At 49.4% G+C, this 57,671-nt stretch carries 48 protein-coding genes and 1 pseudogene (2 of these 49 running past the window's edge); 17 read left to right on the top strand and 32 right to left on the bottom strand.

Annotated elements, in window-relative coordinates; translation table 11 throughout:
* Positions 1–113, top strand: the 3' portion of a protein-coding gene (gene imuA, locus IE055_RS04805) for a translesion DNA synthesis-associated protein ImuA (protein WP_189398837.1). Its footprint begins 715 nt before the window's first position; only the last 113 of its 828 coding nucleotides appear in the window; its start codon lies beyond the left edge, outside the window; the stop codon is at positions 111–113.
* Between the two features lie 6 nt (positions 114–119).
* Positions 120–1,604 (top strand): Y-family DNA polymerase, encoded by a 1,485-nt coding sequence (locus IE055_RS04800; protein ID WP_189398836.1) that lies wholly within the window; start codon positions 120–122, stop codon positions 1,602–1,604.
* Between the two features lies 1 nt (position 1,605).
* Here IE055_RS04800 and IE055_RS04795 read toward each other — a convergent pair whose 3' ends face one another.
* The 11 genes from IE055_RS04795 to IE055_RS04745 form a co-directional block, all read right to left on the bottom strand.
* Positions 1,606–2,391: an enoyl-CoA hydratase/isomerase family protein gene (locus IE055_RS04795; protein ID WP_189398835.1), complete on the bottom strand. Its 786-nt coding sequence runs from the start codon at positions 2,389–2,391 to the stop codon at positions 1,606–1,608.
* A 145-nt stretch (positions 2,392–2,536) separates the two neighbouring features.
* The gene (locus tag IE055_RS04790; RefSeq protein ID WP_189398834.1) at positions 2,537–5,779 is read right to left on the bottom strand and encodes a type I restriction endonuclease subunit R; all 3,243 of its coding nucleotides are present in this window, start codon (positions 5,777–5,779) and stop codon (positions 2,537–2,539) included.
* Positions 5,780–5,791: 12 nt separating this feature from the next.
* A complete protein-coding gene (locus IE055_RS04785; protein WP_189398833.1) occupies positions 5,792–7,180 on the bottom strand; it encodes a DNA-processing protein DprA in 1,389 nt (462 codons plus the stop codon).
* A complete protein-coding gene (locus IE055_RS04780) occupies positions 7,180–9,276 on the bottom strand; it encodes a RecQ family ATP-dependent DNA helicase (protein WP_189398832.1) in 2,097 nt (698 codons plus the stop codon). Before IE055_RS04780 ends, IE055_RS04785 begins: the two co-directional genes overlap by 1 nt.
* A gap of 14 nt (positions 9,277–9,290) precedes the next feature.
* Positions 9,291–10,496 (bottom strand): restriction endonuclease subunit S, encoded by a 1,206-nt coding sequence (locus tag IE055_RS04775; RefSeq protein ID WP_189398831.1) that lies wholly within the window; start codon positions 10,494–10,496, stop codon positions 9,291–9,293.
* On the bottom strand, positions 10,493–12,646 hold the full coding sequence (locus IE055_RS04770; protein WP_189398830.1) for a class I SAM-dependent DNA methyltransferase: 2,154 nt from the start codon (positions 12,644–12,646) through the stop codon (positions 10,493–10,495). Before IE055_RS04770 ends, IE055_RS04775 begins: the two co-directional genes overlap by 4 nt.
* Positions 12,647–12,658: 12 nt before the next feature.
* Positions 12,659–12,883, bottom strand: coding sequence for a helix-turn-helix domain-containing protein (locus tag IE055_RS04765; RefSeq protein WP_189398829.1), 225 nt, complete (start codon positions 12,881–12,883; stop codon positions 12,659–12,661).
* Between the two features lie 97 nt (positions 12,884–12,980).
* Positions 12,981–13,532, bottom strand: coding sequence for a PIN domain-containing protein (locus tag IE055_RS04760; protein ID WP_189398828.1), 552 nt, complete (start codon positions 13,530–13,532; stop codon positions 12,981–12,983).
* Complete coding sequence (locus IE055_RS04755) at positions 13,532–14,674, bottom strand: helix-turn-helix domain-containing protein (RefSeq protein ID WP_189398827.1); 1,143 nt, start codon at positions 14,672–14,674, stop codon at positions 13,532–13,534. Before IE055_RS04755 ends, IE055_RS04760 begins: the two co-directional genes overlap by 1 nt.
* Positions 14,675–14,842: 168 nt before the next feature.
* Positions 14,843–15,334, bottom strand: coding sequence for a single-stranded DNA-binding protein (ssb, locus tag IE055_RS04750; protein ID WP_189398826.1), 492 nt, complete (start codon positions 15,332–15,334; stop codon positions 14,843–14,845).
* A gap of 72 nt (positions 15,335–15,406) precedes the next feature.
* Positions 15,407–16,792, bottom strand: coding sequence for an MFS transporter (locus IE055_RS04745; protein WP_268244524.1), 1,386 nt, complete (start codon positions 16,790–16,792; stop codon positions 15,407–15,409).
* Between the two features lie 219 nt (positions 16,793–17,011).
* Here IE055_RS04745 and uvrA point away from each other — a divergent pair, with 219 nt between their 5' ends.
* Entirely contained in the window at positions 17,012–19,855 is a 2,844-nt protein-coding gene (uvrA, locus tag IE055_RS04740) for an excinuclease ABC subunit UvrA (protein ID WP_189398825.1), read from the top strand.
* 43 nt (positions 19,856–19,898) lie between these two features.
* The gene (gene yaaA / locus IE055_RS04735; protein ID WP_189398824.1) at positions 19,899–20,672 is read left to right on the top strand and encodes a peroxide stress protein YaaA; all 774 of its coding nucleotides are present in this window, start codon (positions 19,899–19,901) and stop codon (positions 20,670–20,672) included.
* A gap of 19 nt (positions 20,673–20,691) precedes the next feature.
* On the opposite strand, the gene IE055_RS04730 is transcribed toward yaaA, so the two are convergent.
* Positions 20,692–21,105 carry a group III truncated hemoglobin gene (locus tag IE055_RS04730; protein WP_189398823.1) on the bottom strand — a complete coding sequence of 138 codons (414 nt, stop codon included), beginning with the start codon at positions 21,103–21,105 and terminating at the stop codon, positions 20,692–20,694.
* 47 nt (positions 21,106–21,152) lie between these two features.
* On the opposite strand from IE055_RS04730, the gene lipA reads away from it, so the two are divergent.
* The 7 genes and pseudogenes from lipA to IE055_RS04700 all read left to right on the top strand — a co-directional run bounded on the left by lipA (position 21,153) and on the right by IE055_RS04700 (position 32,228).
* Complete coding sequence (lipA, locus tag IE055_RS04725) at positions 21,153–22,142, top strand: lipoyl synthase (RefSeq protein WP_189398822.1); 990 nt, start codon at positions 21,153–21,155, stop codon at positions 22,140–22,142.
* 96 nt (positions 22,143–22,238) lie between these two features.
* Positions 22,239–24,422, top strand: coding sequence for an NADP-dependent malic enzyme (locus IE055_RS04720; RefSeq protein WP_189398949.1), 2,184 nt, complete (start codon positions 22,239–22,241; stop codon positions 24,420–24,422).
* Positions 24,423–24,818: 396 nt separating this feature from the next.
* Positions 24,819–27,494 (top strand): pyruvate dehydrogenase (acetyl-transferring), homodimeric type, encoded by a 2,676-nt coding sequence (gene aceE, locus IE055_RS04715; RefSeq protein ID WP_189398821.1) that lies wholly within the window; start codon positions 24,819–24,821, stop codon positions 27,492–27,494.
* 70 nt (positions 27,495–27,564) lie between these two features.
* Positions 27,565–27,780: pseudogene (locus IE055_RS18155) on the top strand (biotin/lipoyl-containing protein); the annotation flags it as partial.
* 318 nt (positions 27,781–28,098) lie between these two features.
* A complete protein-coding gene (gene aceF / locus IE055_RS04710; RefSeq protein WP_444541764.1) occupies positions 28,099–29,739 on the top strand; it encodes a dihydrolipoyllysine-residue acetyltransferase in 1,641 nt (546 codons plus the stop codon).
* A 10-nt stretch (positions 29,740–29,749) separates the two neighbouring features.
* On the top strand, positions 29,750–31,492 hold the full coding sequence (gene lpdA / locus IE055_RS04705) for a dihydrolipoyl dehydrogenase (protein ID WP_189398819.1): 1,743 nt from the start codon (positions 29,750–29,752) through the stop codon (positions 31,490–31,492).
* 373 nt (positions 31,493–31,865) lie between these two features.
* Positions 31,866–32,228 (top strand): hypothetical protein, encoded by a 363-nt coding sequence (locus IE055_RS04700; protein ID WP_189398818.1) that lies wholly within the window; start codon positions 31,866–31,868, stop codon positions 32,226–32,228.
* Between the two features lie 174 nt (positions 32,229–32,402).
* Here IE055_RS04700 and IE055_RS04695 read toward each other — a convergent pair whose 3' ends face one another.
* The gene (locus IE055_RS04695; RefSeq protein ID WP_189398817.1) at positions 32,403–32,732 is read right to left on the bottom strand and encodes a hypothetical protein; all 330 of its coding nucleotides are present in this window, start codon (positions 32,730–32,732) and stop codon (positions 32,403–32,405) included.
* 527 nt (positions 32,733–33,259) lie between these two features.
* Between IE055_RS04695 and IE055_RS04690 the strand changes: the two genes are divergently transcribed.
* Genes IE055_RS04690 through IE055_RS04675 form a run of 4 tightly spaced genes read left to right on the top strand, consistent with a single transcriptional unit; the run spans position 33,260 to position 40,778 of the window.
* Positions 33,260–37,441 carry a glycosyltransferase family 2 protein gene (locus tag IE055_RS04690; RefSeq protein WP_189398816.1) on the top strand — a complete coding sequence of 1,394 codons (4,182 nt, stop codon included), beginning with the start codon at positions 33,260–33,262 and terminating at the stop codon, positions 37,439–37,441.
* A gap of 9 nt (positions 37,442–37,450) precedes the next feature.
* On the top strand, positions 37,451–38,302 hold the full coding sequence (locus tag IE055_RS04685) for a phytanoyl-CoA dioxygenase family protein (protein ID WP_189398815.1): 852 nt from the start codon (positions 37,451–37,453) through the stop codon (positions 38,300–38,302).
* A 32-nt stretch (positions 38,303–38,334) separates the two neighbouring features.
* Positions 38,335–39,615, top strand: a complete 1,281-nt coding sequence (locus tag IE055_RS04680) for a hypothetical protein (protein WP_189398814.1) — start codon at positions 38,335–38,337, stop codon at positions 39,613–39,615.
* Positions 39,612–40,778: a hypothetical protein gene (locus IE055_RS04675; protein ID WP_189398813.1), complete on the top strand. Its 1,167-nt coding sequence runs from the start codon at positions 39,612–39,614 to the stop codon at positions 40,776–40,778. Before IE055_RS04680 ends, IE055_RS04675 begins: the two co-directional genes overlap by 4 nt.
* Before the next feature lie 13 nt (positions 40,779–40,791).
* Here IE055_RS04675 and IE055_RS04670 read toward each other — a convergent pair whose 3' ends face one another.
* The 7 genes from IE055_RS04670 to IE055_RS04640 all read right to left on the bottom strand — a co-directional run bounded on the left by IE055_RS04670 (position 40,792) and on the right by IE055_RS04640 (position 47,383).
* Complete coding sequence (locus tag IE055_RS04670) at positions 40,792–41,046, bottom strand: hypothetical protein (RefSeq protein ID WP_189398812.1); 255 nt, start codon at positions 41,044–41,046, stop codon at positions 40,792–40,794.
* 662 nt (positions 41,047–41,708) lie between these two features.
* On the bottom strand, positions 41,709–42,161 hold the full coding sequence (msrC, locus tag IE055_RS04665) for a free L-methionine (R)-S-oxide reductase MsrC (protein ID WP_189398811.1): 453 nt from the start codon (positions 42,159–42,161) through the stop codon (positions 41,709–41,711).
* Between the two features lie 70 nt (positions 42,162–42,231).
* Positions 42,232–43,011, bottom strand: coding sequence for a glutamate racemase (murI, locus tag IE055_RS04660; protein WP_189398810.1), 780 nt, complete (start codon positions 43,009–43,011; stop codon positions 42,232–42,234).
* A 3-nt stretch (positions 43,012–43,014) separates the two neighbouring features.
* The gene (gene rfaD / locus IE055_RS04655) at positions 43,015–43,998 is read right to left on the bottom strand and encodes an ADP-glyceromanno-heptose 6-epimerase (RefSeq protein WP_189398809.1); all 984 of its coding nucleotides are present in this window, start codon (positions 43,996–43,998) and stop codon (positions 43,015–43,017) included.
* Positions 43,999–44,025: 27 nt separating this feature from the next.
* Entirely contained in the window at positions 44,026–44,985 is a 960-nt protein-coding gene (gene rfaE1 / locus IE055_RS04650) for a D-glycero-beta-D-manno-heptose-7-phosphate kinase (protein ID WP_189398808.1), read from the bottom strand.
* Positions 44,986–45,002: 17 nt separating this feature from the next.
* Positions 45,003–46,328, bottom strand: coding sequence for a UDP-glucose dehydrogenase family protein (locus IE055_RS04645; protein WP_189398807.1), 1,326 nt, complete (start codon positions 46,326–46,328; stop codon positions 45,003–45,005).
* Positions 46,329–46,411: 83 nt separating this feature from the next.
* Complete coding sequence (locus IE055_RS04640; protein WP_189398806.1) at positions 46,412–47,383, bottom strand: lysylphosphatidylglycerol synthase transmembrane domain-containing protein; 972 nt, start codon at positions 47,381–47,383, stop codon at positions 46,412–46,414.
* Between the two features lie 127 nt (positions 47,384–47,510).
* Between IE055_RS04640 and IE055_RS04635 the strand changes: the two genes are divergently transcribed.
* On the top strand, positions 47,511–47,795 hold the full coding sequence (locus tag IE055_RS04635) for a peptidylprolyl isomerase (protein WP_189398805.1): 285 nt from the start codon (positions 47,511–47,513) through the stop codon (positions 47,793–47,795).
* Between the two features lie 95 nt (positions 47,796–47,890).
* On the opposite strand, the gene IE055_RS04630 is transcribed toward IE055_RS04635, so the two are convergent.
* The 4 genes from IE055_RS04630 to IE055_RS04615 all read right to left on the bottom strand — a co-directional run bounded on the left by IE055_RS04630 (position 47,891) and on the right by IE055_RS04615 (position 50,149).
* A complete protein-coding gene (locus tag IE055_RS04630) occupies positions 47,891–48,214 on the bottom strand; it encodes an AzlD domain-containing protein (RefSeq protein WP_189398804.1) in 324 nt (107 codons plus the stop codon).
* The gene (locus tag IE055_RS04625; protein WP_189398803.1) at positions 48,211–48,912 is read right to left on the bottom strand and encodes an AzlC family ABC transporter permease; all 702 of its coding nucleotides are present in this window, start codon (positions 48,910–48,912) and stop codon (positions 48,211–48,213) included. Before IE055_RS04625 ends, IE055_RS04630 begins: the two co-directional genes overlap by 4 nt.
* Positions 48,902–49,492 carry an HNH endonuclease gene (locus tag IE055_RS04620; RefSeq protein WP_189398948.1) on the bottom strand — a complete coding sequence of 197 codons (591 nt, stop codon included), beginning with the start codon at positions 49,490–49,492 and terminating at the stop codon, positions 48,902–48,904. Before IE055_RS04620 ends, IE055_RS04625 begins: the two co-directional genes overlap by 11 nt.
* Positions 49,493–49,717: 225 nt before the next feature.
* Positions 49,718–50,149 (bottom strand): GNAT family N-acetyltransferase, encoded by a 432-nt coding sequence (locus tag IE055_RS04615; protein WP_189398802.1) that lies wholly within the window; start codon positions 50,147–50,149, stop codon positions 49,718–49,720.
* Positions 50,150–50,279: 130 nt separating this feature from the next.
* Between IE055_RS04615 and lepB the strand changes: the two genes are divergently transcribed.
* Positions 50,280–50,933 carry a signal peptidase I gene (gene lepB / locus IE055_RS04610; RefSeq protein ID WP_189398801.1) on the top strand — a complete coding sequence of 218 codons (654 nt, stop codon included), beginning with the start codon at positions 50,280–50,282 and terminating at the stop codon, positions 50,931–50,933.
* A gap of 3 nt (positions 50,934–50,936) precedes the next feature.
* Here the strand turns inward: lepB and cysB are convergent, their stop codons facing one another.
* The 8 genes from cysB to IE055_RS04570 form a co-directional block, all read right to left on the bottom strand.
* A complete protein-coding gene (gene cysB, locus IE055_RS04605; protein ID WP_189398800.1) occupies positions 50,937–51,920 on the bottom strand; it encodes an HTH-type transcriptional regulator CysB in 984 nt (327 codons plus the stop codon).
* Between the two features lie 49 nt (positions 51,921–51,969).
* Positions 51,970–52,971: a hypothetical protein gene (locus tag IE055_RS04600; protein WP_189398799.1), complete on the bottom strand. Its 1,002-nt coding sequence runs from the start codon at positions 52,969–52,971 to the stop codon at positions 51,970–51,972.
* A gap of 9 nt (positions 52,972–52,980) precedes the next feature.
* Positions 52,981–53,196, bottom strand: a complete 216-nt coding sequence (nqrM, locus tag IE055_RS04595) for a (Na+)-NQR maturation NqrM (RefSeq protein ID WP_189398947.1) — start codon at positions 53,194–53,196, stop codon at positions 52,981–52,983.
* A gap of 245 nt (positions 53,197–53,441) precedes the next feature.
* Entirely contained in the window at positions 53,442–54,428 is a 987-nt protein-coding gene (locus IE055_RS04590) for an FAD:protein FMN transferase (protein ID WP_189398798.1), read from the bottom strand.
* 80 nt (positions 54,429–54,508) lie between these two features.
* Positions 54,509–55,729, bottom strand: a complete 1,221-nt coding sequence (gene nqrF, locus IE055_RS04585) for an NADH:ubiquinone reductase (Na(+)-transporting) subunit F (RefSeq protein WP_189398797.1) — start codon at positions 55,727–55,729, stop codon at positions 54,509–54,511.
* 19 nt (positions 55,730–55,748) lie between these two features.
* Positions 55,749–56,354 carry an NADH:ubiquinone reductase (Na(+)-transporting) subunit E gene (gene nqrE / locus IE055_RS04580; RefSeq protein ID WP_189398796.1) on the bottom strand — a complete coding sequence of 202 codons (606 nt, stop codon included), beginning with the start codon at positions 56,352–56,354 and terminating at the stop codon, positions 55,749–55,751.
* On the bottom strand, positions 56,354–57,022 hold the full coding sequence (locus IE055_RS04575) for an NADH:ubiquinone reductase (Na(+)-transporting) subunit D (RefSeq protein ID WP_189398795.1): 669 nt from the start codon (positions 57,020–57,022) through the stop codon (positions 56,354–56,356). Before IE055_RS04575 ends, nqrE begins: the two co-directional genes overlap by 1 nt.
* A 2-nt stretch (positions 57,023–57,024) precedes the next feature.
* Positions 57,025–57,671 carry the 3' portion of a Na(+)-translocating NADH-quinone reductase subunit C gene (locus IE055_RS04570; protein ID WP_229794132.1) on the bottom strand. 217 nt of this gene lie beyond the right edge of the window, so only the last 647 of its 864 coding nucleotides appear in the window; the start codon falls outside the window, past its right edge — the gene reads right to left on this strand; it ends in the stop codon at positions 57,025–57,027.

Here is a 57,671-nt window from a genome sequence, read left to right as displayed (position 1 = left end):
ACGGGATTCAGGCACCACGACTACCCGCCCAATTGGAGACTCATCATCAGTCATGGCAGCAAGCCTCCGTAACGGTACTGGCCTCCTTATCTGCCTTACCAAACGTGCAGTGAGTTATCATGCCCAACAGTTCATCGCACTCAGGAAACACCTGGTTTTGTATTCGCTTGACCCATCTGTCGCTCAACAGTTTGGGCGTGGCGGTGAATGCAGAGCAGGCTGCAGCGATCAGTTGGCAACATCAAATTTGGCAGTGTAATCACGCAGCTCAACGCGCGGGTATTCAGGCTGGAATGAGCGTCAATCATGCCCTGATGCTGAACGCTGACTTAGAGATACTGGAGCGCGCCCCTGAAAAAGAGGACGAAAAACTAACGCGCCTCAGTCACTGGGCGTATCGATTCACGTCCATGGTCAGCATTTACAATGACCACACACTACTGCTTGAAATCGGAAAAAGTATAAGCTTATTCAAAAGCTTAGAACACATTCATAACTTAATTAATAACGACTTATTCAGCTTTAAGATTACCGCATCCTACGGCGTTTCTGACACACCAAAATCAGCCTACGTCGCCAGTTTTACGCCCGACCCGCGCTTACGCCGTCACACTGCCAGTGAGCTTGTTAGTGCCAGTATTGAGCATCTCGATATCGACCATAAGACCATTACAAAACTGCACAACTGCGGCTTCGACAGCTTGGGGGACTTACAGACCATCCCCGGCCCGGAACTCGGTGCTCGGTTTGGCAAAGCCTTACTGAATTATTTAGACCAGTTTTGGGGGCTGGTGCCGGACCCGCAAACCGCCGTCACGCCGCCGGAGACATTTCACGCCAGCGTGGACTTTGCCGAGCCAATCCATAACTTACAGTGGATTGAACAACAGTTAACCCGTTTGTTAACGGATCTGGCACAATTTTTACTCTTACGTCAGCTCGTATGCCGCAGTTTTACCTGGCGCTTCTACCACCAGAACAATCGGTTACTTAAAACCGTGACTATTGGCATCAGCAGTCGCGACCTGCTGACATCAACAGACAAGGCCATCGCAACATTTGAACAACTAACCCAACTTAAATTGGCCAGCATACAGCTTGACGGATCTTTTTCGAGCATTGAACTCAGCAGTACACAATTGGTGCCCGTCACCTTATTTAATGACGACCTGTTTGACCCATCACCGGATACCGAGCAGCTCAATCAACTGCTTGATAAGCTCAGCAACCGTCTCGGGCCAACCGCACTGTTTCGCGTTGTACCGGAATCTGAGCACCTGCCCGAGCTGGCCAACGGCCGACGTAGCGCCCTGCAGACTACCAGTATGCGTGAGACACGGGCGCAATACACCGCCAACCAAGTACTGCAAGACGAACCGCTGTGGCTGTTAGAACAACCACAACGACTAAGCCAACAAGCGCAACAACCGCTATTAGATGGCAGCTTGAACATTATTCATGGCCCGCAACGAATCAGCAGTCACTGGTGGGCCAAGCTGCAAAGCCGCGACTACTTTATTGCCCGGCAACGCAATGGCCGCTTAGTGTGGATTTTTTATGACCGAAGTAATCGCCAATGGTATCTGCACGGCCTGTTTGCTTAAGCTAACTAAATTCAGGCTTACGCTTTGCAATAAATGCCGCCACGCCTTCCTTACCGTCTGGCGAACTGGCATTGCGCGCAATCATTTGGCTTTCGAGTTCCATTTGCGTTTCCAAACCGTTCGCATCCGACGCCAACAACAAAGTCTTAATCGCGCCATTTGACCTCTGTGAACCTGCAACAAACAAGGCAGCCCACTCCCTCGCGACAGTCATCAACTCGGCATCCGGTACCACACGATTAATCAATCCCCATTGCTGTGCTTCCTCGGCGGTCAACATACGATTAGTAAACATCAACTCCTGGGTTTTGCGCAAACCAATCAAACGCGGCAGAAAATAACTGGCACTCCCATCTGGACTTAAACCAACATTGCTGTACGCCATGGTGAACTTCGCCGACTCAGCAGCGACCACCAAGTCGCCCATCACCGCCGTGCTGAATCCTGCACCGGCCGCGGTGCCATTCACGGCCACGATTACGGGCTTAGCACTGCGCGCTAAGGTGCTGATGCCACGATGCAATTGATCCGCGATTTGCTTTACACCAGGCCCGGCCCCGAGTGGGCTTGCCTGCATGGCATTAATGTCGCCACCGGCACAGAAAAAGCGACCACTGCCGGTCAGAATAATAGCTTTCACATCGCTGTTCGCGTCACACAACATCGCCGCGTCGGCAAACTCGCTGGCCATCGCCAAATTCAAGCCATTGGCGGCCTCTGGACGATTAAAGGTGATGGTAGCAATCCGGTCAGAAATCTCGAGTTTGATGGTTTTGAATTCGGTCATGGTAGTCAGATAAAAATAATGCTTAAGAATAAAAATGCTTCTACGGTGAAAACACCATCGAGGCTTTTAGAGCCCAACAACGAAGAACCTATAATATCAAAATCACACTAAGGTTAGTTCAACTTCATTCGGTGCATTAAACATACTAACCATAAATAGGCGATGGAAGCTTCGGATAAGCTCTATAAATATGAAGAAAAACTCTTTCAGTGATATCTGAAATCTCATCCTCTTCATATTGCTCAACGGGCAACCCTGTTCTTTCATCGTAGAGAAAATCGAATATCTGCTGCTTAACCGCGTCACGCGTCGATTCTTTTTGCTGCCAGTTCGCAACTTTCAGCCGCTCTGCCTTTAGCGTCGCCAACAACGTAGTGGCGACTTGTTTGATCTTGGCAATCTCTTTTGGCTGCAAATTCGGCTTACTAAGGAGATCAAACAATACCAAAGACTCCTCGTCCAAGCCTTCCCTAATTGCGCGCTTCTCTTCATGAGAAAGCTCTTCATTCAGTTTTAACAGTGCCTCAAAAGTTTTTTCAATAACAACGCGATCCTTTTCCTGGTTATATTCCTTAACCAATTTTTCGTAGTGCTCTTGATAATCAGTACGTAACGGGTTCTCCATCATGAGCCGGGCTAGCTTCTTCTCAACCGCATTCTTGAGCGATTGCACTGTAGTATTCTTTCGCTCTGATCTAGAAAACTCTTGGCGGAGTCGTTCAAAATCGATCTTGCTGATATCGTAAATTCGATCACCATCCGGTTTCGGCTCTTTGACTTTATGTGTGGTATCGATACTAGCGTCGACAATTTCGTACAGCTCTTTCATAATATCGGAGATGTCGGCTTTCTCTTTATCTGCCTGCAAACTCTTATAGAGTACGTTGATTGCATCGCGCATATCACGATAGCCATTAACGCCAGGCACGTTAATGCAGGCTTTAAACTTGTTGAACACCTCTCTGGCCATTACCTCGAAACGTTTCCGTGTTTCGTCATTTTGATTGATGATTTCCTTGGCTTGAGCAATCGCTGCATTTTTAGCAAAACCTGTTTCTGTAATAATCCGGCTTAGTTCAAAATCATGCTTTCGTAAAAACTCGGCAACAAAACTGATCGACTCGTTCAGGCTTTCCAACAACTCTTCATTGGGCTTGGCGGGTTCATTTTCGCCCTCACCTCCGCCATGACCCTCGTCGCCAGCACCGGCGAAGGTCGCCAAGGCTTTACGCAGGTTTTTCAGTATCCCGCAGTAATCCACTATCAGCCCGTTGTTCTTTCCTTCCGCTACGCGATTTGCCCTGGCAATGGCTTGCATCAAGGTATGCGCCTTCAACGGCTTGTCCAAATAAAGGGTGGAAAGTGTTGGCACATCAAACCCGGTTAACCACATGGCACACACGACAGCCACTCTGAATGGGTGCTCACTGGATTTAAAGGCTTCTTCCATGTCAAGTCGAGAGCCATCAGCCAGTTCAAATCCTGCTTTAAGCAACTGGCGGTGAGGCTTGATATCCAGCCCCCATTTTTCGAACTTGGCGACTTCACCTTGTTCTTCACTGACCACAACCGCCATCAGCGTTTCTTTCATCCACGCCAATTGCCGCTCTCGCCAAGCTAGATCCTGCTCATCCGTAGCCGACAAAAGTGCTTTTTCTTTGGTTTTAATTTCCTGTTGCCAGTAAAAATTGATCAATTTGTGCATCCGTACACAAGTGATCTTGTCGAGGCACACAAACATCGCCTTGCCGGTTTCCCAAGCGTTGGCATAATGAGTCACAAAGTCACGTGCTATCTGATCCAGTCGGCTGGTTGCAGTGATAATGTGATAATCACGCTTCAGCTCTCGCTCCAACCTTTGTTGAACGTCTACATCCTCAATTTCCAACTCATCCAGCTTTTCCGCTATGCGCTCATTGATGCCTTTGGGGTCGGCAACCGTGTGCTCGTTGCCATCTTCATCGGTAAATACCAACTCTTCACCACGGGCATCGTAGTACAACGGCACTGTCGCCTTATCCTCGACAGCCCGCTGAAAGTCATAGGTAGAGATGTAATCACCAAAAACCTTCTTGGTTATCTCATCATCTTTAAATAATGGCGTTCCGGTGAAGCCGATAAAACTGGCATTGGGCAAGGCGTTGCGCATGTTTAACGACAAAGTGCCATATTGCGTGCGGTGAGCTTCGTCGGTGATGACGATAATGTCGTCGCGCTCGGAATAAGGTTTTTCAGGGTCTACCTTTTCATTAAATTTTTGAATGAGGGTGAACACAAAGGCTTTTTGCTGGCCGATCAGTGCTTTGAGGTCTTTACCGCTACCCGCTCGGCACGGGTCTTTATCGTTATCGACTAAGCCACAGCCTGCAAAGGTTTTATAAATCTGTGAATCCAGGTCTTCCCGGTCAGTCAAAACCATGAAGGTATAGTTGCCACCCAGCTTTCGATGCACCATCTGGGCGAAAAATACAATCGAATAAGACTTGCCAGAACCCTGGGTGTGCCAGAAAACCCCCAACTTACCCAAACGCTCACCTCGATTCACAACGGCATCAATTGCACGGATAACACCAAGGTATTGGTGATTGCGGGCAACGATTTTCGCCAAGCGGCCAGAGCTCTGGTCAAACAGGGTGAAGTTTTCAAAGATGTCCATAAGGTTAGTTTTGGAACAGGTTCCCTTCAGCAAGGTCTCCATATCAACCACACCTGGCTCATTCTCTTTCAATCGCTTCCAATCATTGAAATGCTCAAATTTACTGGAAACGGAGCCAATCTTGGCGTCAATGCCATTGCCCAAAATAATAAAGGCGTTGTGATAAAACAGGTGCGGGACGGTGTCTTTGTAATCGGCAAGATTTTGCTCATAGGCCGCACGAATATCCTTGTGAACGTTTTTCACCTCCATAAACAGCAGCGGAATGCCATTCACAAAGCCGACAAGGTCTGCCCGGCGCCGATAAATATCACCTTTAATCCAAAGCTCTCTGACCAGTAAAAAGTGATTATTTTCGTAATTATCAAAATCAAACAGGCGAAGACGCTTCTTTACCCGCTCACCTTTGTCGTTGTGGAAGCTCACTTCCACGCCATTTTTATGAAGAGAATATTTCTCCTTATTCACGGCAGCAATATTGGTGGATGCTGGCATCTCACAAACCACGCGCAATGCCTCCTGGTAGGCGACATCCGGCAAGCCAGGATTTAGCTCAACCAGCTTCTCACCCAAATGGCGGGTTAACACCACCTCTTGCTCTGACAGCCGACCTAAATCACCTTCCTTACCCAGCTTTTCATACATGCCAAGAACAGATTCATCCCACTGCAACTGATTCAGCAAGTAGTCTGCGGTGACTTCCTGAACCAGGGTTTCTTCTGTCATGGCCATGAGTAACTCCCTCTATTTCTTGTTCTTAACTTGATAGCGTACAGGGCGATTGATCTTCTTTACTTGCTCATCATCAACAGCTCGTTTCAGCCATTCAGTTAACTGAGATTTATTAAGCTGAGTGCTTTCAATTAATTCTTCGACAGTAACTGGCTTCTCTGCCAAGCGCTGCAGCTCGGAGGTAAACAGCTGATAAAAATCGATAGGACCTGATGGGGCAGCGTCGCTTTCGGCAGTTTTCCCTGAGTTTACAACAATGTTTGCCTGATTTTCGTTAACGATACTTTCGGTCTCTGACTCAACAGCTTCCTTTTTATGCTCAGGTTCAATCTCAGGGCCAGGCTCAGTCTCAGTAAACAACTCAGGCTGTGCAGGCATGGAAAAGAGATCGCCCATTTGTTCCTTCACCTGACTCGCGCGCCCACCTTCATTGCAAATTAATTCCGAAATCTTGAAGGCTTCAGTATCAGCCTCCAGCCAACGGCCACCTTTGGCGACCAAATCGGCATTGGCCGCATCTTTGTCCGTTGTCTGCTTAACCCACAGCGGTACCCATGCCTTTTTCAGATTTTCTTCTGCACCGTTTAGCGTGCCGCCTTTTTTGCCCGAGTGAATCACCAGAGAGCTGTCTGCCAAGCAATAGATGTATTTGTTGCGGGCCATGGCATTTCCAGCACTGAATCCTGCCTCTGGATAAAAAGGCGATACCAACACGGCATGATCATCCATCAAGCCTTTACGCCACTTACTGCTGGTCGCTGCTTTTAACAGGCTATCGGCCATCACGCCGATCAACACACCACCTTGTTTCATAGCACCCAGCATTGCCGTTTCATCGACACCACGAGCACCACCTGAGACAATAGCAATACCCTCTTTTGCTGCTTTCACACCCACTTTGTCGGTAAAAGCCAAATCAGCCTCACTAGCATTGCGCGAGCCAATAACCGCCAAACCTCCGGCATTCAACAAAGCTTTGTTACCACAACCAAACAGTACTGGCGGGGAATTTGTTTTCAAACGTTGCTTTAAGCGTTTTGGATATTCTGGATCAGAACGGGTCACCACCCAGAGGCCAGCCCGTTGCCATTTTTCCATGGCCAGTGCGAGGCTGTGGCCACGGTTCAGCAATTCAATGATTCGCTCCGCACCGATACGCGCATCGTGCCAGCCCTGCAGCAAAGCTTTCGGGTCGGTCACCAACAGATCGGCAGGTGTGGTGGATTTCTCCTTTAACCACAAGGCAAACCGCCCCCATTCGGCATTGGTCAGCGGTTTTGCGCTTTCGCTGCTGGCTTTTGAGAAGTAACTGGTCAACAGCAAGGTCGCTTGCGCCGTGGGTGACAAAGAGCCGTCAGCTGGTAAAGAGCCATCAGCTGATGAAAAGCGGGATACATTCATTAGTCTTTCACCGAAGATGAAGCCAGCGCGACGGGGTAAACCACACCGCAGCCTGCTTGCTGTAAGAGTGCTGCGATCACCGTTAGCGTCCAACCGGAGTCCACTATGTCATCCACCAACAGAACCGGTGTGTCAGGTAACGGCTGATCAATCGCAAACGCACCATCCAAGTTGCGGCACTGGTGGAAGCGATTCTGTTGGCCTTTTTGCGGCTGATTGTCTCTGACTTTGCTAACCGCATCCACAAACGGCAGACCCAATCGCGCAGCCAGACGGCGTGCAAAATCCGGCACCAATTCTGGATGATTTCGCGACGGCACGCAGCACACCCACTGAGGAGCAGGGTCGGGCTGCCAACGCTGTTGAATCATTTCCGCCATAGCCTCAACCAATTCATCACTGAAACGCCCTGCATGTTTTTTATCGGCAACCGTCCGTCCCCAACCGGCATCACCCCAGCGGGATAAAACACGGCCCTCCTGTGCTCGAAGTGGTTGGGGTAGATTGCCGCGAAAGCCGTATTCCAGAAAGGCATTGGCCGCTACCTGTGCTTTTGGAGTGATCACCATTTCCGCATGTTTGAGGAAGGTGCCTGCGTGATGCGCCAAAGCGGGATCAACTGGTGCATTGATAACAGGCCGGCCCAAGCAAGACGAACATTTACCGCATGGCGTAGGATCGTGATCGTCCAGCGCCCTTCGCAAGAAGGTCATTTTGCAGCCAGCATCATTCAGATACGCCTGAACCTCCTGCCATTCCTGCACACGCTGCCCGGTTAAGTGTGCAATTCGGGCATGATCCATTTGATACCGCACGGGCGTTCTAACCCAGCGGCTGCCGTCTTTGATGACAGGAGCCGGGTTTTCCACACTCAGAAGCTTCAGCACTTTTTCAATCTGACCGTGACGTAAGTTTGTTTGCTCTTCAATGCTGCGCAGTGACAATCCATCGCTGTTTTCCAAAACCTGCAAAATTTCATTCACGTGATCCTCTGAAGGAAAGGCCGAGTCGCGGAAAAACTGATGAATATCCTGATCTTCTACACCCGACATCAATACGCCAACTGCGTGATCAATACCACGCCCGGCACGGCCCACTTGTTGGTAATAGGCAACGATAGAACCCGGTGCTTGATAGTGGATTACAAAGCTTAAATCCGGTTTGTCGTAACCCATCCCCAACGCTGTGGTGGCCACCAATACCTTTAACTGGTTGTTGAGTAGCAACTCTTCCAGATGCTGGCGGAAGGCGTTGCTGTTTTCAAAACCATCGGCTTCAACACTGCCGTGATATGCCTTAGCGTCTATGCCATTCGCAACCAACCATTCAGCGACTTGCTCCGCGTCACGCACTGTTAAGGTGTAAACAATCCCCGTGCCCCGCAACGACGGGATCACCTGGGCTAACCAGGCCAAACGGGACGCCTGATCTGGCAGCACCATGGTTTGTAATGCGAGGCTTTCCCGGGTCAAAGGGCCACGGTGAATTTGAATATTTCCAAGCTGAGTTTGAATATCCGCAACGACACGGTTATTCGCCGTTGCCGTAGTACCCAGTACTGGTGTATTGGCGGGCAACTGACGAAGAATATTCACGATACGGCGATAGTCGGGTCGAAAGTCATGACCCCAGTCAGAAATACAGTGTGCTTCGTCAATCACCATCAGGGCGATACGATCCGCAATAGGCTGTAAGACTGTTTCGATAAAGTTGTCGTTAGCCAATCGCTCAGGGGAAATAAGTAAGCAGTCGACTTGATTATTCAAAATCCGTTGAGTCACCTCCTGCCAATCGTTTTGATTGGTGGAGTTCATGGTTGCAGCAACAATGCCCAAACGCTGCGCTGACTCGATCTGATTGCGCATCAAAGCCAGCAAGGGCGAAACAATAATGGTGGGTCCCATACCTCTGTCGCGGAAGATTTTGGTGCTGATAAAATAGACCGAGCTTTTACCCCAACCGGTACGTTGTACCACTAATAGCTTCTGCCGATGATTCACCAAGGCATCAATCGCCTCCCACTGGCCATCACGGAATTCGGCGGCGGGATTGGCTAGCGCGGTTTGTAGTAGTTGTTGGGCTTGGGCACGGTTCATTATCACTCCTTGATTTAGACAGTCAGCTCGCCGCTCATAAGTTTGGGTAGCAGCAGGTCGCGGGCTTGGGCTAGCTTGGCATTCTGTGCCATTAAATTTCGAACCTGATCGAAGTTGTTCTGAACTACCTGTACGAATTCATCCAAAATGCTCTTTGGGGGCAAGGGAACAGCATATTTGTCAAAGCAAGAATTCTGGACTCTCTGGCGACCAGATGAACCCGTCATGCTTTTAATTGCGTTCTCTCGAAACGGATAAGATCGAGCTAAACAGTAGACAAATTCCGAAGGTACTCGATTTCCTCTTAATACGATGAACTCTGTAGACCCACAAGCCACTTCATCTTCAGCAAGGAAATAGGCATAGCCTGTTTTACCGTTCTCCAAACATGGAGTAATCCGGGCTAACAAGACGTCATTCTTTTTGAATTTAACGTTGGTGTGTTTGGTTCGCCTCTCAAAATCAGCCGTGTTAGCTGTCATCGCTGTTTCGGAGAGTGATGACATGGGCACATACCAAATCTCTTTACCTTTTTCGACAGGGGTTCTCGGATTAACGTCAATCACATCTGGCACGAGAGTCGGCTCCCACCCCTCCGGCACACCATCGATAATCTTAACTTGCTCATGGCCGGGGAAGCGCAGGTGAACAAACCATTCCTGATACAGCAGGCGAGCGGATTCTTCCAGCAACTGAATGCGGCGGCGGTTGTTTTCGATGAGGTCGTCGTAGGTCGCGATAAAGTCGGCAATTCTCGTCTGCTCCGTTACGTCGTCTGGCACCAAGAATTTCAATGCCAGCAGCTTTGCTTGACTCAGATTATCCTGCGCCGCTCCCTGTGTGAATTGCCGATACTGTAACTTCAATACAGCATCAAAAAGGTATTTTATAAAACGGGCGTCTGCTTTCTCTGGATAAGGAATAAACCCTATTACGCTATCAGGAAAACAAGCATCGATAGCAAGAATGGATGTATCCGCAATATTTGCGGCAATCGTTATACACAGAGTACCAACCGGCCATAACTTACTTTGTGCAAGGCCTTCTTCACTGTAAGTTTGGGAGTAATCTGTTAGATACAGCCCAGCGTGCTTCACATCTCCTGTCTGCACAAACGGATACTGACCACCATACAAATGAGCGGCATCTCTTGGCCTGTGCCTAGATCGACCTCTGGATACAAACCCTAGCTGATCTAGTGACATTTCAGACCAACTCATACCCCCAACTCCTCGAAGTTCCGGGCAATTTTTTCAGCTAACTCTGTGGCTTCGGTATTTAAGCCTTGGAGCTCAATATGAATATCGTGCAAGGTTTCTTCAAAATCGAAGTCCTCATCCACTTCTTCCGGCGCCACACCCACATAGCGGCCGGGCGTCAGGCTCCAGTCGGCAGCTTCTATATCTTTAATATCCACCAGTTTGACCAGGCCTTCTACATCGCACAGCTTGCCTTCCGGGAAGCGGCTTAATAACCAATGGGCTTGCTTGTAGAAGTAGCGTACTTGTTTGAGTTGCTCTACGGCGAGCTTGCGGGCCTGATCGGCGCTTTTTTTCAGGTTACCCTTTTTAGAACCGTGACCACGGCTATTTAGTACGCTGTTATCCCACAGTTCGCTGTCTTTGGCGTTATTGGCTTCGGCCAGTTCAATTACGCGGGTTGCCAGTTTGTAGGCGAGATCGATTTCTTTAATCAGATTGCGACTTTGTTCGGCCAAGTCTTTCAGGCAGACATCTTTATCGATAAAGTCCAGCAGACTGGCAGCATCGTTATACTCGTATTCGTTCCACCATTTTTGCAGGTCGTTGGTCAGGATTTGAAACGCGGACCAACCGCCTTCGACCGAGCCCTTGGCATTGAGGAAGTCGACATAGGGCTCAACACTGGTGCCGTCTTGCTCCAGCTTGTCCATAAAAGGTTGAAAGGCTTGGCTAAGTTTTCCCAACTGAGTGATAAAGTCGGGTATCGGCTCGCAGGCTAATTCTTCAGACTTTTCGCAATCGCGAGCTTCGAAAATTGACTTGTCGGTGTAGTGTTTTATCAATTCAACAAAACGCTCGCCTTCGCCACGGTAGAGCCAGACCACGGCGGTCAGGTTCTGCTGCTGCTCGGGGCTGAAATCGTAAATCTTGCGGGTGACTTTGCGGTAGACGTTGCGGGCATCCAACATTAACACTTTGTCTTTTAGATGCGCGGGCTTGTTTTTATTTAAAAACCACAGCTGGCATGGCACAGAACGTGTGTAAAAAAAGTTGCCGCGAATATCGACCATGATATCCACATGACTAGACTTAACTAATTGCTCACGCACCTTAGCTTCGTCCCGCCCGGCGCTGGAAGCCTGGGATGACATAACAAATCCCGCCCGGCCCGTGTCGTTCAAATAGCTATAAAAGTACTGAATCCAAAGGTAGTTGGCATTGCTAACTTTTTTGTTTTTATTCACTCCCGGCAAGCCAAAAGGCAAGCGATGCTTATCGCCTTTAATTTTATCGGCGTCGACTTCATCCACATTAAAGGGTGGGTTAGCCATTACATAGTCGACAGTGCCGAACAGGCCTTCGTGAGGGTCGTTATAGTAGGTAATGGCGGCTTCACCACCTTCCACATTACCTTCAAGGCCATGTACTGCGAGGTTCATTTTGGCTAGGCGTGTGGTGACGCGGTTTTTCTCGTGTCCGTAAAAGGTGAGTTCATGCGGATCTTGCGCGTGACGCTCCATAAAGTGGGCGCTTTGTACGAACATGCCTCCAGATCCGCAAGCCGGGTCAAATATTTTGCCGTGGTCGGGTTCAATCACATTCACCAATAATTGCACTAATGACACAGGCGTAAAAAATTCACCGCCATCGTGCGCGCCCTGATCGGCAAATTGGGTAAGAAAATACTCGTAAATACGGCCAAAAATATCGCCCGTAGCCTTTTTCAATTCTTCCGGGTTTAGCGTACGCAGCAACATGCCCAACACGTCGTTGGGAATGTTGTTGTATTCCTGCTTCGGCAGCTGATTGCGAAGATTGGTGTAGTCGGCCTCGATAGACTCCATGGCATGAATGATGGCTTCGGCGCGATTATCGGCATCCGTCAGGGCAATCAAGTAATCAAACTGCGCTTCGGGCTCTAGATAGATAGCGCTCTTTTTAGAGAAGTCTTCTTTTGTAAGCTCGCGGGTTTTACCTCCGCGACTGGGCAGCGTGGCGACAATCTCGTCTTTTACCGCCAGATAGCGGCTGTAGGCATGGCGCAGAAAGATCAGCCCCATCACCGGCAAAAAGTATTCGTTACTGGCTAGCTCGGAGTTGGCGCGTAGGGTATCAGCCGATTTCCACAGGCGTTTTTCAATTGCTTCGATGTTTTCCAGTTGTGCCATGGGGCCGGATTCCTAGTTATCTTCTGATTTACTGCTTGGTGATTTAGTTAGTTCGCAGACACCGGCGCGGTTGTGCTGGGCGGCGATGTATTGCTCCAGCTCGCTCTGTTTGAATCGCCAGGAGTTACCCACTTTAAAGCCCGGTAGTTCACCACTTGCGGCCAGACGGTATATGGTCCGTTCATTCACCTTGAGGTAATCGGCCACGTCTTTGATGGTCAATATGGGGTCGCTCATGACGAGATTTCTCAACTGTGTCGGAGGTGTCGGAAAAGTACAAGACTGTCAATATATAGGATCTGGGAAGGAGATCAAGTAAGAACGGTTTTCAGGCTTATTGATCGCCAAACAGGCGCTGGTAGTCGGCCTTGAAGTTGGCAGGCATGTCTGAAAAGTACTTCCAGTACTCGACCAGGCCGTTGATGGTCTTCATGTCTGTATGGCCACAGTCCAGCATGATTTTGAGCAGCTCTAAGGTTGGCATGACTTGCGCATCGAAGGCTTTAGCCAGCTCGGTCATATCCTGATCGTCCGTCACTAGCGGAACACCCAATTCCAATGCATAGGCGATATACCAGGCATCTACACGGGACGGCCCAGATAATTCAGTTTGTACATGATCCCATACGTATTCGAAGATTTGCTGGATGGACTTCTTTTGCTTCTTGCCGATTTGGGGGAAGTGTTTGCGATTCTCGGCGAATTCCTCGTCATCCACCCATGGGAACTTACTTTGCAGTTTTCTGGTACCGAGCTCGTCATTCAGTTCAGGCAGAATGTACAGGCAATACTCGTTGTCACCAAAGGGCACAAACAGTAAGGGGCGTATGGTTTTGGCCAACCTTAGGTAGGCGTTGGTATCAACGAGGATTTTCGATTGCGGCATCAGGTCAACTCTGCGTGGATACTCCGTGCATCGAGGAGTGGCATATCCAGCACAGTTTGAACATAACCTGGCCCTTTATCGCGCTCTTTTAGATATTTTCGAAGCATATCGAAGAAAGGAGTTTCAAATGCGCCTTCTACTTTTTCGATGTAGTCACGGGCGCTTGGGTGGCCGTGTTCGTCCAGCTCATTGTCACCAAACAGGGCTTCGCTGAGATTTAGGAATTGCTGGTTAAATTTGGTTACTGCACCAAAAAAGGAATTACCCATTTTAATTTCAGCTCTATCAAGCCGCTTTGCGTACTTGTTAACTTGCTGAAGGATAGTATTTGGGGAAATTACCTGCTGCTCTGCCATCTGCTTTAACGTATTGATCTTTGCAGCAATCGACGGCTTTTCAACCAACACTTCGTAGGCCTGCTCCGCTAATTCATGAGGGTAAAGCAAGCTCGCGGCGAACGCATCGGCAAAATCTTCAGCATCATCGCCCTCAAGGCTTGGCGAAAGACAGTGCCCCAACTCATGTGCCATCCAGAACTTGAAGTCATGAATATTGGTATCCAGATTCAGGTAAACCCAGGTGCTTCCTGAGTCAGGAAGGTGTATGTGCACCGCATTTTCATGACGCTGTTTTGCTCCCCACATAACGGGAACCACAACGGCCTGCAGTTCGCAGAAGCGGCGAATCAAATGCGTGAAATCCACACACTCCATCGGGCCAAGATTAATATCTTCTCTGACTTTCACTGTTACCGTTCGAAGATAGTCATAATCACAGCTCGGCGACTTGAGTACCGGCGGCATTTCAAAGGTGTCAAACGGCAGATAGGGCACGAGGTGACGCAAAAAGCGGCCAATCTCTTGCGCTTTTTCGATATGGTGATCCTTTGTTTTGGTACCGCGCATTTTGCGGAATGCCACTTTCGGGGCATGCGGATCTTCGTTGATGACTAAATCATCAAAAGAGAGATTCAGCAATTTGCCTAACTGAAGTAGCTTGTTGGGGCGTGGAAAAGACTTGTGCAAAAGCCACTGGGAAACGGCTTCTTTGGTTACGCCTAAAGCATCAGCGACGGCAGTTTGGGTTAACCCTGCCATATCGATGGCCTGCTGTGCTTTATCTGTATTTAGTCTTTTTTGCATGCGAGAAGTATATGCAGCAGTCAAGTTTTGTCAAGTTTCCACCTCTTTCTGAATGTCAATTTTTCACAGTCAGTGGTTACCTATTTTTTCAAACCTCAAGCTCAAAAAAAAGCCCCTTAAAAACAGGGGCTTAGGCTACTTCAATAATAGTTTTAATTGAGGTGATTTCTAGAACGGAATATCGTCATCAAAATCCGGTGCAGGTTGTTGTGGGGCCTGTTGTTGCGGTGCATTATAGCCTTGACCACCACCTTGTTGGCCGCCACGATTTTGTTGTGGTGCAGATTGGTAGCCGCCGCCACCGCCCTGTCCCATATTGTCGCCGCGTGAATCCAGCATTTGCATTTCATTCGCAACAATCTCAGTTGTGTATCGATCCTGACCATTTTGGTCCTGCCACTTGCGCGTTTGCAGTTTGCCCTCGATGTACACTTTAGAACCTTTACGTAGATATTCACCGGCAATTTCACCTAAGCGATTGAACATCACAATCCGGTGCCATTCAGTTTTTTCTACTTGCTCACCTGTGTTTTTGTCTTTCCAACTTTCCGATGTTGCGACACTGATGTTAGCGATGGCCGCGCCGTTATTGCCATAACGAACCTCTGGGTCATTGCCCAGGTTGCCAACGATAATTACTTTGTTAATACCACGTGCCATTAGTTACTCCTTAAGTAATATGAGCGTAAAAATTTTATTTGTTCAGCTGGGCGATTTTAACGCGGCGTCGCCTCAAGTGCTAGGCGAGTCCAAGAATTTATCCAACGCAGCATAATCGAGCTGGTTTTTATCGACCTTGAGATATGCCGTATTCTCTCCTTGGATGACGATAACCTCATGCACACCCAGGACATTGGAAAGATCCGCATGCTGCACACCGGTTCGGATTTGAACGACTAGGCTATCGAGCAACTGCGGCATGGGCGCATTAAACACGATCCAGGCCCAAGCGAGCAACGCCATGCCACACAACACAAATACCGCGGTCACACCGATCTGGCCATACACCAATCCCCCCAGCATGCCACCAAAGAAGACACCGAGAAATTGAAACGTGTTGTACACACCCATCGCTGAGCCTTTGCCTGCGGCTGGTGCGACCCGCGAGACCAATGACGGCAGCATGGCCTCAAGCAAGTTGAAACCCCAAAAAAAGAAGAATAAACAAATACCGAGTCCAAGTACGCCAAGTGGTCGCCACATCAGCAAGCATTGCGCAAACAACAATATCGAAATCGCGGTTAGGAATACGCGCATGACCCATTGTTTACGGGTCGATAAGATGATCAGCGGCACCATACAGACCACCGAACCAAGCAAGGCTGGCACGTAGACTTTCCAATGGTGGCGTGTCTCTAGACCTAGTTGATCCAACAAAATAATGGGCACCACAACAAACATGGCCGTCAACACAAAATGTAAAATAAAAATGCCTAAATCTAAGCGAATAAGTTGCCCATTACGCAGTAAATCAAACATCTTACTTGGCACGGCACGGACTTCAAGATTGAAGGTTTGCACCGGCGTTGGAACGGCCTTAACAATCACAACCATGGCCGCACCAGCCAGCAATGCAGTAAGTAAAAACATGCCTTTCACACCGATATTGGCCGCCAACCAGGGTGCAACGATCAAGGCAAACATAAATGCTAGACCAATGGTCATGCCGATTAAGGCCATGGCCTTGGTCCGCTGTTCTTCGCGAGTGAGGTCACTCGTTAGCGCTAACACCACCGCAGCGATCGCGCCGGCACCCTGCAGCGCACGCCCCACAATCACGCCCTCAATGGAGGTTGCCAACGCAGCCACCACGCTACCGAACATAAAAATGGTCAGACCGGTCAAGATGATCGGTTTGCGCCCGAAGCGGTCTGACAGCATACCAAACGGAATTTGAAACAATGCCTGAGTGATACCATAAACGCCAAGGGCAATGCCCATCAAAAACGGCGTGGCACCGTCCAGTTGCTCAGCGTAAATCGCCAGGACCGGCAAAATAAGGAACAAACCGAACATTCGCAGCCCGTATACCGATGCCAGCGCCGCAATCGATCGACGTTCGAGGGGGTTCAATCCAGGGCGGTTCTGGGACGAGCCAGCAGAAGAATCAGAGGTCACAAGCAAACTTTTGGTTGAATTTAGCGGGAATCACTCAAAGCAGACCAAATTCAGATTCCGCTTTGACATTGGGTCACGTATATTAACAGGTTGTTCTACTGGCAGGAACTCAAAACCGGGTTCGGCAAAGATTCTTGGTTTGATATTTGAGCCTCTGTCAACAATCCGCGAAACTGGGATCGCCGACCTCATAAATCGCTCCAATTCAGAAGTAACATCGTGCTTGAAAAAATTACTATTCGTGGTGCTCGAACGCATAACCTAAAAGGTATTGACTTAGAGCTACCTCGCGAAAAACTCATCGTCATCACTGGCCTGTCCGGCTCCGGTAAGTCCTCTTTGGCCTTCGATACCATCTATGCCGAGGGTCAGCGTCGTTATGTGGAGTCCTTGTCTGCCTACGCACGCCAGTTTTTGTCGTTGATGGAGAAACCGGACGTCGATCTGATTGAAGGGCTGTCGCCTGCAATTTCGATAGAACAGAAAGCCACCTCTCATAATCCGCGTTCTACCGTCGGCACGATTACCGAAATTTACGATTATTTGCGTCTGCTTTACGCACGTGTCGGCGATCCTCGCTGCCCAGACCACAAGGTCACGCTCGAGGCCCAAACCATCAGCCAGATGGTCGATCAAACCATGGCTTTGCCAGAAGGCAGTAAAATCATGCTGGTCGCTCCCGTGGTGCGGAATCGTAAAGGCGAGTTCCTAAACTTATTACAAAGCATGCACGCGCAGGGGTACATTCGCGCGCGCGTAGATGGTCAGGTTATCGATTTAGCCGAGCCGCCCGCGCTGAAGAAAAACTTCAAACACGACATTGATATCATCATTGATAGGCTGATCATCAAGCCAGGCAACGAACAGCGTATGGCCGAGTCATTTGAGACGGCTCTGGAATTAGCTGAGGGCGTAGCCGAAGTGGTTGTTCTGGCGGACGAACACCAAGATGAGCGGACACTGGTATTCTCCTCTCGTTATGCCTGTCCGCACTGTGGTTACAGCCTGAGTGAACTGGAACCAAGGTTGTTCTCATTTAACAATCCGGTCGGCGCTTGTTCTAGCTGCGATGGACTCGGGACCAAACAATATTTTGACCCTAAGCAGATTATTTTTGACACCGAATTGAGCTTGTCGCAAGGAGCGATAAAAGGCTGGGATCGCCGCAGCTTGTTTTATTTCCGCATGCTGCAAAATGTGGCCGATCATTATGATTTCTCCGTCGATGAACCCTTGAGTTCATTGAGCGCTGAGCAAATGCAGAAACTACTTTACGGTAGCGGTGATGAAACCATCGAATTCAGTTACCTACGCCACAAAGGCCAAGGTGTCACGCGCCACCACAGTTGGGAAGGCATCATCCCCAATATGGAGCGACGTTATCGTGAGACTGAATCGAACAGCATGCGTGAGGAGTTGGCTAAATACATTAACTCGCAAACTTGCCCGGACTGCTCAGGCAGTCGGTTGCGCCTTGAGGCGCGAAATGTCTTTATCAATGACACCACCATCAATCAGATTGTCACGCAATCGATTGGCGATGCCCTCGCTTTTTTCGAGGCCCTCCAGCTAACCGGAAATCGCGCAGAGATCGCCGACAAAATTGTTAAAGAAATCCACGATCGATTAGGTTTCTTGGTCAATGTTGGGCTGAATTACCTGAGCATGGACCGCTCTGCAGAAACGCTCTCAGGAGGTGAAGCTCAGCGTATCCGTCTGGCCTCGCAAATCGGTTCTGGCCTGGTTGGCGTCATGTATGTGCTCGACGAGCCATCGATTGGCCTTCATCAACGCGACAATGATCGCCTGATTGCGACGCTCACTCATTTGCGCGACCTCGGCAATACCGTTATTGTGGTCGAACATGATGAAGATGCTATGCAACACGCAGATTTTATTGTGGATATTGGCCCAGGCGCCGGTGTGCATGGTGGAGAGATTGTGGCGCAAGGCACTCTAGGACAAATCAAGTCTAATCCAAAATCGTTGACTGGCCGCTACTTGTCCGGCAAAGAGGCCATCACCGTGCCAGCCAAACGACATGCGATCGACAAGAAAAAACAGATCACCATCAAAGGCGCAGCGGGGAATAATTTACGCAATGTGTCGGTATCGATTCCGATTGGCGTGTTGACCTGCGTCACGGGTGTTTCCGGTTCTGGCAAGTCTACCTTGATCAATAATACGCTCTACCCGGCTGCGGCACAGACCATCAATCGCAGTCGAATTGAAGCGGCACCACACAAATCAATCTCGGGTCTGGATCAGGTGGATAAAATCGTCGACATAAACCAAAGTCCAATTGGTCGCACTCCGCGCTCAAATCCGGCGACCTACACACAGTTATTTACTCCCATACGGGAGCTGTTTGCTGGCACACCGGAAGCACGCGCACGAGGTTACAAACCGGGGCGCTTTAGCTTTAATGTCAAAGGTGGTCGTTGCGAGGCCTGCCAGGGCGATGGTTTGATAAAAGTTGAAATGCACTTTCTACCCGATATTTACGTGGCCTGCGACGTGTGCAAAGGCCAACGTTACAATCGAGAGACGCTAGACATTCGCTACAAAGGTCAAAATATCCACGACGTGCTGGAAATGACGATCGAAGACGCGGTGGATTTTTTCAGCGCGGTACCGAACATTCATAAGAAGCTTGAGACACTGATGTCGGTCGGCCTTGGCTACATTAAGCTTGGCCAAAGCGCTATTACCCTCTCAGGCGGTGAAGCGCAGCGCATCAAATTGGCCCGTGAACTATCCAAACGGGACACTGGGCAGACGCTCTACATCTTGGACGAACCGACTACCGGCCTGCATTTTCACGACATTCGCCAACTACTGGATGTGTTGCATACTTTGCGCGATCACGGCAACACCATCGTCGTGATTGAACACAATCTCGATGTCATCAAAACTGCCGACTGGATCATAGATCTAGGCCCAGAGGGCGGCCAAGGTGGTGGCACGATTGTGGCCGAAGGTACGCCCGAAGAGGTCGCGCAAAAGTCGGGCTCGTACACCGGCCATTACTTAGCCCCATTTTTGAGCAAGAAATCGGCTTAAAACTAACCAAAACTAAGACCTATTTAAACTTCGACGAATTGTCATGCTAATTGTAATTTCTCCAGCGAAAACGCTCGATTTTGAGACGCCCGCCCAATCCTCAAAACACAGCCAACCAGAAATGTTGGATCAGAGTGAACCCTTAGTGGATCTATTGTCTACGTTTTCACCAGCGGATCTGGAAAAATTAATGCTTATTAGTCCCAAGCTGGCTGAGCTGAATGTGGAGCGTTTCCACCAATGGCGCCGACCGTTCAATATAAAAAACGCCAAACAATCGATTGAAGCGTTTCAAGGCGATGTTTACACCGGATTGGCAGTAGAAAATTTCAGTGACGACGATTTTCTTTACGCTCAAGAGCACCTGCGGATTCTATCGGGTTTATACGGCGTTTTGCGCCCTCTCGATTTAATGCAGCCTTATCGCCTTGAAATGGGGACCAAACTGGTCAACGAAAAAGGCGCTACTTTATACGCATATTGGGGCGACACCATCACTGATAATTTGAACCAGCAGCTGCAACGACTCAAGTCAGAAGTATTGGTTAACTTAGCTTCAAACGAGTACTTTAAATCTGTTAAGCCTAAGAAATTACACGCCGACATCATTACACCAGTGTTCAAAGATTGGAAAAACGGCGACTATAAAGTCATCAGCTTTTTTGCCAAGAAAGCGCGCGGACAAATGTCAGCTTGGGTTCTCCAAAATCGCATTGATAGCCCCGAGGCCTTGCTTGAATTCAATGTAGATGGCTACGTGTACAGTGCATCGCACTCTGACGAAAAATCGCCCGTGTTTATTCGCAAACAAGATTAGCCAGTAAATCTCTGCCGCGTTAATCTCGTGGCAGAACTAGCTGCATATCACGACGCCGACCTTGCACAATGGCGGCCGAGATACTTTTTGCCACCATTTCTGCCCGCTGCTTCATTTTGTCTGCGTTGTCGCCGGCATGCTGGGCATCAACTGCGCGCTCAAACAAATACAACCAGCGCGTAAAATGCCCGGGGCGAAGCGGAATTTTTTGGTGCAGCTCGAGATGTTTACGTAGCGGGTTGCCATCGTAGTGCCGACCGCCGAACACGACATCCATCCAAAAATTAACAATGACCGGCAAATGATGATCGAGCTCGATCTTGGCGACGTCGGTAAAAATAAAGCCAACAATGGGGTCTTTCAGCATATCTGCATAGAATCGAGCCACAATATCCTCGATATCCGTGCGATCAAGTACGTCATTTTTAGACATTAGTTGTTATAATCCTGCGCCTAGTTCACTCATCCGTAGTTTAACCGATGTCCGACACAACTGTTAAAAGCACGCGCCCGAAAATTAAGCCGGTGGTTCCGGGTGAAAAACTCCGCGGTGCTGAGAAGATGGCGCGGATTCCCGTCAAGATTGAACAGACCAAGAACCCGTTGCGAAAGCCTGAGTGGATTCGCATCCGCCTGCAAAACGGCAACAAAGTTCAGGAACTGAAAAACACATTACGTGAAAATAAATTACACACTGTGTGTGAGGAAGCCTCCTGCCCCAATCTGAACGAATGTTTTAGTCGTGGTACGGCGACATTTATGATCATGGGAGACATTTGTACCCGCCGCTGCCCATTCTGCGATGTGGCACATGGCCGACCACTGGCGCTAGACCAAGATGAACCAAAACACTTGGCCGAAACCATCAGAGCCATGGGCCTACGCTACGTGGTAATCACCTCGGTTGATCGCGACGATTTACGCGACGGTGGCGCGGGCCATTTCGTAGCGTGCATCGAGGAAGTTCGTAAGCTCAACCCAACCACGCAGATTGAGATTTTAGTGCCCGACTTTCGGGGACGTATGGACATTGCGATTGAATTGATGGCGAACAATCCACCCGATGTGTTCAACCACAATCTGGAGACGATCCCGGATTTTTATCGCAAGGTGCGTCCCGGCTCAGATTATCAATGGTCACTTGACCTGATCAAGCGATTCAAAGCAGCACAACCAAAGGTATACACTAAATCCGGTTTGATGCTGGGCATCGGCGAGACAATGGATCAAGTCAAAGCCGTTTTACGTGACCTCAAAGCACACGATTGCGACATGATCACTCTCGGTCAATATTTGCAGCCCAGCTTGAGCCATCTACCAGTCGAACGTTATGTGCACCCAGACGAGTTTGATGAACTCCGTGACTATGGTGAGGCTCTGGGTTTTCGTCACGTGGCCTCGGGTCCCTTAGTTCGATCCTCGTATCATGCGGATGTGCAAGCGCATGCGGCGTCCGATGAGCAGGCATAAATACGATTAACAATCACCATTCACAGGCCGACTATGTCGGCCTGTATTGATTTCAATACACTCCAACGTAACAGACTGTCCAGCAAGAATGAGATTATGACCACCAGTAGCGACAATTTGCGCGACGCCGCACTTCACTATCACCGCACGCCTAGCGCCGGAAAAATCCGCGTCCAGGCCACCAAGCCCCTGTCGAACCAACGTGACCTGGCACTCGCCTACTCGCCTGGCGTGGCGGAACCCTGTAAGGAAATTGAAAAAAACCCATTGGCCGCGGCTGACTATACATCGCGCAGCAATTTGGTAGGCGTTGTTACCAACGGGACTGCGGTTCTGGGACTCGGAAATATTGGTGCCCTAGCATCCAAACCGGTGATGGAAGGCAAGGCGATATTATTTAAGAATTTCGCAGACGTGAATGCGTATGACATCGAAGTCAATGAGACCGATGTGGACGCATTCTGTGACATCGTGGCCGCACTGGAGCCGACTTTCGGTGGGATCAATTTAGAAGATATCAAAGCACCACAGTGTTTTGAAATTGAAGAAAAGCTGCGCGAACGCATGAATATTCCGGTATTCCATGACGATCAACACGGCACTGCGATTGTGTCGGCAGCCGCCGTGATCAACGGCTTGAAAGTGGTTGGCAAACATATAGAAGACGTCAAGTTGGTGGTATCAGGTGCCGGCGCGGCCGCCATGGCCTGCACCAACCTATTACTGGATCTCGGCGTCGACATCAACAATGTGCTGATGCTTGACAGTCGTGGCGTGATTCACTCAGAGCGCGAGAACCTGGACGCTACAAAACAAAAATTTGCCCGCGCAACCACGGCTCGCACACTGGAAGATGCCATGCTCAATTGCGACGTATTCCTTGGCGTCTCGCAACCCAACTTGGTGAGCGTCGACATGCTCAAAAGCATGGCGGACAAACCGTTGATTTTGGCGATGTCAAACCCCGACCCAGAGGTTCGCCCTGAACTCGTCTACGAACATCGCCCCGACGCGGTGATGGCCACCGGTCGTTCGGATTACCCGAACCAGGTCAATAATGTTCTGTGCTTTCCATTTTTGTTTCGCGGCGCATTAGACGTTGGTGCGACCACTATCAATCAGGCCATGAAAATCGCCTGCGTAAATGCCTTGGCAGAACTCGCTCACTCTGAAAGCAATGAAATTGTTGCCAGTTATTATCAGAATGAATCGATGCTGTTTGGCGCCGGCTACATCTTACCCAAACCGTTCGACCCGCGCCTGATCACCACCATTGCTCCGGCGGTGGCTCAAGCCGCGATTGACAGTGGTGTTGCCACTCGCCCATTCGAAGATATTGAAACTTACCGCGCGAGCCTGGAACCGCTGGTATACCGAACCGGCAACGTCATGCGCCCGATCTTCGAAAAGGCACAGAATATCACGCACAAAGTATTGTATACCGATGGTGAAAACGAACGCGTGCTACGTGCAGTGCAAGACGTTGTGGATCAGAGCTACGCGCGCCCGGTACTGCTTGGTGATGTACAAACGATTCATACCAATATCGAAAAATTGGGATTGAGACTGCAGCTCAATCGTGATTACGAAGTCATCGCGCCACGCGGCACCACGGAGGAAGATCGTGTTAAATACGCCTGTGTATTGATCGAAAATGGCACAGCACACGCTGCGCTAACGGGGCCAGGCGCTAAACTACACGAACAAATTGGCGCGATTGAACGCTGCATCGGCACCACGACGGGCGATGACCATATGGCGGTGATGCATCTGTTGTTATTGGACACCGGAACGGTCTTTATTGCCGACACCAGTATCCACGAGAACCCAAGCGCAGAAGAACTCGCCAACATCACGGTTTTGGCGGCCCAGGAAGTACGCCGGTTCGGAATGACACCACGAGTCGCATTATTGTCACATTCGAGTTTTGGAAGCCACGTGACAGAGTCATCTAAAAAAATGGCGCGCACTAAACAATTGCTGGCTGAACTCGCACCGGAACTTGAGGTCGATGGCGAAATGAAGGGCGCGACCGCGCTTAACGCGACAACCAGAGAGAAGTCAGGCAAGAGCACGCTGAGTGATAACGCAAACTTATTGATCATGCCGAACCTTGACGCCGCTAACATTACTTACACCGTACTCAAATCGATGGCAAACGGTATTTCGGTCGGACCAATTTTGTTGGGCACCGATCTACCTATTCACCCAATAACCAAAACCACCACACCACGTGGCATCGTGAATTTGACCAGCCTGGTAACCGCCAGCGTCAAATAGCCCCATTGGCTACGGCGCATCGGGATGCTCGCCTTGCCCTACCCCATCGCAACCAGTTGGTTGCGATGGGTAACATGTAATATTTTCACGGAAGTGCTACCCTATCTGTGATTTGATACAAATGCCCTTTTGGATATGGCTCTGCTCCCGGTCATACGAAGGAATGACAATCTAACTCTATTCAGCATTCCTAAGCTGAAATCTGCTCGTACAAAGGTCATTGAGCGCCCGCTCGCCAAGCTGGTCACTCAAGGGTTTGCGACCGTCATTCGCGTTAAAGCTGAGCGCAATTAATGTAATTTATTTACATTTCGCATATCTATAGGTATTATTCACGCCGCAAATAAAGGTACAAACCAACCAACGATAGGTTGTTGCTATACAGGTCAAAACACTATGAGCAAAGATTTACCCTCTCCCCAAGTCGATATCGATGCACAAGAGACCCAGGAATGGATCGAAGCGCTGGAAAGTGTGATTAAAGCTGACGGGTCAGAACGCGCACGGTTTCTGCTGAAAGAACTAACCAATACTGCTCGTCAAGCCGGCGCACAATTGCCCTATGGTTTGAATACACCTTACATCAATACTATTCCAGTTGAGGATCAACCAGCGCTGCCTGCGGATCGTCAATTAGAATTCAAAATTCGCTCAATGATTCGCTGGAATGCAGCGGCAATGGTACTGCGCGCCAACAAGGTGAGCACCGAATACGGTGGTCATATCGCGAGTTACGCGTCCGCTGCTGTGTTGTATGAGATTGGCTTCAATCATTTCTGGCGCGCGCGCTCTGAAGAACATGGCGGCGATATGATCTACTACCAAGGCCACTCAGCCCCCGGAATGTATGCCCGTGCCTTTATGGAAGGACGTTTAACCGAAGAGCAGTTAGATAATTTTCGCCAGGAAGTTGGAGGCAATGGCTTGTCGTCCTATCCACACCCATGGCTGATGCCCGAATTCTGGCAGTTTCCAACCGTATCTATGGGGCTTGGGCCGATCATGGCTATTTACCAGGCCCGCTTTCAACGTTATCTGGAAAACCGCGAACTGATTAAGTCAGAAAACCGCAAAGTCTGGGCGTTTCTCGGCGACGGCGAGATGGATGAACCTGAGTCGCGCGGCGCTTTAGGGCTGGCAGGTCGTGAAAAACTCGACAATTTAATCTTCGTCATTAACTGCAACCTGCAACGCTTAGACGGCCCGGTTCGTGGTAACGGCAAGATCATCCAGGAACTGGAATCAGAGTTCCGCGGTGCCGGCTGGAATGTGATCAAAGTAATCTGGGGCTCGCAGTGGGACATTCTATTAGAGAAAGACCATGCCGGCATCCTACAAAAGCGCATGCAAGAATGCGTTGATGGCGAATATCAGGCCTTCAAAGCCAAGGGCGGCGCGTACATTCGCGAAAAATTCTGGAACTCGCCTGAACTTAAAGCCATGGTGGCCCACATGAGTGACGAAGACCTTGAGTTAATGTCGCGCGGCGGTCACGATACTGACAAAGTGTATGCCGCTTACCGTGCTGCAGTAAAACATTCCGGCCAGCCAACGGTGATTCTTGCCAAGACGGTTAAGGGCCTTGGTATGGGCGCGTCCGGTCAAGGTCAAAACACATCGCACCAACAAAAGAAAATGGACGTGGAGTCACTGAGAGTGTTCCGCAACCGGTTTAAAATTCCAGTGTCCGATGAGCAATTGGAAAACGTCGAGTACATTAAGCCGGATCCCGAATCACCGGAAATCAAGTATCTACACGCACGCCGCCAAGCCTTAGGTGGCTACCTGCCGGCACGCCCCAACTCGTCTAACAAACTCGAAGTACCCTCGCTGGACGCCTTTAGCAAAATGCTGGAATCCACCGGCGACCGTGAAATTTCCTCAACCATGGCTTTCGTGCGCATCCTGTCTTCGCTGGTCCGAGACAAAAACCTCAAAGACCGTGTGGTGCCAATCGTACCCGACGAAGCTCGCACCTTCGGCATGGAAGGCTTGTTCCGCCAGCTGGGCATCTACGCGTCCGAAGGTCAGCTTTACGAACCAGAAGACTCAGACCAACTGATGTACTACCGGGAAGATAAAAAAGGTCAGGTTTTGGAAGAAGGCATTAACGAAGCTGGTGCAATGTCTTCTTGGATCGCTGCGGCTACGTCGTACTCGACCAACGAGCTACCCATGATTCCGTTCTACATTTACTATTCAATGTTCGGATTCCAACGCATCGGCGACCTCGCCTGGGCCGCTGGAGACATGCAAGCGCGCGGGTTCTTGGTTGGTGGGACGGCTGGTCGCACTACCCTGGCCGGTGAGGGTCTGCAACACCAGGATGGTCATTCGCACCTGCAAGCTTCCACGATTCCAAATTGCATTTCGTATGACCCAACCTATGCCTACGAGCTGGCCGTTATTATCCAAGATGGTTTGCGTCGCATGTATGCCGAACAAGAGAACGTGTTCTACTACCTAACAGTGATGAACGAAAACTATGTGCATCCTGCCATGCCAAAAGGCGTCGAAGATGGCATCCTCAAAGGCTTGTACCAATTGAGCAAAAGCAAGAAAGACGATGGGCAGACGCCGACTGTGCAGCTAATGGGCTCGGGCACGATTTTGAACGAGTGCGTACAAGCGGCTGAAATTCTAGAAGCTGAGTTTGGTGTCGCGGCCAACGTATGGAGTGCGACTAGCATGAACCAACTACGACGCGAGGGCTTGGAAGTACAGCGCTGGAATATGTTGCACCCATCGGCCAAACCAAAAATAAGTTATGTAGAACAGTGTTTGCAGGACCAAAATGGCCCGGTTATCGCCGCCACCGATTACATGAAAGTATACGCTGACTCGATCCGAGAATTTGTGCCCTCGCGTTATGTCGTACTGGGTACAGACGGATTCGGTCGCAGTGATGACCGCAAGCAACTTCGAGCGCACTTTGAAGTCAACAGTAACTACATCATTGTGGCTGCGTTATCTGCCTTATTCGAAGACGGCAGTATCGATGCAGACGTGGTGAAGAAAGCGATCAAACAGTTTAATATTGACCCGGATAAAGCATCTCCAGACACCCTGTAGAAACGCACGCGATGCGCGTACGATATTTCTTCAGCGGGGCATCTGACTACTAGCCACCGGAAATTAAGACATGATCAAATACGTCGAACTGACTGCACCCGAATCGAGTGCGTATCGGCAAGCCAAAATACTTTCTATCGAGTGCCACGAAGGGGACCGAATAAAACAGGGGCAGACCCTGTTTCGGGTAAAAAGTGGGAATCGTGAAATTGACCTGCCTTCGACTCGCGATGGCCGAATTGTGGAGATTATCGCAACGGAGCAGGAAAACATCACGCTGAGCACGCCTCTACTGCTGCTTGAGACCGAGGTTAAGGAGCGAACGGCGCAAAAACCCGCTCGAGACGCTGAGCCGGACGCCAGCAACACAGCTGTGCCAGCCAGTGCACCAGCGCAGCCAGTGAATAGCCAACGCCCTGCTCCACCGGGTCGAGGCAGTAACGCGAAACGCCAGGCACAGCAGTCATTAGACCTCTCTGGCGAGCCACTGCAAGAAGTCGTCTTGGACCAAGTCGTCGATGGCCCGAACGCAAAAATTGAAACCGTAAGTCAACCCGACGTCACGCAACCTGTCGTGACCAGTAAACCTACAGTGAGTGAATCTATGTCTAACAGCGAGACCATCGAAATATCCGTTCCTGATATTGGTGCTGATAGTGCCAAAGTCGTTGAAATTCTGGTGCAGGTCGGTGACCAAATCGCTGTCGACGACCCTTTGGTCACGCTGGAGAGCGACAAAGCCAGCATGGACGTGCCGAGTACGCACGCAGGTGTCGTCAAATCGGTCAGCGTCAGCATCGATCAGGATGTCAATCAGGGCGTAGCCATTCTGACCTTAGAGTCAAATACACCGTCAGCAAGCGAGCCACCCGAGGAAACAACGCAGTCAGCAACCACCGCTGAAAAGCAGCCAACTGCAGCAGAGCCTTCGCCGGTCTCCAACAGTAGCGGGGTCAGTAAAGTCGAAGTCAAAATACCAGATATCGGCGGGGATTCCGCCAAAGTCGTGGAAATTCTTGTTGAAGCAGGCCAACAAGTCGCACTCGAAGAATCGTTGATCACACTGGAGAGTGACAAAGCCAGCATGGATGTACCGAGCTCAGTGGCAGGCATCATCCAATCGATCAGTGTCGCTATTGGCGATGAAGTGAGCGAAGGCGTTGTCATCGCCGTGATTGAGAGCCAAGCCAACGAAGCAAGCAGTGCACCAAAAGCCGCTGACGAAACTGCTACTGCGAAAGCAAGCGCGCCGGCGACCAAACCGGTTAGCGAGCAAAATGTCGCGCCAGCCAAGCCTGTACCAACCAGCATGGGCAAACCTAACGCGCCTGCCGGACAATCTCACGCGTCGCCGTCTATCCGCCGTTTTGCGCGGGAACTAGGCGTTGATTTAAGCAAGGTCACCGGCACGGGGCGCAAACAGCGGGTCACCAAGGACGACGTAAAAGCGTACGTCAAATCCTCACTGCAATCCGGCGCCGCGAATGCAACCACTTCAGGTTCTGGTATTCCACCTATTCCAGCACAGGACTTCAGCAAGTTCGGTGAAATCGAGCTGCAACCACTGAATAAAATTAAGCGTCTGACTGCCGAGAATCTTCACCGCTCCTGGGTCAATGTCCCGCATGTCACACATAATGACGAGTCGGATATTAGTGATCTCGAGTCATTCCGCAAACAATTGAACGGCGAGTACGCCAAGCAAGGCAAGGACATCAAGCTTTCACCGTTGGCGTTCATCGTTAAGGCTGTGGTGAATGCCATGCAGGAATACCCGCAATTCAATAGTTCGTTGGAACCTGGCGGGGAAAACCTGATCCTCAAGAAATATTTCAACATTGGTATTGCCGTAGACACACCGAACGGCCTGGTGGTGCCGGTGGTAAAAGATGCCGACAAAAAATCCGTGGCAGAAATCGCGCGTGAAATGGGTGAATTAGCGAAGAAGGCACGTGACAAAAAACTCACGATGAATGACATGAGTGGTGCCTGTTTCACAATTTCCAGCCTCGGCGGCATTGGTGGAACCGGTTTTACGCCAATCGTTAACGCGCCCGAGGTGGCCATTCTAGGGGTATCACGCAGCAGTATTAAGCCCGTATGGAACGGCAGTGAGTTTGTACCTGGCACCATGCTGCCGTTGAGTTTGTCTTACGATCACCGCGTGATTGATGGCGCAGAGGCGGCGCGATTTACACACCACATTGCCAAAGTATTGGAAGACGTGCGTCGCTTGACGGTATAGGGGTAAACACATGACACAGATTATAGATATCACCGTCCCAGACTTAGGCGGGGCCAGCGACGTTGAAATTATTGAAGTATTGGTAAAGGCTGGTGACGGTGTCGACCAAGAAGATGCCCTAATCACGTTGGAAAGTGACAAAGCGTCTATGGACGTACCCTCTCCAAAGACTGGCAAAATCGTTGAGCTGTTAGTCTCGGTTGGCCAAAACGTTAACCCCGGTGACCTGATCGCCAAGCTCGAAATAACTGCTGCGGAATCCAGTCAGGAGACCGAGGCGGCGACTGCATCGGAAACGCCAGCACCGGCAGCCAGCGCTGATTCGAAAAACGCAGATGACCATGCCGACCTGGTGGTTATCGGCTCCGGACCCGGTGGTTACACTGCGGCATTCCGAGCTGCAGACCTCGGCCTGAACGTGACATTGATTGAAAAATACCCTGACCTTGGCGGCGTATGCCTCAATGTCGGCTGTATTCCATCCAAGGCCTTGCTGCATTCTGCAGCTGTTATCTCTGAAGCACGCGCCATGGCTCAGCATGGTATTTCCTTCGGGAAGCCGAAAATTGATGTCGACAAACTTCGACACTTTAAAGAATCAGTTATCGGCAAATTAACCGGTGGACTCGCTGGCATGGCGAAGGCTCGCAAGGTCAATGTGGTGCAAGGCTATGCCAAATTCACGTCGAGCAACTCGCTCAGCATCGAAAGCGAGAACGGCACATCTTCCCTCTCATTTGACAAGGCGATAATTGCCGCCGGATCACGGGTGACGGTCTTTCCGATCTTTGAAACCGATGATCCACGCGTGATTGACTCGACCGGCGCGCTCGCGTTAAAAGAAATCCCCAAAACCATGCTGATTGTTGGCGGTGGGATTATTGGGCTCGAAATGGCGACCGTCTACAGTGAACTCGGTACCGAGGTCACCATTGTGGAGTTTATGCCGCAGATTATTCCGGGCGCCGACAAAGACCTAGTAGCCCCGCTACAAAAGCGACTTAAGTCTCAGGTCAAGGAAATTCTTACGAATACAAAAGTAGAAAGTATCCGACCACTTAAAGGCGGCATCAGTGTCAAATTCGCCGCTGCGGGGAACGGCAACGCCCCAGAAGCACAACTTTTTGACTATGTCCTGGTGGCGACAGGTAGGCGGCCTAACGGGGACTTGATTGATGCCGACAAAGCAGGAGTTGAAGTCGACGAGCGTGGCTTCATTGCTGTCAACAATCAGATGCAAACCAACGTGGCGCACATATTTGCTATCGGTGATATCGTCGGCCAACCAATGCTGGCGCACAAAGCGACGCATGAAGCTAAGGTCGCAGCCGAAGTGTGTGCGGGCGAAAAAAGCGGGTTTGAAGCGTCGGTAATTCCCTCCGTGGCATACACCGACCCCGAAATCGCTTGGGTTGGCCTGACCGAGACTCAAGCCAAGGAACAAGGTGTTGAGTATGAAACCGGTGTCTTTCCTTGGGCAGCCTCCGGACGCGCAATAGGTAACGACCGAACCGAAGGCAAAACCAAGCTTTTATTCGACCCGAAAACCCATCGCGTTCTTGGCGGCGGCATTGTCGGCACCAACGCAGGCGATCTCATCGCCGAAGTTGCGCTGGCGATAGAAATGGGCTCAGATGCCAGTGATATTGGGCTCACAATACATCCCCACCCAACCTTATCAGAAACGGTTGCGATGGCTGCAGAAGCTTACGAAGGCACCATCACGGACTTGTACATCCCGAAGAAAAAATAGCCATGTGGGCACTTAATTGACTAATCCGGGTCAAAATTCATAAAAATGTCGCTAATTTACGACTTTTAGACCAATTTTTACACTGATTTGCTAGCTGAGTGCCCTGTTCTTTGCTAGATTATCGCCATCCGATATTGAGTACGATATGTTGTTTGGTTCTGGGCTGCAGGAGATAGTTCAACACAGAATCCAACAACCGAGGGGGTACCGAATAACCCCTTATCCGCGTCTCCATTAAGACCGAGTAGTTGCTTAGTGTTGCGTTAGATAGCGGTATTGGTTGGGACTGAGTGGTCTTCTTATCAGACATGAAGTCTCTGAACTTGGTCGTTGGTGTCCTACACACCGAAAAGTCGAGAATTAAGGAGCTAGAATGGAAAAGTTAGAACAGCTGGATCAGGTCAGCGCATCGGTACTGCCTGCAAAGGTGCTCGTGTTGCTCTCCAAATATGCGCAAACCATGCGTAAACACACAGGCTTGGTTATCAAAATCAGTTCAATGAATGTGTTCAAACACGTGCACAACACGCACAAACTCACTCAGCATCCGGAAGTTATCAAACTTCACAAGGCACTTTTAGCTGAAGTAAACCGACACATTGCGGCCGGCACAATGCATACTGTCGGTGAGCGAGAAGCACGGACGAACGTGCCAGCCAAGCAGACCTACACACCAGTCAGCCCTAACCCGCATGCCAGCGGGGAGAACTCCATGTCATTGCGGGTCGACCGATAGCTTAGTAATGGAACGCAGTCGCCAGATAAATTTAAAAAATCTGGCGCTGCAGGCGAACTCCAGCCCACAGCGCCAGAGGACCCCCTCAGATCACTAGGTTAGCCTGTTAGATCTCTGCGGATGCAGAGTTCGGAATGTGTGTTTTATGGGTTGGTGTAATTTTATCCAACTAATTTAATGGAAATGACCGTTGGCGGGTATCAACTCAAGAAACTCTTCTTCTGTCAGCAAGAAGTCATCGTTTTGAGCATCAATCGACTGCGCATCGAACAAGGTCATATTTGGTGCAACCGGCAACTTATCAAGATCAAGCCATGGATCGCCCGCTTGCTGCAGAATTTCGCGGATTATTTCACGCGCTGATTCTAGCTCTGTTTTATCGAACAACTTAATCAGGTTGTTGCGAAGAGTCACACCGTCGCCGATCAAGTAGCGTGTGTGTTCTCTGCACTCGAGCTCGCTGAGCTCGAACAATAAGTTCGTGATCTGCTGTGTTAATTTCACTTGTTTCCCCTTGGAGTGAGAGCCTAGGATTAAAGAGTCGTTTGTCCCACCAAACTGTCCTAGACATCTTGTATAAATGTTTTATACGGTAAATATGACTAAAAGCCGAGTCAAAAAAATACAGTCACGCAAAATCTCAAATGAATACGTATGCATAAGCATATTATTTTGTTATTAGGCCAACTAACTGTATTATATTTTGCCTCGTCGGTGCCAAAACCGCATCCAGAATTAGCCCTGCAACTGACATAAAAACGCCGCCAAAGCCAATAAAGACAACACTTTTTAGGAAACAGCACAGCACTATCGCGCAAGCTATACAACCGGTTGCCAAAAAATCACGCCATATCCGCAACGCTGAAGGGTGATCTGGCAAGGCAAAATCAACTATCTGAAGCAATAATACAGTGGCAACCGTGGTATATTCCGGCCTTTGATTTATAGCGCAGAGACTCCCCTTTTTTGTAGGAGGTGCGCTGTACTAAACGAGCAATACGAATGCTCGACAATACTGTTTACCGACATCAATGCAAGAATCAAAGCTACTCCAACTTAATCCTCATTTGGGATTGAAAAACGGAATCTATCAAAACCAAGAGGCACTGTTTCGTGACTCACGCCTCTCTAATTATATCCAGATTGCAGTAAGCGAGGTATTTGATCAGGTTGATGACAAATCACTTTTTTCCGTAGATATCGCCGCTGCGCTTAACACGCCGGAGCTGCGCGACACACTTTCCATAAGTCAGTTTGCGTTTCTACAAGCATTTGATTTTTCGAAAACTCACCAGGCACTCGATCTATCCGAAGATGTTGGTGGCGTCGCTCACTACCTTGCCGATAAGGTAGGACAGTTAGATGCAATAAAACTTGATCCGGACTTGGCGCGACTCAGTGTGAGACGCTGCGCTAACAAACACAACATCACCCATATCTCGGAACACCCATCGAAACTCGAGTTCCCGAAAAACCATTATGACCTCATCGTGATTGGTCAATTGGAGGCGTTAAAACTTGAACAAGCAGAATTTGACGCCCTTTTGACAAAATTACGTCAGGCGCTGACCGTGCACGGTTGCTTAGTTATTAATGCACTAAATCGGGACCGAATCAGTCGCTGGTTCACACCAGAGTCCCAGCTCAGCAACGATGACCTGGCGTTCATCGACTTATATCAACATGCTCGAAGCGCCGAAACGGTGGTAGAACTAAGCCGTAAGGAACTCCGTAAGCACGCACTCTCTGCCGGCTTAGCTGCTGTCGACGTACATGCGGGTTTCTCACTTGGAAAGAGCTGTAAAAACCTGTTTTCCGAAGACTACCTCACCTCAAGCGTCAATGCGCTGAATCATTTTTACCGACTCGGTGCGATACCACACGGCAACATCAATGAGTATTTGTTGTTCAAGAGTTTGGTAAATAGAAAACAAAACTTGACCGACTTAGCAAACCGCTACTTAGTTATCTGCGGATCCAGCACTCAACACACGCGGCAGCTGTACGATAACGATTTCAGCCATTTTCCAGGCACGGGCCGCAAGCCCGAGTGGCGCAGCTTAACCTATCGACGACGCGCAGCCACCAAGGTTCACAAAATCAATGTCTATCCGGACTTGAAACCGACGCCAGCTGACCTGCTCAAGCAAAATTTGGCGCCCCAGCCGTTTCTGAAAGGCAAACTCCTCATCGACGAATGGCTGCAAGCCCTACTGGAGTCAAACCACCGCAAATTCGAATCATTAGTGGATGAGTATTCGGATTGGCTCGCGGAACTTGAAAAAACCGATCAATTCAGCAAAACCGCCTATGACCTACTGCCATTTAACCTAGTTTTAAATGCACGTGGAGCGCGCGCATTGCACCCAATTGATACGGAATGGGAAGTCACTGCCCCGTTTGACAAAGGTTTCGTGCTATTCCGCGCACTATTTTGGTTTGCATTCGAGAACAAATCCTTACTCGGTCCATATTGTGAACGCAATGATATTCATTCTATTGGCGCGTTTGTTGTGCGGTACTTGCCGCAGGCAAATCAGATCGATGACCTGCAACCCTATGTCGCGCTGGAAGAACGTATCCAGGCCGAGATTGACACACACTTTCGAGCTAATTCTGTCGCGAAGGCCTTGCTGCAAGGATTCACGAATGACACCACCGCAGCTAGCGACGATCTGCAAATCGATGTTGTATGGGGCAACCACCAAGGTGAGATGCAAGAAGCCAACTCTCGAAGTGCGCATTGGAGCAAACTCAGCGAGCAAGTCCAATCACTGGCAATTCCGCTCACAACCTACACTCCCAGCAACCCAGTTCTGCGCATCGATCCGATGGCTGAAGGTGGTTGTTTTAAACTGCATTCTCTGGATATTGTGGACGCGGACGCCAAGACGCTTTATCAACTGAAAGCAACAGACCCATGGCCTGACACAGTCCAGCTCAACAATTTACGCGAGGTCGATGAGGTGCTGGTAGCACTCAACTCAGATCCAAATCTCGCAATTGATGTCGGCAAAATCGACCATATTGACAGCGCTGCTACACTAAAGCTCGATATTGAATGGGTGTGGGATGCGAACTACAGCAGCGTCGTATCCACATTGAGTCAAGCAGTGGGACAGCAAAATGCCGCGCTTATCGGACAAAGCCACCGTCTTAATCAGTATCGAGCGGATATCGAGTATCAGGCGCAACGCATCGAGGACTTGCTCGGACATCGTGAGGACCTCACACAGATGTACCAGCAAGAGGAACGCCAGGTTAAGCGCACCCGGGCCCGAATGCAAGGTGAAATAGACCATCTGAAGGCCCGTTTGCACGCGCAACATGTGCGTAACGACGAGCTTCACGGCTATTTATTAATGCGGCCTTCAACCCGCGCAAAGCGCATAGCTCGCCGCTGGTTAAACCGGCTCACCGGCAAACCGACGGTGATCGAGCAACCCGTTGTTGAGGTAGCAGAGTCTACGCCACCACCATCACCTCTGCCGAAAGGCGAGCTGATCGGGCAGAATACTGAAGACTACGGTCTTTGGGTGCAGGAAAACACCATGAGTGCGGCTGAAATCGACTCAGCGAAGACCGAAATCGAAGCCCTGCCTTACAAACCGGTATTCTCCATCTTAGTGCCGATCTATAACACTGACCCCGAATACCTACTGCCAATGATCGAGTCGGTCCGCAGGCAGATTTATCCACACTGGCAATTGTGTTTGGTTGACGATTGCTCGCCCAAAACGTATCTGAAGCAGATTCTCCAGCATGAAGCACTGCAGGATGAACGCATCTGCATCCAGCTAAATGAGGTTAATCAAGGCATCTCAGTCACCACCAACGACGCACTCGCCATGGCAACCGGCGATTACATTGCCTTGTTGGATCACGACGACGAGATCAGTATTGACGCATTGTATGAAAACGCGAAAGTCATTAATCAGCACCCAGACGCTGGCTTGATTTACAGCGATGAAGACAAAATGGATATGCAGGGCAACCGCTTAGAGCCCTACTTTAAACCAGACTACTCACCGGACCTGTTGCAGACTAATAATTATATTTGTCATTTCACGGTCATCAAGAAAGCGATTGCCGATGAAATTGGGGGGTTCCGTGAGGGACTCGATGGCTCCCAAGATCACGACATCATTCTGCGTGCGGCCTACGCAACTGAGCGCGTCATACACATTCCAAAAATTTTGTACCATTGGCGCAAAATCCCAGGTTCCACGGCAGTCGTATACGATGCCAAGTCGTACGCATGGGAAGCCGGCCGCAAGGCCATCGAAGACATACTGCAGAAAAACGAAGACGGAGTCCGTGTTGAATTCGGCACGCTTAAAGGTTCGTATCGTGTACACCGTGAGATCAAAGGCGAGCCCTTGGTCAGTATTGTGGTGCCATTTAAAGACAAGCCCGAATTGCTTGATAGCTGCTTAAACTCAATTTTAAATCGCAGCAGTTATCAAAATTTTGAAATCATTGGTGTTAGCAACAACAGTACTGAGCCACGAACGCTGGAGCGAATGGCGGCATTCACCGACGCGGATGAACGCGTGAGGTTCGTTGAGAAGAATATTCCATTCAATTTCTCGGCGATCTGCAATTATGGTGTTGAACAGGCACGCGGAGACTATATCGTTTTACTCAACAATGACATTGAGATTCTCACCTCAGACTGGATCGAGCGCATGCTTGAGCACGCTCAACGTGATGAGATCGGGGCCGTTGGCTGTAAACTCCTGTATCCAGACGGCCGGATTCAACACGCTGGCGTGGTTGCCGGAATGGTTGGTGCAGCAGGACATCCACACAAGTTTTTTCCAGATCACCACATCGGCTACCATGGACGCTTGCACATGGTCTATAACGTCAGTGCCGTCACCGGCGCAATGATGATGGTTAAAAAGTCTAAGTACGACGCTGTTGGCGGCTTAGACGAAGAAAATCTGGCGGTTGCCTATAACGACATCGATCTGTGTCTCAAACTACTTGACGCCGGTTACTACAACCTGTTCACACCGCATGCTAAAGCGACGCACCATGAGTCAGTAAGTCGCGGCTATGAAGATACCGAAGAGAAGATCCAGCGCTTGATGACAGAGCAAGGCCACTTTCTAACGCGTTGGGCCGACTTCCTAAGTCATGGCGACCCGTATTACAATCCTAATCTCAGCCTTAAAAATGAACGCTTTTCACTCAAGTTTAAAGATTAAGCGACAGCAATGACGTTATCAGAACAACAACGGCAAGACTGGGATAAAGACGGTTATCTGCTGCTCAAGAGGTTTTATAGCACCGAGCGCATCAATCAAATCAATGCGCTTATCGATCACCTTTGGAAACAACGGCGCAAACTGGGGGCTGAATACGTGATCGACATCTTCGTTGAATCACCGGATGAGCGACGGGTCTACTTTGCTGACGCGCCTATATCAGCGCGGTCTAAGCCCTACAAACTCAATGACTTGTATTTGAGTCAAGCGGATATCCGACAACTCATTATCGGCCAAGATCTCGCGCCCATACTACAAGCGTTACTGCAAGGCACGCCGATGGTCTGCAACACTCTTAACTTCGAATTTGGCTCGCAACAAGACTACCACTTCGACACGTTCTATATGCCCTCTCCGACGCCAAATAAGATGGTAGCGTCCTGGATTGCTTTGGAAGACACAACCCCGGACAACGGCCCACTGAGCTACTACCCTGGCAGCCACAAAATCCCGCCTTATCGTTTCTCAAATGGGTCAACCATCATCGTGGATGACGAGATGCCTCAGTTTCGGGACTATGTGTATGGCGAGATTAAACAACGTGACTTGAAACCTGCCACATTGTTCGCCAACAAGGGTGATGTATTGATCTGGCACTCACAGCTGTTCCACGGTGGTAGCAAGATTGCGGACCCAACGATGACTCGAAAATCGTTGGTGACGCACTATTTCACCAATGAAGATTTTCCCGACCTAACACCACCCAAAGTGTGCGAACATGGGGGTTACATGGACCGTGCAGCCCAGACAGTCGACTATCCATTCAAGGCTAAAAACTGGCTACAACGGCTATTAGGCTAACGACGAGCACACGAAGACGGCGGAATCAACTGGTGCAAAGACCACTCAACAATCGACAGTTCGTACTCTTGGCTTTAGGCTGTGCAGTACTCATTCGCTTACTGTTGATGCCCTTCTTTGCACATGTAGATTTATTTTCAGAGTACCGCCGCGTTTACTATGTGCTCGAGCAAGGTTTGTATTTTGATAATGCGCATCGCCCCGTGGTGTATTACATCGAGATGTTGTTCGCTTGGGTGTCCAAGTTGTTCGTGGATGCGCCGCCCGCTGTGTTCGACCTTCCAGACCCCACGAGTTCCGTTGCGAGTTTGACCGACTACGGGTTCTTTCTAAACGACCCTCAAGTATTCCGTTACCTATTTATTTTTAAGCTGCCTTACTTCATTTTCGATATTGGGGTATTTGCTGTAATCTGGAAATATGTCGACAACCCAACACACCGGAAGATTGCGGTGTTGTTATGGCTCTTTAACCCAGTCACCTTGTTTGCGACGTATATTTTTGGCCGTTTCGAAGTCATCAGCCTGTTTTTTCTGGCGGCCACTGCCTTACAATTAAAGCGCGATCAGCGCCTAAGTGCTTGCATTTTGTTCGCCCTCTCGCTGCACTGCCGCGAGATTAATTTATTGTTTGCACCGTTTTTTCTTTTAGCACTGATTGATTTCAGAGACGCTTGGCAGCGTAACGTTCTGGTGGTGACTCTGGCCAGTTTCACCATTACCCTTATTCTAATGCTGCCTACTTGGTTGCTACCGAAATTAGGTGGTGATCTAAGCCTGTTCGTCGACCCGACAGCAACCCATTCGAACGACGCATTCAACAAGCTTTTGTCGTTAGGCTACTACTGGTTCTACCCGGTGATCATTGGGTTGGCCAGTTTGGCTATCTATGCTTGGGAGATTGGCGATCGTCCACATACCGAGCGATTTGTTATTAGTTGCGCCGTCGCATTATTCATCTATTTCGGCTTCAATGTGCATAGCGTGCACTATGCCGCTTGGTTAACGCTTTTCCCAATTCTTTGCATTCAGCACCAAAAGCGAGTCGTACTCCCTTTCATCGTCTTTAGCATCACCTGGGTCGTCCTGTGGCTCTTGAAGACGGATAATGGGGTTTTCACTCTGTTCCTCGCGGCGCCGCTGTCGACCGACTTTATTGGCTTAGGTTATTTCCCGGCCTGGTATAACCAGCACATTGCTCCTCGAGGGCTTGACTTACACCAAGCTATCCAGATTATGCGCGCGCTGTTCTTGGTCGTCATGGGATTTTTTGCCTACCGTGTTCTCCAGCCCAAAATGAGGATTGAGCAATGACGCGCTTGCCACGATGCCTCACGCGTGGACTAATTGCGACAAGCCTGGCGATACACGCAGTCTTCGGAGCCACGCATGCACTGAGTTTGCCTGAGACCGAAATACATGATTTCATCCGTGAAGGTTCTGTATTGCGAGTCACTGGCCCGGACCCGTATATCACATTTACACCTTTCGAAGCCGATCAGAACGGTCATTTTCTCTTGCTCAACCTACGACTTGAGGATTTGCCGCCTAACCTGAACTCGGTGCCCCTTGAATTGTTTTTCAGCGCCAACTCACCTGGACCGCAAACCCAGTCTGACAAAATGGAGTTTGACCCGCGCTATCGAATCAGGATGCACGTGCCGAGGTCTGAGTTTACCCAGCCCGCTACCTGGTTGGTCGTGCCACTACCCGATAAAAGACCACCATCATCGAAATTTCGCCTAGATTTTGAACGTTGCAACACGTGCTCTGTGGCGGTGTTATCGCACCCAAAAGTAGTCCATTCCACACCAACTGACAATCCCTCAGTACAGCCGACGCGCATCTACAATGGTGTGACAAAGGTGCCTGACGATGGGCTTGCTCTGCCTTTGACAAACTGGCAGCTGCACGATATGGACGGAGATATCAACGGACTGAGTGTCACCGGTTTGGACCCGTTTGTCACTTCTCCGGTGATCGATCTGTCCACCGAGAACTTAGGCGGTATAACGGTCACCTTGTCTCGCACTCAACCAGCCGCCAGCGACTATCTTGACTTCCAGTTGTTCTACGCCACCGAACGTCATGGTTTTCGCGCCGACGCCAGCACCATGGTTCGAATCAAAGCTGACGTATCAGAGCAATATAACTTAGTAATCCCATTGCGATTCCTGAGCGAAGAACAGCCAGCCGACCATATTATCGAGCGAGTTCGACTCGACTTTCTACCAGAAGCGTCGAACAATCATTGGCGAATTCAAAACGTGAAGGCGATAAGCAAAACACAGTTGGCCCAGTTTAAATCATCGCCCGCAACAACGAAGATCCAGACTAATAAGCAACAACGTGCTGGAAAACGTCAATTACTGATCAATGTACTAAGGAAAATTACGGCGGACTGGCCCTTTACCCTATTCTATCTCGTACTACTGATCACCACCGGCATAGCATTCTGGCGCCGGTTCAAGGTTTAAGCTGCACCCGAGCTCAGCGTTTGGCTGCCAAATCAGCGTGCACGCAGACGAGAATCTTTTCTTTTAGCTCTTTGTACATTTTAGCTAGCTCGTCGTCGTCCGTGCGCTTCGCTTGTTCAGATATTTGCATCAGAATGTCCTTTTCCTGAATTTTTAATGCCGTACCATCGTGCGCTTTCAAAGCGCGTATGAAACGATTGATAAGTAACACACATTCCGGATTCAACTGCGCCAGCTGAATGTCTTTTAGATTGATTTTTATCGACATACTACCCCCTAATAACTTCCCTTAGTTTTTCCTGACCCATTTATCAGTATAGAACACAAGCTGGAGTCCAGCCCACCTGACACATGGTCTAATAAAACTAGAGTTCTACCCTACCGGCCTTTGCGATCGACGGATGTCGTACACGAATGACCTGCTTAAACCCAATTAACCGTACATTATCAGACCTTGTCGGCACACGCGAGTCCGAATTGCGGCGGAATCGATATCCGCTGGTTTTAGCTGCCAAACCCGCATGTTTACTGACGGCATGAACGCCGTGTTTGAGTTCGAAGACTTGGGATACAAAGTTTGTCGAGTGCCCATGTACGACTTCCTATTTTCGTCACAGTCCCGAGCGCGTTACGGACAGTATGGCAAACCCTGTCAACCTAACTTGGCTTAGAAAAGTCTACCAAATTTTTTCTGCCGCAGAAGCCAATGGCGTCGACACGAGTCACGTTTGCGGAGCTTATCAGTATTGAGCTCATTGCTTGGTTGGTTAGAATTCTCCGAACCAGCCACGCACGCCATCGATTTGGAACTAAATATCAGATAATTGGCAAACTCGCACTCGGGAAAGTCAGCAATGAGGGTTCAACGCCGGGAGGGAACAGATTGTCATGCAAAACTTCAGATCAACGTGGCTCGGACTTTTCTTGGGTTTAAATAAGACCACGGACGTAAATAGCCACCGCCGCTTCGAAAAACGATTGCTCAGCGTCGCTAAACCGAGCTTTGACCGGGCTATCGATATCGAATACACCAGCAATCTTGTCGGTTTTGAATGGCACCACAACTTCCGATTCACTGGCCGCATCACACGCGATGTGGCCAGCAAATAAATGTACATCGTCAACCCGTTGCGTTTCTTGACTAGCGAACGCCGTACCGCAGACACCTTGACCGTTCGGTATTCGCGTACAAGCGGGTTGGCCGTTGAATGGCCCCAATACCAACTCACCTTCGCGCAGGAAGTAGAATCCAACCCAGTTAAGGTCAGGTAGATTATTATAGATCAGAGACGACATATTAGCCGCATTCGCAATGTAATCCGACTCCCCGTCCAGTAATGCTTCAAGCTGTTTGAGTAATAGAGAAAAATTAGAATCAGTCATAAAAAGTGAGTGAGTAAGTGCACAACCGAGTTGTACAAGAAAAGACGTCGAAATGGCTATATTAAACCACTTACAGAACCTGAGTTTTACTAAAGCCCATTGCGTACAAGGCGTCCCGCAACGCGTCAGAACTCAGTGGTCGCGTGAATGCAGCAACGGCCTTGCCAGCATCCTTCGTTGAATGGATACCCAGTGACGCGACTCGCCGCGCAATCGCTTCGGCACTGTCAATCAGGGTTACTGATCTATTTCTGGCCGAGAAATACGCGTTAATCTCATTCGCCAAGAGTGGAAAATGCGTGCATGCCAGAACCACGACATCGACATTCGGATGGTTCTCTAAAGGAGACAGTATCGGCGCTAAATCTTGGTCGGTGACGCTCGCGCCACGCAATTTCGCTTCCGCCAGCTCAACGAGACGGCTACTGCCGATTTTAACCACGTTTACATCTCGCGCGAACTCAGAGATTAACTGTTCGGTATAGGTTCTCTCCACGGTTGCGGGCGTCGCCAACAACGCGATCTCGCCGGTTTTACTTGCGATCGATGCAGGTTTGACCGCAGGTACCACGCCAACTACATGGAAGCCAAATTGGGCTCGCAAGCTGGGCAAGGCAACGGTGCTGGCAGTGTTGCAGGCCACAACCAGCGCTTCTGGCGAATAATTTTTAGCAATCGTTGCCACCACTTTATGGATTCGAAAAAGCAGTTCAGAATCGGACTTAGTCCCATATGGAAACGCTTGATTGTCACTGACAAATATCGTATCCAGCGCCGGATTTTGCCGCTGTACGGCACTCCAGATCGTTAGACCGCCAACGCCGGAATCATAGATAACGACATTGCCCACAGACTATCGCGCGGCAGACATTTCTTGCACGTACTGCTTAACACCTTCTTCCACAGTCGCGAAATTCTTATTGTAATCGCCCGACATGGTCAAATTAGTCAAGTCAGCTCGCGTATAGCTCTGGTACTTGCCGACCAGCGCTTCTGGGAACGGAATGTAACGAATTTTGTTTTCCGCTACCCAGTCTTTAGTTGATTTAGTCGCGCCTTCCAATGTATTCAGTACCGCCGTCGCAACATCGTTAAAGCTTTGCGCCCGGCCAGTACCAACATTAAAAATTCCACCATCTTCAGGGTGTTCCAGAAAATGTAAATTCACATCAACAACGTCTTTTACCCAAACGAAGTCACGTAGCTGTTCGCCATCGGCATAGCCGCCACTTCCAGCAAATAAATTGACATATCCCTGGTCGTGATATTGATTGAAAAAATGGTACGCCACGGATGCCATCCGGCCTTTATGATCTTCACCATTGCCATAGACATTAAAATAGCGCAGCCCAACAACTTGAGACTGCGACATACCTCTGTTTTTACGGACGTAACGGTCAAACAGAAGTTTGGAGTATGCATATGCATTCAGTGCTTGCTCGTGCTCCGGAGATTCCTTGAAGGTCTCGCCACCACCATAAACGGAAGCCGAGGATGCATAAATAAACGGAATGCTGTGCTCGCCACAATAACGAAACAATGATTTGGAGTACTCATAGTTGGTCTCCATAATGTAACGCCCATCAGACTCCATGGTATCGGAGCAAGCCCCTTGATGATAAATCGCGCTCGGACCTCCAAAATCAAGTCCTTGCTCGATGCGTTTCAAAAACTCATCTTTATCCATGTAATCTTCGATCTGACAACTCTCAATATTTCGAACTTTATTGCCATCACTCAGATCGTCGACGACCAGAATATTGTCAAGGCCACGCTGATTGAGGCCCTTCACCAAGTTTGAGCCGATAAACCCGGCACCACCCGTTACGATAATCATTTGGATTTTCCTATTATGTAGCTGTGATCAAAGTTTTTCGATCACTTCATCTATGGTGGCGACAGCCGTACCCAACTTGCCGACCACAATACCAGCAACCGTATTTGCCAGTGTAAGTTTCTGCTCATTGGTAAATTCTGACACCGCGACTAATGCCATCAAGGATATCACGGTGTCGCCCGCGCCACTGACATCATAGACTTCCAATGCCGTCGCTGGCGAGTTCACTTGGTCACCGTCACGAGTAAACAGGCTCATACCTTGTTCACTGCGAGTCACCAGCAGATAATCCAAATCCAACTCACATCTCAGTGCCTGCGCCTTAGCACCGAAGTCGGCGTCGGAAGTGACGGTCCCCGCCACCGCCTCAAACTCTTTCATATTGGGCGTAATCAGTGTGGCGCCCTTATAACGAGAATAATCACTACCCTTGGGATCAATAATGACGGGTTTACCAGCCTGACGCGCCAACTCAATCATGGTGGCCACGTGAGTCAGACCACCTTTACCGTAGTCGGATAAAATAACTACGTCAGCGTCGTTCACCGCGAGTTGGTAATCCGACAAACACTGAGCCAGAACTTCCTCGCTAGGCTTTTGCTCAAAGTCAGCACGCAGCAACTGTTGGTTCTGCGCGATCATTCTCAGTTTGACAATGGTTTTGATGCCCGGATCAACGGTGAGAATGGTTTGAGCCCCGTGCTGATTCAAAATCTGCTTGATTTCGCGTCCAGCTTCGTCATCACCAACCACCGATAACAAGGTGCTCTTGGCTCCCAATGCCAGCAAATTATGTGCAACATTGGCCGCACCACCGGCTCTGACTTGCTCGTCCTGCACGGCCAGTACTGGCACGGGGGCTTCCGGAGAAATTCGATCAACTCTGCCAAACCAATATCGGTCCAACATCACATCACCAACAACCAGGGTTTTGATATGTGAAAACTGATCAGCCCGAAGCTGTAATTTGTCTTGTGGTACTGTCATACGTCAGGATCAATAAATTAGTTCGAGCGCCCGATACCGTAATACTTAAATCCAGCTTGCGCCAACATCGCCGGCTCATAAATATTACGGCCATCGAAAATTACGGGGGTCCGCAGTTGCGACTTCAAACGCGTAAAGTCAGGACTTCGAAATGCTTTCCATTCAGTAACAACAATCAGACCATCTGCATCGGCGGTTGCCGAGTATAGGTCGCCAGCAAACGCAACGTCTTGCTGCTGCTGATAAATATGCGACGCTTCTTCGGTCGCTACTGGATCATACGCTTTCACTTTGGCCCCACGAGCTAACAAGCCATCGATGATGACGCGACTGGGTGCTTCACGCATATCATCAGTGTTCGGTTTGAAAGCAAGCCCCCAAATCGCGAATGTTTTACCGCTCAAATCGCCGTCAAAGTGGGCATCAATTTTATCCAGCAGGACGGACTTTTGATCCTGATTCACAGCCTCTACTGCGTCCAGAATCCGAGCATTGTAGCCATGCTGACGTGCGGTGCGATGTAAAGCTTGAACGTCTTTAGGAAAACAAGAACCGCCATACCCGCAGCCAGGATAAATAAAGTGGTAGCCGATGCGCGGGTCAGAACCGATACCTTGTCGCACGAGCTCAATATCAGCATCAAGGCGCTCGGCCAGATTGGACAGCTCGTTCATAAATGAAATCTTCGTCGCTAACATGGCGTTGGCAGCATACTTAGTTAGTTCAGCCGACGGAATATCCATCACAATCAAGCGCTCGTGGTTACGATTAAACGGCGCGTATAAACTTCGCAGCAGCTCCACTGCCCGATCGTCATCCGCGCCAATCACCACACGATCCGGCTTCATAAAATCGTCGATGGCAGCGCCTTCTTTGAGAAATTCAGGATTCGATGCAACACTGAACTCAACGTTCACCGCACGCGCGTCTAGCTCAGCCTGCACGGCTTTGCGCACCTTGGCGGCAGTACCGACCGGAACGGTGGATTTGGTGACAATAACGCGGTAGTCCGTCAGCGTCTGACCAATCGCTTTGGCCACGGCCAACACGTGCGACAGATCAGCTGAGCCATCTTCATCGGGCGGCGTACCGACGGCAATAAAGATGATATCGGCATACGCAACGGCCCGATTGATGTCGGTGGTAAACTGCAAACGCTGCTGCGCGATGTTACTACTGACCAATTCCTCGAGACCAGGCTCGTAGATTGGAATTTTTCCATCCAACAACAAATCGATCTTGCTTTGATTGTTATCCACACAAAGCACCTGATTGCCAACGTCCGCAAAACAAGTCCCGGTGACGAGGCCGACATAGCCAGTACCTACTATTGATATATTCATTCGAACTTAATACTAAATAATTCTGGCTGTGCCAGTGAATTTGAGAGATTAACGACCCTAAAAATCAGTTTCGCAATAATAGACTATTCATGCTTTTGAGTCACAAATAATGGGTGTAGCACACCGCCAATTGCGCCATCCACAAAGGATTTGAGTCGCATCAACAACGCCACCGACAAACCCAACTCGGGACCGTAGCCCATCAACATAAACACATTAGTATAGGCAAATTCCATTAAACCAATGTTACCGAAAGAAATTGGCAGATTCATGATCAGCATGATGATGGGCGCTGCCAGCAGCATGTGCCAAAACAACACGTCCTCGGAAAATACGTTCGCCGTCACGTAAACGTTCACCACCGCAATAAAATAAAACAGCACCGAATTAATCACCGCCACGATCAGAACACGCGGTTGTGAGCGATAGGCGCCAACGGCCTGGAACAATTTGTCGACCTTACGGAACGCGTTTTGTATGAGCAATGACCTACTTGCCAGCTTGTTTTCAAGCCATTTATACAAACGTGGATCGAACACCATCCAGCCAAGAGCCAGCAATGCCAAGGCGAACACAATCAAACTGACAATCACGTAGTCAACATAAAAACGCGACAATTGCGCCAGCACGGCCAAACCCGCGCATACCAGTAACACCACAACACCGGTATACCGTTCCACAAACACCGATGCGAGCGCATCAGCCTGTCGACCAGAATACTTACCCAACTCATACGACCGAACCACATCCCCACCGACACTGGTCGGCAAAAACATATTATAAAACTGACCTACAACATAGTACGCGAAAATCCGCCAGTAGCCAGCCTCGATACCCTGCGACTGCGTAATGACGTACCACTTAAATGCGCTGACCATATTGACGCTGACCCCAACCAGTACGGACAACACTAACAGAGGCAAACTGGCCTGACCGATAAGAGTCAAAAACTGCTGTTGACCAGCCGCTGAGAACAGACCAGCCTGATACATTACCAAACCAAGCAACGAGCACGTCGCCGCAAGCTGGATTAACTTTACAAAAATCTTATTCAAGGAAGTTGTCGCCGGTCAGCGCGGTGTTTTTCAATTTATTCGTTGTTTTTGTGGATTGTAACTGGGATTCGAAGTTCAAAGTAAGTATTATGCCGCTCTTTGAAAAACACAGGTTACATCGATTCAAATGACTACTGCATCTGCAAGACATATTTTGGTCTCTACTGAGAAAGCATGCCTAGACCTAAAGGCAAAAATCGACTCGGGCGAAAAAACTTTTGAAGCGGCCGCCGCTGAATTCTCTCAATGTCCATCTGGCAAACAAGGCGGAGACTTGGGTAGCTTTGGCCCGGGGATGATGGTGCCAGAATTCGACCGCGTCGTATTCAAGGAAGACGTCGGAGTGGTGCATGGGCCGGTACAGACCCAATTCGGATACCACTTGGTGGAGATCACCAGCCGCGATGCGTAACACACAATACGTGATCGATACCCTTAAAAGGCGCAGACTCTGCGCCTTTTTTATGCCCGTTTCCTTAACTCGAGACACTGCCTCACCCGGCGTATTTAGGCCAACACCCAAAACCGTAGACAGAAGAACAACGCGGAACTCACCAACACAACGAACAAAGCCGGAACCCGCATCAAGGTCAATACACCAGCAACGGCCGCCGCGATCAGATAGTCCCAACCAGCAATATCTAAATGCATCGGCCGATACTCTAGCCGAATAACTATCGGTACCCAGATCGCAGTCAGCACAGCGAAACTGGAATAACGCAGAAAACGCTGACCTCGAACTCCCAACCTCAGTTTCAGCTGATTGCTGAAAAACAAATAGCGATTAACAAAGGTAATCGCGGTCAAACCGATGACAACCAACCAGCTCATGTTGGCGCCACGTCGCTATCCAATAGATAGCCAACCACCATACCGGCAAGTGCGGCAAAAATTAAATAACTATCGGGGAGCACCGGCTGCAAAAATACCGCAAGTACGCCACTAACCAGCATCGTCATGGCCACCGGCATTTTTCGCACCTGATCAAAGGTCATGGCGATAAAAGTGGCAGCAATCGCAAAATCGAGACCGAGTGATTCCAAATGGCCAAAGGACTCACCAGCAATAATGCCAAGTAAAGTTGCTAAATTCCAAACTAGGTAAAAGCTGAAACCGGAAGCCAGAGCGAAGCTTGGTGAGAATGTACCGGTGTTGGCGGTATGTGCTTCGGATACAGCGAACATCTCATCGGTCAGCACAAACGCAATCGCCAGTCGCCAGCGCAACGGCAAGTGCTGTACATGCTGGCGAAATGTGATCGAATACAGCAGGTGTCGCGAACTGATCACGAAGCCAGACGCGTAAATTGACAGTATTGAGCTTCCACCACCAACCAGGGTTATGGCAGACAACTGAGCTGCACCTGCGAATACCAACAAGGACATACATTGCGCTGCCAACGGAGAAAACCCAACTTGAATGGTCAGCGCACCGGTTAAAATCCCCCATGGAATTACCGCCACCGACAACGGCAAAGTATCAAGAACAGCGCGCCAGATCACATAGCGCGCAGAGGCATCACAAAGCAACGTTTGCGGTCGCCATAGTCAGCATTTCCTGTCGGTCTTCAACACGGGCCCGCAACGGACTGGTGCGCGGAAAATGCGCTTTGAGAAACGCCATTTGATCTGCCAGGACTCGACGCCCTCTCAGAAACACGTACTCTGCATGGGTTGGCACAAATGGCACCGCGATTAATTGCATGCCAGCTTGCTCCGGCGTTCGCCCCGCCTTGTAATTATTGCAGCGCTTACACGCAGTCACCACATTACTCCAAATATCTTCGCCTTGCTGCGATACGGGTCGCACGTGATCACGCGACAACTCACCGCGCACAAACGCGTTTCCGCAATACATGCAGACATAATCGTCACGAGAGAACAGTGTTTTATTGGTCAGCGGTGGCGTGTAACTTGGTAAATGGTGGAATCGACTTTGCGTCTCGCTCGGTGTTGCAATGATGGAACTTACTTCGATCACGCTTTGCAACCCGGTTAAGCCACTAACGCCTCCCCGCACCCGGTAAATCAGATTCCCGCAGCTGTAAAGTACCAATCCCGCATGGTAACAGCGCGCCGCATCTTTATACGAAATCCAGTCGATTGGCATGCCTGCCGCATCGGTTCGCAACACTTGTTGATTCAAGTCGTATGGCACGTCCTTTCTCCGTGATTCTAAATCGTGTTCGGATGAATACTGCAATGATCGATACTGGTCTGCCTACCCTTAAAACTTCTGATTGAAATAGTATGGTTTTTTTATAACAAAATTATGTCAACAACTCACGTGTTTATTTGACCGTGTATCGACTTCGCAGTCGAGCGCGCCGATGAATCACTGTTCGCGTTCCAAATCGTACCGGCTCAGATCCATTTTTTGCATAAATATTTCTGGCTTTGGCAGTGGTTCAAACCCCATTTTCTGATACAAACCGTGTGCATCCGATGTGGCCAACAACATACGCCTCAACCCCTGCAACTGTGGCAATAACAGAGCCTGCGTTAGCATAACTTTACTAAGACCTCGACCGCGGTGCTCTGGTAATACGAACACATCCGCCAAATACGCGAACGTGGCTTCATCGGTGACCATACGGCCGAACGCCACCAACTCATGATTGGTCGTCATACCAAAACACACGGAACCAGCGACTGCACGCGCCATCGTGGCCTTCGAAATACCGCGGGCCCAATAAGTACTAGTGATAAAGCGATGAATCACATCGAGATCCAGCTCTGCAGGATCGGTAGTAAAGTGATAGTCCATACGTGAAGTATAGGCAGTTTCACCATTGCCTGACTAGCGCAACCCTACTCTTTGTTAATACTCACGCAAATCCACCAAGTCTTCGGTCACACTGTCTCCTGACATTGTCTAAATGACCGAAGGTAAGCATATGCATCAAACGATACGAAAAATAGTTCGGGCGAATCGAGGCTTGCTGATTTTCCTGCTCTTGATGTCGGTATTCCGCAGTAGCTTCGCGGACTGGAACACCGTACCAACTGGGTCGATGCAACCAACCATCGTTGAAGGCGATCGCATCTTGATCAACAAACTAGCGTATGACCTGCAGCTGCCTTTTGTTAGCACCAAGCTGTTAACCTTAGGCAATCCAAAACGTGGCGACATTGTCATTTTTGAATCCTTAATTGCCAATAATCGACTAGTCAAGCGTGTGATCGGCTTGCCAGGTGACAGAGTCGCGCTCACCAATAACCAACTGATTATCAACGGCGAAGCCGTGACCTACGAAACGCTAGGTCGCGCACCGATGATGACAGAGCAATTGGAAAAACTATTTGGGCAAACACCACATCGCATCCGCACTAGCACACTCAAACAGGCACGTCAGAGTTTTGCTGAGGTAACCGTACCAAAAGGTCGCTACCTGGTGCTCGGTGACAATCGCGATAACAGCGCTGATTCACGCTTTATTGGGTTCGTACCCCGTCGTGAAATTATCGGCCGCAGCCGACGAGTGGTCATGTCGCTGAATCGAGAACACTACTACCTTCCTCGTTTAGATCGTTTCTGGCAGCCGATTTAAACGCTATCGCATTTCCGCTTCTTTCACGTACTCGCGGTACAGCTTTTCTTGCAACGACGTGTCATTGTGCGCTTTTAGCGCTTGCTCGACAACGTCACGCTTCAGATGGGACGCAAACAACTGGATAAACTCGTAGACGTATTCACGTAATACGGCATTTTTACGAATTGCCAGGCTGGTCACACTGGAGTCGAACAAATTGCCAGCATCCAACACTGCCAAGTCCTTGTCTTGAGCACGATCGTAGGCCATACGCGCGACAATACCGATGCCCATACCATTGCGCACATAAGTCTTGATTACCTCCGCATCGGCCGCCATCAGTACCACATTAATATCCAGCCCCTTGCGCTTGAACGCTCGATTAATCACTGAACGATCCGCTACACCGAAGGTATACGTAATGATTGGATGCTGAGCAATTGCTTCTAAGGTTAACAAGCCCTCACGCATTAAGGGATGCCCTTTCGGCACAATGACACAACGGTTCCATCGATAACATGGCAGCAGGATCAAGTTATCGAACAGCTCCAAGGCTTCAGTGGCGATACCAAGATCAGCTTTACCAGAATCGGTCAAACTGGCAATTTGCTCTGGGGTTCCCTGATTAATCTGCAATTGAACATTAGGATAACGCTTACGAAACGCGCTGATCACCGGCGGCAACACGTACCGTGCTTGAGTATGTGTGGTGGCGATAGACAACATTCCAGAATCAGGATGACTAAAATCATCGGCGATGCGTTTCACATTGTCGACTTCGTCCAGAATAAGGTTGAAGCGGTCTACCAGAAGCGTACCTTCTGGGGTTAATCCATTAATATGTTTGCCACTGCGCTCAAAGATAGTGACACCGAGTTCTTCCTCTAAGCGCTTGATCTGACTGCTGACCCCTGGTTGTGAGGTAAACAGCTTATCGGCTGCAGCCGTGACATTCATGCCGTTCTTGACGACTTCCGTGACGTATTGAAGTTGGCGCAGTTTCATGCGAGCAAGTGTCACATAAAACGACGCCGAAGACTATTTGTATTGTGTGCTAATTGCAGCTGACACCACTGCCATTCTTGAAGCAGTGCTTTGGAATCGAGAACTCGGAGTCAAGCGACCCGTTTTGTTCATACAAGTCGCAATTCGCCATATAGTTGGCAGTGGTCACTGGCATAGGCACTCGAACACCACTTAGGTAACCGATCACATCCTTACCCATATGCAACAGGCGCATACCATCCTCCCAGTATCGAATGCGATCTTCGCGGTTAATCAAACCGCAAGGCTTGAATTCCACGATGGCTTCTTTGGCAGCCACATACCGAGGCCAGACTTCATAAATTGCCTCATCACGACGCATGGTCTCAACTTCCGTTTTGGCAGCTTCACGCAGTTCATCCAGCATGGGTAACACACCTTCAAAACCATCCACGTTGGAATACACGGATATCATGCGATCGATAATACGGTCGATAGCAGCGAACGTCTGCGCCAATTTGACGTAGCGGCTCTCAAAAAATTTATCCATGGGGTACGAGAAAGCTTTAAATGGTTCTCCCCAAAGCTCATCTACGCCCTCTTCACCACTGAAATGCCTTACCTGTTTGCCAAGCTCAAGTGCTTCCATAAAACAGGCTTCGCACTGTTTCATCAGCTGATTATTTTCGTCGACTTGGATGCCTTTCTCCTCAAGCTCCACCACACTGGCGAAGATATCGGTCGCGCGATTGAATAACGAACCCGCCAGCATTGCGGCTTTTACACGTTTGCGGGCTGGGTTCTGCTCTTCTTCATAATACTTACGTGCGATCTCCAAGCGCCAACCAGGCGAGTTGATTCCCTCTTCAGTATGATGAAACACACGGCGCCGAAGCGAAAAGATCAAATCCTTTTTTTCGGCCATGGTATTTGGCGGCGGCGGATAGTAACGAATCCAATAGCCATCGATGTGGATACATATTTTGCCGTTGCACTCGCGAATCGCGCCGTTTTCCTGCGGCAGTTTTCCCGTTACTCCGGCAGCCTCTTTGCTTTTGGCCTGAGCGGTCATTACGGTGCGCTACGAAGCTTGCTGGCTTAATGCTTTTCGTTGCATAGCACGGCGGCGGCGACATACTTTTTTGCCTTCACAAATATCACAAGCGCCTTTCAAACCATCAATATCATTCAAACCACCGCAACTACCTTTAATTGCACGGTTGTTTACGATGACACCAATCGCCATACCAACCATAACGAGGAGGAAAACGGCGAAACTGATTAAAAATAAATTCATTCTATGCCCTACTTTTGGCTTTTCTCGATCATTGGAACCAGTCATATTGTCAAACTACGACAACATTGTCGAAAACCTCGATGCATTACACACCTTGATCAAACGCTTCACCAAAACCCAACGCTCAATTTAATGTTTTATATTACAACTACTTAGCGCTTTATCAGTTAACAAAGCGCAATATTGAATTTTAAAACGATACACAGTACGTAATGTAGTAACGCTGCACCCAGAGTGCAAGAAAATTATCGCAAATTAATCTCAAACTCTGGGCTAATTACCACGTCAACATCGGGACTCTGATCCGATCGCACCAACATGTAAGCAGCAATTTTATGCGCCCGCACAAATTCTTTAGCCTGAGTTTCGCCCATGCTCAACAACGCCGTGGCCAGCGCATCGGCAGTTGAACACCGTTCGCTCAAGACACTGACTGACGCCAATTTTTGTAGCACCGGCTTAAATGTGACAGGCGAGATCGTGTGCGAGTAATGTTGACCATTGAGAATCACGAAATTTCGATAATCACCAGACGTGGCGATTGACGCATTTGTTAGCGTCACGATTTGCTGGACACCACCCTGAACCTGTGGCTTCTCAACCCCGACACGCCAAGCATGACCTGCACCGGACAAACCGGCACCACGCAACTCGCCGCCAATATTCACCAGAAAATCATTAATCCCAAGAGTCAGTAACTCTTCTGCGACCTTATCTACCGCAAAACCTTTGGCAATTGCGGACAGGTCGAGATACACGTTATCCACGCGTTTACTCAACCGATTACCAACCAAGGTCACTTTTTCGTAACCGACACGATCTCGCAGCGCGGCTAGGGCTTCATCTGTCGGTTGACGCACAATTTTTCCTTGCGGTCCAAAGCCCCAGGCGTTAACCACTGGACCAATGGTTGGATCAAATGCCCCTTGCGTGAGCGCCGCTATCTCAAGCGCTTCCGCCAACACCACGCGAAAATCCTCAGAAATCGTATGTTCTATGCCAGCGGCGCTCTGGTTAAAGCGACTTATTTCGGAGTCATCCAAGTAGGTCGACATAGACGCGTTCACCGACGCCATCGCAGCAATCGCCGTCTGTTCAATCTGCTCAGGGTCGTGATCGGCGGTATGACGAACCACAATACGATAATCCGTCCCCATAATTGGGCCAGTGAACACGGTTTCCGTGACGGCAGGACTGAAGGCTCCACAACCGGATAAGCTGAATATCAGCATGAGTGACACATAAAAAAACAGCGAGCCCAGCCCGCTGTTTTTTGTGCCTTTTCTAGATAGGCAGTGACTTAACACAGGAACTATCCACCAAAGTCATCTAGCAAAATGTTTTCGTCTTCGACGCCCAACTCATGCAACATATTAATCACCGCTTGATTCATCATAGGTGGTCCGCACATGTAGAATTCGCAGTCTTCAGGTGCTTCGTGCTCCTTTAGATAATTTTCATACAACACGTTGTGGATAAACCCAGTGTAGCCTTCCCAATCATCCTCGGGCTGAGGGTCTGATAAAGCAACATGCCACTCAAAATTGTCATGCTCTGCTGCCAGACGATCAAAATCTTCGACATAGAACATCTCGCGTTTTGAGCGTGCACCATACCAAAATGTCATTTTACGTTTTGTCTTGATGCGCTCAAGCTGATCGAAAATATGGGAACGCATGGGCGCCATACCAGCACCACCGCCGACGAATACCATCTCAGCCTCGGTCTCTTTCGCAAAGAACTCACCAAACGGGCCCGAAATTGTCACCTCATCGCCTGGTTTCAGGTTAAAGATAAAAGACGACATCTGGCCAGGCGGTAAGCCCTCTGTACGAGGTGGCGGTGAAGCAATCCGCACATTCAGCATGATAATGCCTTTTTCCAATGGGTAGTTCGCCATTGAGTAAGCACGCACAACCTTCTCCTTCACCACGGACTCATATTGCCAAATATTGAAATGATCCCAATCTGGCTTGTATTCGTCTTGGACTAGGAAATCCGTGTACTTAACCGTGTGGGGCGGACATTCAATCTGAATATATCCACCGGCCCGGAAGTCTACATTCTCGCCCTCCGGCAGTTCCAACACTAACTCCTTAATGAAGGTCGCAACGTTATCATTTGAGCGAACTTTACAACGCCATTGTTTGACCCCGAAAACTTCTTCCGGAACCTCGATCTTCATATCCTGCTTAACCGTAACCTGACATGACAAGCGATCGCCTTCGGCTGCTTCACGCTTAGTGATGTGTGACTCCTCGGTTGGCAAAATAGAGCCACCGCCCTCGTGAATTTTGACACGGCATTGCGCACACGTACCACCACCGCCGCAGGCAGATGGCACAAAAAGCTTATTGTCAGCCAAAACGCCTAACAACTTACCACCGGCAGGGACTTCGATATCTTTTTCGCCATTAATCGAAATTTTCACGTTACCGGACGCAACCAACTTGCTTTTGGCAAACAGAATAACGGCTACCAATGCCAACACGATGGCCGTGAAAAACCCAACGCCTAAACCTATCTCTAACATAATAATTCTCTTCTACGCCTTACAGTTGGATACCGGAGAAAGCCAGAAAGCCAAGTGCCATCAAACCGACGGTGATAAAGGTAATGCCCAGGCCTTGAAGGCCATCTGGTACATCGCTGTATTTCAGCTTCTCACGAATTCCAGCCAACGCCACAATCGCCAACGCCCAACCAACACCGCTGCTGGCACCGTATACTAGACTCTCAGAGAACGTGTAATCACGCTCAACCATGAACAGTGACGCGCCCAAAATCGCGCAATTCACTGTAATCAACGGTAGAAATATACCCAACGCGTTGTAAAGAGCAGGTACAAATCGATCCAAAAACATCTCTAAAATCTGTACCAATGCTGCGATAACGCCGATGTAACTGATTAATCCAAGGAAGCTCAAATCAACATTAGGAAAACCAGCCCACGCCAAGGCGCCTTCGCGTAAAAAGTTTTGATAAATTAGATTGTTAATCGGCACCGTGATGGCAAGCACCACGAATACCGCAAAACCAAGCCCTAACGCGGTCTGAATCTTTTTAGAAACCGCCAAGAAAGTACACATGCCAAGGAAAAATGACAGTGCCAGGTTTTCAATAAAAATCGCCTTTACGGCTAAACTCAACAGATCCATTAGTGCGATCCTCCAGTAGCTTTATGTGCCACCTGAATTTCGAAGTCGGGCTGCTCCACTTGCTCTTTATTAAAAGTGCGAATCGCCCAGATCGTTAGACCAATGATGATAAACGCGCTCGGCGCCAACAACATTAGTCCGTTTGGTGTGTACCATCCGCCTTCGGAAACCGGCGTCAAAATCTGGTAACCCAGCAATGATCCGGAACCCAACAGCTCGCGAACCGTGCCGACGATGATCAAAATCAAACTGTAGCCAAGCCCATTACCGATGCCGTCTAAAAACGACAGCCAAGGACCATTTTTCATCGCATACGCTTCAGCTCGCCCCATAACAATACAGTTAGTGATGATCAGACCAACGAATACCGCCAGCTTTTTGCTGATATCGAATGCGTAGGCTTTGAGTAACTGATCAACCACAATAACCAAAGACGCAATAATCGTCATCTGCACGATGATACGAATACTTGATGGGATATGGTTTCGAATCAAACTAATCGACAGGTTCGAAAATGCCGTCACACTCGTCAACGCCAGGCACATAATCAGTGCGACAGAAAGTTGTGTCGTTACCGCCAGCGCGGAACAGATACCGAGAATTTGTAAGGCGATTGGGTTGTTTGAAACTAAAGGTTCAAACAGCGCTTTTCTTGCTTCGCTGGCCATGATTAGCTCTTCCCGTTTGTCGTGTTAGTTGTAGCAGCAGGTTGGCTGACTGTGGTATTTGAACTGGATTGCAAACGCTTTAGGTACGGACCAAAACCGTTCTCACCGAGCCAGAATTGCACCAAATTAGTGACACCGTTACTGGTTAATGTGGCGCCGGCCAGGCCGTCGATCTTATGTTCAGCATCGCTGGATTTTGGATCAACCATGCCTTTGACCAGGCGAATCACTGGCTCACCGATATTCTCGGCTACTTCTTTGCCATGCCAACTTGCCTGCCATTTGGCGTTTTCAATTTCGCCGCCCAGACCCGGGGTTTCACCGTGCTCATAAAACGTAATGCCGCTGACCGTATTGCCGTCACTTTCTAACGCTATAAAGCCATACAATGTCGACCACAAACCATAGCCTTTAATGGGCAGGATGATTTTGCTGATCTCATTTTGATCCCGTACCAAATACACATTAGCGTATTTCGACATCCCGCCTAAGCGTGCAATATCGTCTTGCTTTGCAAGGCTCAATCGATAGGCTTGATCTTTTGATGCTTTACGCTGATCGAATGTCACTGCATCAACTGCATCAGTGTATTCACCACTGCGCACATCAATTACCCGCGTTTCGACTTGTGTAAACAGCTCATCAACCG

Source organism: Arenicella chitinivorans (genome assembly GCF_014651515.1).
GTDB lineage: Bacteria > Pseudomonadota > Gammaproteobacteria > Arenicellales > Arenicellaceae > Arenicella > Arenicella chitinivorans.
This window is presented reverse-complemented; position numbering and strand designations above follow the sequence as displayed.

Excerpts from the sequence above, each read along its gene's own strand:
- IE055_RS04615 (WP_189398802.1), bottom strand. The coding sequence starts at position 50,149 with ATGGACTATCACTTTACTACCGATCCTGCAGAGCTGGATCTCGATGTG.
- IE055_RS04630 (WP_189398804.1), bottom strand. The coding sequence starts at position 48,214 with ATGAGCTGGTTGGTTGTCATCGGTTTGACCGCGATTACCTTTGTTAAT.
- IE055_RS04590 (WP_189398798.1), bottom strand. The coding sequence starts at position 54,428 with ATGCTGATATTCAGCTTATCCGGTTGTGGAGCCTTCAGTCCTGCCGTC.
- IE055_RS04675 (WP_189398813.1), top strand. The coding sequence starts at position 39,612 with ATGACGCGCTTGCCACGATGCCTCACGCGTGGACTAATTGCGACAAGC.
- nqrF (WP_189398797.1), bottom strand. The coding sequence starts at position 55,729 with ATGTTAGAGATAGGTTTAGGCGTTGGGTTTTTCACGGCCATCGTGTTG.
- IE055_RS04765 (WP_189398829.1), bottom strand. The coding sequence starts at position 12,883 with ATGAGCGACCCCATATTGACCATCAAAGACGTGGCCGATTACCTCAAG.
- msrC (WP_189398811.1), bottom strand. The coding sequence starts at position 42,161 with ATGACTGATTCTAATTTTTCTCTATTACTCAAACAGCTTGAAGCATTA.
- IE055_RS04795 (WP_189398835.1), bottom strand. The coding sequence starts at position 2,391 with ATGACCGAATTCAAAACCATCAAACTCGAGATTTCTGACCGGATTGCT.
- ssb (WP_189398826.1), bottom strand. The coding sequence starts at position 15,334 with ATGGCACGTGGTATTAACAAAGTAATTATCGTTGGCAACCTGGGCAAT.
- lipA (WP_189398822.1), top strand. The coding sequence starts at position 21,153 with ATGTCCGACACAACTGTTAAAAGCACGCGCCCGAAAATTAAGCCGGTG.
- IE055_RS04730 (WP_189398823.1), bottom strand. The coding sequence starts at position 21,105 with ATGTCTAAAAATGACGTACTTGATCGCACGGATATCGAGGATATTGTG.
- IE055_RS04600 (WP_189398799.1), bottom strand. The coding sequence starts at position 52,971 with ATGACCGCTCAGGCCAAAAGCAAAGAGGCTGCCGGAGTAACGGGAAAA.
- IE055_RS04685 (WP_189398815.1), top strand. The coding sequence starts at position 37,451 with ATGACGTTATCAGAACAACAACGGCAAGACTGGGATAAAGACGGTTAT.
- IE055_RS04760 (WP_189398828.1), bottom strand. The coding sequence starts at position 13,532 with ATGCCGCAATCGAAAATCCTCGTTGATACCAACGCCTACCTAAGGTTG.
- IE055_RS04770 (WP_189398830.1), bottom strand. The coding sequence starts at position 12,646 with ATGGCACAACTGGAAAACATCGAAGCAATTGAAAAACGCCTGTGGAAA.
- aceE (WP_189398821.1), top strand. The coding sequence starts at position 24,819 with ATGAGCAAAGATTTACCCTCTCCCCAAGTCGATATCGATGCACAAGAG.
- IE055_RS04620 (WP_189398948.1), bottom strand. The coding sequence starts at position 49,492 with ATGCCAATCGACTGGATTTCGTATAAAGATGCGGCGCGCTGTTACCAT.
- nqrE (WP_189398796.1), bottom strand. The coding sequence starts at position 56,354 with ATGGATCTGTTGAGTTTAGCCGTAAAGGCGATTTTTATTGAAAACCTG.
- IE055_RS04800 (WP_189398836.1), top strand. The coding sequence starts at position 120 with ATGCCCAACAGTTCATCGCACTCAGGAAACACCTGGTTTTGTATTCGC.
- nqrM (WP_189398947.1), bottom strand. The coding sequence starts at position 53,196 with ATGAATTTATTTTTAATCAGTTTCGCCGTTTTCCTCCTCGTTATGGTT.
- IE055_RS04700 (WP_189398818.1), top strand. The coding sequence starts at position 31,866 with ATGGAAAAGTTAGAACAGCTGGATCAGGTCAGCGCATCGGTACTGCCT.
- IE055_RS04690 (WP_189398816.1), top strand. The coding sequence starts at position 33,260 with ATGCAAGAATCAAAGCTACTCCAACTTAATCCTCATTTGGGATTGAAA.
- IE055_RS04780 (WP_189398832.1), bottom strand. The coding sequence starts at position 9,276 with ATGAACCGTGCCCAAGCCCAACAACTACTACAAACCGCGCTAGCCAAT.
- lepB (WP_189398801.1), top strand. The coding sequence starts at position 50,280 with ATGCATCAAACGATACGAAAAATAGTTCGGGCGAATCGAGGCTTGCTG.
- yaaA (WP_189398824.1), top strand. The coding sequence starts at position 19,899 with ATGCTAATTGTAATTTCTCCAGCGAAAACGCTCGATTTTGAGACGCCC.
- IE055_RS04575 (WP_189398795.1), bottom strand. The coding sequence starts at position 57,022 with ATGGCCAGCGAAGCAAGAAAAGCGCTGTTTGAACCTTTAGTTTCAAAC.
- aceF (WP_444541764.1), top strand. The coding sequence starts at position 28,099 with ATGTCTAACAGCGAGACCATCGAAATATCCGTTCCTGATATTGGTGCT.
- rfaE1 (WP_189398808.1), bottom strand. The coding sequence starts at position 44,985 with ATGACAGTACCACAAGACAAATTACAGCTTCGGGCTGATCAGTTTTCA.
- IE055_RS04785 (WP_189398833.1), bottom strand. The coding sequence starts at position 7,180 with ATGAATGTATCCCGCTTTTCATCAGCTGATGGCTCTTTACCAGCTGAC.
- IE055_RS04645 (WP_189398807.1), bottom strand. The coding sequence starts at position 46,328 with ATGAATATATCAATAGTAGGTACTGGCTATGTCGGCCTCGTCACCGGG.
- IE055_RS04720 (WP_189398949.1), top strand. The coding sequence starts at position 22,239 with ATGACCACCAGTAGCGACAATTTGCGCGACGCCGCACTTCACTATCAC.
- lpdA (WP_189398819.1), top strand. The coding sequence starts at position 29,750 with ATGACACAGATTATAGATATCACCGTCCCAGACTTAGGCGGGGCCAGC.
- IE055_RS04790 (WP_189398834.1), bottom strand. The coding sequence starts at position 5,779 with ATGGCCATGACAGAAGAAACCCTGGTTCAGGAAGTCACCGCAGACTAC.
- IE055_RS04635 (WP_189398805.1), top strand. The coding sequence starts at position 47,511 with ATGACTACTGCATCTGCAAGACATATTTTGGTCTCTACTGAGAAAGCA.
- rfaD (WP_189398809.1), bottom strand. The coding sequence starts at position 43,998 with ATGATTATCGTAACGGGTGGTGCCGGGTTTATCGGCTCAAACTTGGTG.
- IE055_RS04775 (WP_189398831.1), bottom strand. The coding sequence starts at position 10,496 with ATGAGTTGGTCTGAAATGTCACTAGATCAGCTAGGGTTTGTATCCAGA.
- IE055_RS04755 (WP_189398827.1), bottom strand. The coding sequence starts at position 14,674 with ATGCAAAAAAGACTAAATACAGATAAAGCACAGCAGGCCATCGATATG.
- cysB (WP_189398800.1), bottom strand. The coding sequence starts at position 51,920 with ATGAAACTGCGCCAACTTCAATACGTCACGGAAGTCGTCAAGAACGGC.
- IE055_RS04670 (WP_189398812.1), bottom strand. The coding sequence starts at position 41,046 with ATGTCGATAAAAATCAATCTAAAAGACATTCAGCTGGCGCAGTTGAAT.